Source organism: uncultured Aquabacterium sp., assembly GCF_913773725.1.
GTDB lineage: Bacteria > Pseudomonadota > Gammaproteobacteria > Burkholderiales > Burkholderiaceae_C > Aquabacterium.
On the sequence record NZ_CAJYGK010000115.1, the window covers coordinates 171047 to 227105 of the forward strand.

The 56059-nt window shown below is 66.6% G+C and carries 51 protein-coding genes, 1 tRNA gene and 1 pseudogene (2 of these 53 cut by a window edge); 22 read left to right on the forward strand and 31 right to left on the reverse strand.

Features of this window, described 5'->3' with window-relative positions:
* A protein-coding gene (locus tag QZ709_RS14290; protein WP_294638026.1) for a DUF3149 domain-containing protein crosses the window boundary here: on the reverse strand, nt 1-64 show its beginning. Its footprint begins 104 nt before the window's first position; only the first 64 of its 168 coding nucleotides appear in the window; it begins with the start codon at nt 62-64; its stop codon lies off the left edge, out of view.
* Between the two features lie 145 nt (nt 65-209).
* Here QZ709_RS14290 and QZ709_RS14295 point away from each other — a divergent pair, with 145 nt between their 5' ends.
* On the forward strand, nt 210-2585 hold the full coding sequence (locus QZ709_RS14295; RefSeq protein ID WP_294638027.1) for a patatin-like phospholipase family protein: 2376 nt from the start codon (nt 210-212) through the stop codon (nt 2583-2585).
* Here QZ709_RS14295 and QZ709_RS14300 read toward each other — a convergent pair.
* From QZ709_RS14300 to QZ709_RS14310, 3 genes are read right to left on the reverse strand one after another with little or no spacing between them, the layout of a single operon-like run.
* A complete protein-coding gene (locus QZ709_RS14300; protein ID WP_294638028.1) occupies nt 2582-3727 on the reverse strand; it encodes a chemotaxis response regulator protein-glutamate methylesterase in 1146 nt (381 codons plus the stop codon). The genes QZ709_RS14295 and QZ709_RS14300 overlap by 4 nt on opposite strands.
* A gap of 18 nt (nt 3728-3745) precedes the next feature.
* Nucleotides 3746-4462, reverse strand: coding sequence for a chemoreceptor glutamine deamidase CheD (cheD, locus tag QZ709_RS14305; RefSeq protein WP_294638029.1), 717 nt, complete (start codon nt 4460-4462; stop codon nt 3746-3748).
* Nucleotides 4463-4488: 26 nt separating this feature from the next.
* A complete protein-coding gene (locus tag QZ709_RS14310; protein WP_294638142.1) occupies nt 4489-5331 on the reverse strand; it encodes a CheR family methyltransferase in 843 nt (280 codons plus the stop codon).
* A 246-nt stretch (nt 5332-5577) separates the two neighbouring features.
* On the opposite strand from QZ709_RS14310, the gene QZ709_RS14315 reads away from it, so the two are divergent.
* Genes QZ709_RS14315 through QZ709_RS14325 form a run of 3 tightly spaced genes read left to right on the forward strand, consistent with a single transcriptional unit; the run spans nt 5578 to nt 7572 of the window.
* Nucleotides 5578-6315: a GGDEF domain-containing protein gene (locus QZ709_RS14315; RefSeq protein ID WP_366937180.1), complete on the forward strand. Its 738-nt coding sequence runs from the start codon at nt 5578-5580 to the stop codon at nt 6313-6315.
* Between the two features lie 8 nt (nt 6316-6323).
* A complete protein-coding gene (locus QZ709_RS14320) occupies nt 6324-7121 on the forward strand; it encodes a MinD/ParA family protein (protein ID WP_294638031.1) in 798 nt (265 codons plus the stop codon).
* A 34-nt stretch (nt 7122-7155) separates the two neighbouring features.
* A complete protein-coding gene (locus tag QZ709_RS14325) occupies nt 7156-7572 on the forward strand; it encodes a group II truncated hemoglobin (RefSeq protein ID WP_294638032.1) in 417 nt (138 codons plus the stop codon).
* 33 nt (nt 7573-7605) lie between these two features.
* On the opposite strand, the gene QZ709_RS14330 is transcribed toward QZ709_RS14325, so the two are convergent.
* The gene (locus QZ709_RS14330) at nt 7606-8298 is read right to left on the reverse strand and encodes a Smr/MutS family protein (RefSeq protein ID WP_294638034.1); all 693 of its coding nucleotides are present in this window, start codon (nt 8296-8298) and stop codon (nt 7606-7608) included.
* 86 nt (nt 8299-8384) lie between these two features.
* On the reverse strand, nt 8385-9053 hold the full coding sequence (gene radC, locus QZ709_RS14335) for a DNA repair protein RadC (protein ID WP_294638036.1): 669 nt from the start codon (nt 9051-9053) through the stop codon (nt 8385-8387).
* 192 nt (nt 9054-9245) lie between these two features.
* Between radC and QZ709_RS14340 the strand changes: the two genes are divergently transcribed.
* The 4 genes from QZ709_RS14340 (at nt 9246) to QZ709_RS14355 (ending at nt 12242) form a co-directional block, all read left to right on the forward strand.
* Nucleotides 9246-9701, forward strand: coding sequence for an FKBP-type peptidyl-prolyl cis-trans isomerase (locus tag QZ709_RS14340; RefSeq protein WP_294638037.1), 456 nt, complete (start codon nt 9246-9248; stop codon nt 9699-9701).
* Between the two features lie 14 nt (nt 9702-9715).
* Nucleotides 9716-10702, forward strand: a complete 987-nt coding sequence (gene ispH, locus QZ709_RS14345) for a 4-hydroxy-3-methylbut-2-enyl diphosphate reductase (protein WP_294638038.1) — start codon at nt 9716-9718, stop codon at nt 10700-10702.
* Nucleotides 10703-10745: 43 nt separating this feature from the next.
* Nucleotides 10746-12065 carry a serine--tRNA ligase gene (gene serS, locus QZ709_RS14350; RefSeq protein ID WP_294638039.1) on the forward strand — a complete coding sequence of 440 codons (1320 nt, stop codon included), beginning with the start codon at nt 10746-10748 and terminating at the stop codon, nt 12063-12065.
* An 86-nt stretch (nt 12066-12151) separates the two neighbouring features.
* Nucleotides 12152-12242, forward strand: a tRNA-Ser gene (locus QZ709_RS14355).
* A gap of 67 nt (nt 12243-12309) precedes the next feature.
* On the opposite strand, the gene codA is transcribed toward QZ709_RS14355, so the two are convergent.
* The 3 genes from codA to codB are packed head-to-tail and all read right to left on the reverse strand — an operon-like array spanning nt 12310 to nt 16102.
* The gene (codA, locus tag QZ709_RS14360) at nt 12310-13584 is read right to left on the reverse strand and encodes a cytosine deaminase (protein WP_294638041.1); all 1275 of its coding nucleotides are present in this window, start codon (nt 13582-13584) and stop codon (nt 12310-12312) included.
* Entirely contained in the window at nt 13581-14825 is a 1245-nt protein-coding gene (locus QZ709_RS14365) for a PucR family transcriptional regulator (RefSeq protein ID WP_294638042.1), read from the reverse strand. The genes codA and QZ709_RS14365 overlap by 4 nt, the downstream gene beginning before the upstream one ends.
* Entirely contained in the window at nt 14822-16102 is a 1281-nt protein-coding gene (gene codB, locus QZ709_RS14370; RefSeq protein WP_294638043.1) for a cytosine permease, read from the reverse strand. The genes QZ709_RS14365 and codB overlap by 4 nt, the downstream gene beginning before the upstream one ends.
* Before the next feature lie 286 nt (nt 16103-16388).
* On the opposite strand from codB, the gene QZ709_RS14375 reads away from it, so the two are divergent.
* The 4 genes from QZ709_RS14375 (at nt 16389) to QZ709_RS14390 (ending at nt 20535) form a co-directional block, all read left to right on the forward strand.
* Complete coding sequence (locus QZ709_RS14375) at nt 16389-17057, forward strand: Spy/CpxP family protein refolding chaperone (RefSeq protein WP_294638044.1); 669 nt, start codon at nt 16389-16391, stop codon at nt 17055-17057.
* Nucleotides 17058-17083: 26 nt separating this feature from the next.
* The gene (locus tag QZ709_RS14380; protein ID WP_294638045.1) at nt 17084-17800 is read left to right on the forward strand and encodes a response regulator transcription factor; all 717 of its coding nucleotides are present in this window, start codon (nt 17084-17086) and stop codon (nt 17798-17800) included.
* Nucleotides 17797-19242, forward strand: coding sequence for a HAMP domain-containing sensor histidine kinase (locus QZ709_RS14385; protein WP_294638047.1), 1446 nt, complete (start codon nt 17797-17799; stop codon nt 19240-19242). The genes QZ709_RS14380 and QZ709_RS14385 overlap by 4 nt, the downstream gene beginning before the upstream one ends.
* Before the next feature lie 189 nt (nt 19243-19431).
* Entirely contained in the window at nt 19432-20535 is a 1104-nt protein-coding gene (locus QZ709_RS14390) for an NDP-sugar synthase (RefSeq protein WP_294638048.1), read from the forward strand.
* Between the two features lie 60 nt (nt 20536-20595).
* On the opposite strand, the gene QZ709_RS14395 is transcribed toward QZ709_RS14390, so the two are convergent.
* From QZ709_RS14395 to xrtB (QZ709_RS14445), 11 genes are all read right to left on the reverse strand, one after another.
* Entirely contained in the window at nt 20596-21333 is a 738-nt protein-coding gene (locus QZ709_RS14395; protein ID WP_294638050.1) for an SDR family oxidoreductase, read from the reverse strand.
* A complete protein-coding gene (locus QZ709_RS14400) occupies nt 21330-22676 on the reverse strand; it encodes an FAD-binding oxidoreductase (protein ID WP_294638051.1) in 1347 nt (448 codons plus the stop codon). Before QZ709_RS14400 ends, QZ709_RS14395 begins: the two co-directional genes overlap by 4 nt.
* A gap of 6 nt (nt 22677-22682) precedes the next feature.
* Nucleotides 22683-24107, reverse strand: coding sequence for a UbiA family prenyltransferase (locus QZ709_RS14405; protein WP_294638053.1), 1425 nt, complete (start codon nt 24105-24107; stop codon nt 22683-22685).
* Nucleotides 24104-25081: a lysylphosphatidylglycerol synthase transmembrane domain-containing protein gene (locus QZ709_RS14410; protein WP_294638055.1), complete on the reverse strand. Its 978-nt coding sequence runs from the start codon at nt 25079-25081 to the stop codon at nt 24104-24106. The genes QZ709_RS14405 and QZ709_RS14410 overlap by 4 nt, the downstream gene beginning before the upstream one ends.
* Nucleotides 25082-25152: 71 nt before the next feature.
* Entirely contained in the window at nt 25153-25716 is a 564-nt protein-coding gene (rfbC, locus tag QZ709_RS14415; RefSeq protein ID WP_294638056.1) for a dTDP-4-dehydrorhamnose 3,5-epimerase, read from the reverse strand.
* 8 nt (nt 25717-25724) lie between these two features.
* Nucleotides 25725-26612 carry a glucose-1-phosphate thymidylyltransferase RfbA gene (gene rfbA / locus QZ709_RS14420; RefSeq protein ID WP_294638057.1) on the reverse strand — a complete coding sequence of 296 codons (888 nt, stop codon included), beginning with the start codon at nt 26610-26612 and terminating at the stop codon, nt 25725-25727.
* A 2-nt stretch (nt 26613-26614) separates the two neighbouring features.
* Nucleotides 26615-27535 carry a dTDP-4-dehydrorhamnose reductase gene (gene rfbD, locus QZ709_RS14425; RefSeq protein WP_294638059.1) on the reverse strand — a complete coding sequence of 307 codons (921 nt, stop codon included), beginning with the start codon at nt 27533-27535 and terminating at the stop codon, nt 26615-26617.
* A gap of 11 nt (nt 27536-27546) precedes the next feature.
* Nucleotides 27547-28632 (reverse strand): dTDP-glucose 4,6-dehydratase, encoded by a 1086-nt coding sequence (rfbB, locus tag QZ709_RS14430; RefSeq protein ID WP_294638060.1) that lies wholly within the window; start codon nt 28630-28632, stop codon nt 27547-27549.
* A 31-nt stretch (nt 28633-28663) separates the two neighbouring features.
* A complete protein-coding gene (locus QZ709_RS14435) occupies nt 28664-29698 on the reverse strand; it encodes a glycosyltransferase (RefSeq protein ID WP_294638061.1) in 1035 nt (344 codons plus the stop codon).
* A gap of 8 nt (nt 29699-29706) precedes the next feature.
* The gene (locus QZ709_RS14440) at nt 29707-30396 is read right to left on the reverse strand and encodes an exosortase C-terminal domain/associated protein EpsI (RefSeq protein ID WP_294638063.1); all 690 of its coding nucleotides are present in this window, start codon (nt 30394-30396) and stop codon (nt 29707-29709) included.
* Nucleotides 30393-31289 carry an exosortase B gene (gene xrtB / locus QZ709_RS14445; RefSeq protein ID WP_294638065.1) on the reverse strand — a complete coding sequence of 299 codons (897 nt, stop codon included), beginning with the start codon at nt 31287-31289 and terminating at the stop codon, nt 30393-30395. Before xrtB (QZ709_RS14445) ends, QZ709_RS14440 begins: the two co-directional genes overlap by 4 nt.
* Nucleotides 31290-31494: 205 nt before the next feature.
* Between xrtB (QZ709_RS14445) and QZ709_RS14450 the strand changes: the two genes are divergently transcribed.
* A complete protein-coding gene (locus QZ709_RS14450) occupies nt 31495-32523 on the forward strand; it encodes a hypothetical protein (protein ID WP_294638067.1) in 1029 nt (342 codons plus the stop codon).
* Nucleotides 32524-32532: 9 nt separating this feature from the next.
* Nucleotides 32533-33921, forward strand: coding sequence for a hypothetical protein (locus tag QZ709_RS14455; protein WP_294638069.1), 1389 nt, complete (start codon nt 32533-32535; stop codon nt 33919-33921).
* Here the strand turns inward: QZ709_RS14455 and QZ709_RS14460 are convergent.
* The 3 genes from QZ709_RS14460 to QZ709_RS14470 are packed head-to-tail and all read right to left on the reverse strand — an operon-like array spanning nt 33902 to nt 37476.
* On the reverse strand, nt 33902-34903 hold the full coding sequence (locus QZ709_RS14460; protein WP_294638071.1) for a polysaccharide pyruvyl transferase family protein: 1002 nt from the start codon (nt 34901-34903) through the stop codon (nt 33902-33904). The genes QZ709_RS14455 and QZ709_RS14460 overlap by 20 nt on opposite strands.
* On the reverse strand, nt 34893-36389 hold the full coding sequence (locus QZ709_RS14465; protein WP_294638073.1) for a lipopolysaccharide biosynthesis protein: 1497 nt from the start codon (nt 36387-36389) through the stop codon (nt 34893-34895). The genes QZ709_RS14460 and QZ709_RS14465 overlap by 11 nt, the downstream gene beginning before the upstream one ends.
* Before the next feature lie 13 nt (nt 36390-36402).
* Entirely contained in the window at nt 36403-37476 is a 1074-nt protein-coding gene (locus QZ709_RS14470; RefSeq protein WP_294638074.1) for a hypothetical protein, read from the reverse strand.
* Between the two features lie 292 nt (nt 37477-37768).
* Between QZ709_RS14470 and QZ709_RS14475 the strand changes: the two genes are divergently transcribed.
* Nucleotides 37769-39772, forward strand: a complete 2004-nt coding sequence (locus tag QZ709_RS14475) for a cellulase family glycosylhydrolase (RefSeq protein ID WP_294638076.1) — start codon at nt 37769-37771, stop codon at nt 39770-39772.
* A gap of 4 nt (nt 39773-39776) precedes the next feature.
* Here the strand turns inward: QZ709_RS14475 and QZ709_RS14480 are convergent, their stop codons facing one another.
* From QZ709_RS14480 to QZ709_RS14505, 6 genes and pseudogenes are all read right to left on the reverse strand, one after another.
* A complete protein-coding gene (locus tag QZ709_RS14480) occupies nt 39777-41132 on the reverse strand; it encodes a hypothetical protein (protein WP_294638078.1) in 1356 nt (451 codons plus the stop codon).
* A 3-nt stretch (nt 41133-41135) separates the two neighbouring features.
* Complete coding sequence (locus QZ709_RS14485) at nt 41136-42422, reverse strand: hypothetical protein (RefSeq protein WP_294638080.1); 1287 nt, start codon at nt 42420-42422, stop codon at nt 41136-41138.
* Nucleotides 42423-42531: 109 nt separating this feature from the next.
* Entirely contained in the window at nt 42532-43398 is an 867-nt protein-coding gene (locus QZ709_RS14490; RefSeq protein ID WP_294638081.1) for a polysaccharide biosynthesis tyrosine autokinase, read from the reverse strand.
* 14 nt (nt 43399-43412) lie between these two features.
* A complete protein-coding gene (epsF, locus tag QZ709_RS14495) occupies nt 43413-44828 on the reverse strand; it encodes a chain length determinant protein EpsF (protein ID WP_294638083.1) in 1416 nt (471 codons plus the stop codon).
* Between the two features lie 79 nt (nt 44829-44907).
* Nucleotides 44908-45999 (reverse strand): annotated as a pseudogene (locus QZ709_RS14500) (glycosyltransferase family 4 protein); the annotation flags it as partial.
* Between the two features lie 59 nt (nt 46000-46058).
* Nucleotides 46059-46916 (reverse strand): glycosyltransferase family 1 protein, encoded by an 858-nt coding sequence (locus QZ709_RS14505; protein WP_294638084.1) that lies wholly within the window; start codon nt 46914-46916, stop codon nt 46059-46061.
* A 48-nt stretch (nt 46917-46964) separates the two neighbouring features.
* On the opposite strand from QZ709_RS14505, the gene QZ709_RS14510 reads away from it, so the two are divergent.
* From QZ709_RS14510 to QZ709_RS14520, 3 genes are all read left to right on the forward strand, one after another.
* A complete protein-coding gene (locus QZ709_RS14510; RefSeq protein ID WP_294638085.1) occupies nt 46965-47141 on the forward strand; it encodes a hypothetical protein in 177 nt (58 codons plus the stop codon).
* A 290-nt stretch (nt 47142-47431) separates the two neighbouring features.
* Nucleotides 47432-48523: an NDP-sugar synthase gene (locus QZ709_RS14515; protein ID WP_294638144.1), complete on the forward strand. Its 1092-nt coding sequence runs from the start codon at nt 47432-47434 to the stop codon at nt 48521-48523.
* A gap of 30 nt (nt 48524-48553) precedes the next feature.
* Entirely contained in the window at nt 48554-49567 is a 1014-nt protein-coding gene (locus tag QZ709_RS14520; protein ID WP_294638086.1) for an NAD-dependent epimerase, read from the forward strand.
* 58 nt (nt 49568-49625) lie between these two features.
* On the opposite strand, the gene QZ709_RS14525 is transcribed toward QZ709_RS14520, so the two are convergent.
* Together QZ709_RS14525 and QZ709_RS14530 are read right to left on the reverse strand one after the other, a co-directional pair.
* Nucleotides 49626-50555 carry a GDP-L-fucose synthase gene (locus tag QZ709_RS14525; RefSeq protein ID WP_294638088.1) on the reverse strand — a complete coding sequence of 310 codons (930 nt, stop codon included), beginning with the start codon at nt 50553-50555 and terminating at the stop codon, nt 49626-49628.
* A gap of 157 nt (nt 50556-50712) precedes the next feature.
* The gene (locus QZ709_RS14530; RefSeq protein WP_294638089.1) at nt 50713-51603 is read right to left on the reverse strand and encodes a WecB/TagA/CpsF family glycosyltransferase; all 891 of its coding nucleotides are present in this window, start codon (nt 51601-51603) and stop codon (nt 50713-50715) included.
* Nucleotides 51604-52232: 629 nt separating this feature from the next.
* Between QZ709_RS14530 and xrtB (QZ709_RS14535) the strand changes: the two genes are divergently transcribed.
* The 4 genes in view from xrtB (QZ709_RS14535) to QZ709_RS14550 are tightly spaced (at most 18 nt apart) and all read left to right on the forward strand, a layout consistent with a single transcriptional unit that may run on beyond the window.
* Nucleotides 52233-53150: an exosortase B gene (gene xrtB / locus QZ709_RS14535; RefSeq protein ID WP_294638090.1), complete on the forward strand. Its 918-nt coding sequence runs from the start codon at nt 52233-52235 to the stop codon at nt 53148-53150.
* A complete protein-coding gene (gene epsI, locus QZ709_RS14540; RefSeq protein ID WP_294638092.1) occupies nt 53134-53832 on the forward strand; it encodes an exosortase-associated protein EpsI, B-type in 699 nt (232 codons plus the stop codon). Before xrtB (QZ709_RS14535) ends, epsI begins: the two co-directional genes overlap by 17 nt.
* A gap of 18 nt (nt 53833-53850) precedes the next feature.
* Nucleotides 53851-54981, forward strand: coding sequence for a GDP-mannose 4,6-dehydratase (gene gmd, locus QZ709_RS14545; protein WP_294638093.1), 1131 nt, complete (start codon nt 53851-53853; stop codon nt 54979-54981).
* Nucleotides 54978-56059, forward strand: partial view of a hypothetical protein gene (locus QZ709_RS14550; protein WP_294638095.1) — the 5' portion only. It continues 169 nt past the right edge of the window; the window shows 1082 of its 1251 coding nt (coding positions 1-1082); it begins with the start codon at nt 54978-54980; its stop codon lies beyond the right edge, outside the window. Before gmd ends, QZ709_RS14550 begins: the two co-directional genes overlap by 4 nt.

A 56059-nucleotide genomic window follows, 5' to 3' on the forward strand; every position in this document is an offset into this window, starting at 1 on the left:
AAGCGATCACGGCGGCACTCATCAGACCGTAGTCCGTCGTGAAGAAGTCAACCCAGGCTTGCATCGCTTTCTCCTTTCAGCATTGCGTTGTCGTGTTCCTTGGGTGCTATCAGACCGCTGATCGGTCCCGGCGACCCTGATGTAGGTCAACTGGGCCCACCCATCACGTCGATACCCCCGTGGGGATTTGACGCGGCACAATCTCCCGCATGATCGAGTTGTTTCTCGCCCGTTTCTTGCATGCTGTCTGGGCTGTAACCTGGCGAGGCCGCCTGCGCCCTCAAGGAATCACCTTCGGTGTGGTGGCCGGCCTCCTGGGGCTGGCGCTGGTCGGTGAGGGGCGTGCGCAACCGTCGTCTGCCGCCGAAGTGCGGCCGGTGGCTCCCAGCGCAGCCGAACAGACGGCCTCCGGCCGTCCGCGGACCGGTCTCGTTCTGTCTGGCGGCGGTGCCCGGGGCCTGGCCCACGTCGGTGTGCTGAAGGTGCTGGAGCGCGAGCGCATTCCGGTGGACGTGATCGCGGGGACCTCGATGGGCGCGATTGTGGGCGGGCTGTACGCCAGTGGCATGGACGCCCGCACCATCGAAGAGGAGGTGCGCAAGCTCGACTGGAACAACGTGTTCGCGTCCCGGGTGGACCGTCAGAACCTCAACCAGCGTCGCAAGGAGCAGGATTTCGAGGTCTCGCCCGTCGTGGAGGTGGGGATCGGTTGGGACGGGGTCAAGGCCCCGCTCGGGTCCGTGTCCAGTCGGGGGCTGGAGTCGCGCTTGCGGCGGCTGACGCTGGGTGCGCGCCAGATCGAGCACTTCGACCAGTTGCCGACACCCTTCCGGGCGGTGGCGACCGACATGGAAACCGGCCAGGCGATGATCCTCGACAGAGGCGACCTGGCCACGGCGCTGCGGTCCAGCATGTCGGTGCCGGGCATCTTTGCGCCGGTCGAGGTGCAAGGGCGCATCCTGGGCGATGGTGGGCTGGTGAACAACACGCCGGTGGACGTGGCCAGGGCCATGGGCGCGCAGCGGCTCATCGTGGTCAACATCGGCACGCCGCTGGCCGGGCGCGACACGCTGTCGTCGTTCACCGGCGTGACGGCGCAGATGATCAACATCCTGACCGAGCAGAACGTGCAGACCAGCCTGCGCTCGCTCGGTCCGCAGGACGTGCTGATCGCCCCCAAGCTCGATGGCCTCACCTCGGCCGACTTCGACCGTGCGCGCGAGTTCGTGCTGCTGGGCGAACTGCAGGCCGAGGCCCTGGTGCTGCGCATGCAGGATCTGAAAGTGAGCGAGTCCGAGTACGCAGCCTGGCTGGCGGCGCGCCAGCAGCGCACCATGCCGGCCGTGCCGCTGCACTTCGTGCGCTTCGAGGGGTCGGAGCGCACCAAACCGGCCAACCGCTCCGACATCCTGGCCACCCAGCCCGGTCAGCGCTTCGATGTGGCCAAGGCCGAGCGGGACACCACGGTGCTGGCGGCCACCGGCGACTACCTGCGGACCGACTACCGCCTGGTGCGCGATGAACTCGGGCGGGAGGGCCTGGTGTTCGAGCTGGAGGACAAGCCCTGGGGGCCGAACTACCTGCAGATGGGGGTGGACTTCGTGGCAGACAACCGGGGGCGCAGTGCCTTCAACCTGAAGCTGGTCCACAACCGGCACTGGCTGGACGAGCACGGTAGCGAATGGCGCAATGCCGTGCGCATCGGCTCGGCGCCGGGCCTCGCATCCGAGTGGTATCGGCCGATGGACTGGCGGCTGCCCGATGGCCTGAGCGGCTTCGTCGCCGTGCAGGGCAGCCACCAGCGCGAGCAGCTCAACTACTACGCCGATCCGGACAAGGACATCTCGGCGCAGGTTGACCGCGGCCGCACCGCGCTCAACCTGGACCTGGGTGCCAACTGGCGGGAGCTGGGCGAGATCCGGCTGGGCCTGGTCGACGAGTTACGGCGCGACCGCATCACGCTGGCGGCCGATGGGGCGCAATTCAGGGCGCTGCTGCCGGACGGCGTCGCGCGCTGGCGCGAGCGCGGGGTGCGGCTGCGCGCGGTGTTCGACCAGCTCGACCACGCCTTCTTCCCGACCCGAGGCTGGCGCATCGAGGCCACGGCCCAGTGGGCGCAGAGCATCCGCCGACACGACAGCCCGGCGGCCTCGGAAGGGTTCGTGCGGCACCTGTATGCACAGGGGCAATGGGTGCGCTCTTGGGGGGATCACACCCTGAACCTGGGCGGCCGCGTGGGCTTGTCGGATGGTGCCATGCCACTGGCGCCGCGCTATGGCCTGGGTGGGTTCCAGCAGCTGTCGGGCTATGGCACCTACCAGGTCAGCGGCCAGCAGCTGGGCCTGGTGCGCGCCGTCTACCAGGTTCGCCTGGCAGGAACCGGTTTCACCCGCGGGCTGTTTCTGGGCACCAGCGTCGAGGCCGGCAACACCTGGTCCCGGCCCGAGCAGTTCTGGCAAGGCCGCAAGCGCGTCGGCACCAGTCTGTACCTGGGCCGTGACACGGTGGTGGGGCCGGTCTACGCGGCGGTGCTGCACAGCCCCGCTGTGGGGCCCACGCTGATGGTGTTCGTGGGCCGGCCTTAGACGCGGCTCAGGGCGCTGCCCACGGTGGCGCGCAGGTGCTCCACCAGGTGCGGGCCGATCTTGAGCAGCGGCATGACGTCCTGCACGGCGCCGGCGGCAATGGCCTCGCGCGGCATGCCAAACACCACGCAGCTGGCTTCGTCCTGGGCCACGCAATAGGCGCCGGCATCGCGCATCTCGCGCATCGCCTTGGCGCCATCGGCCCCCATGCCGGTCAGCATCACGCCGATCGCGTTGGGGCCGGCCACGCGGGCGGCGGACTTGAACAGCACCTCGACGCTGGGCTTGTGGCGGTTCACCGGTTCGCCGTCCTGGACCCTCGCGATGTAGTTCGCTCCGGAGCGCTCGACGCTCAGATGGAAGCCGCCGGGCGCGATGTAGGCGTGGCCGGGCAGCACCCGCTCACCGTCGGTGGCTTCCTTGACGCGGATGCGGCACAGGCCGTCCAGCCGCGCGGCGTAGCTGCGCGTGAAGCCGGGCGGCATGTGCTGGGTGATCATCACGGCCGGGAAGTCTGCGGGCAGCGAGGTCAGCACCTCCTTGGTCGCCTCGGTGCCGCCGGTGGAGGCCCCGATGAACAGGATCTTTTCGGTCGACAGGCGACCGAGCGGCGAGCCGCCCGTGGCCACCGGCCGGGCGGGCGCGGCGGGGCGGCCCTCCGTGCCGGCGGTTGCCGGAGCGTGGGCCGGGTGGGCGTGGCCTGTGGTGCCGGCCACGGTCGTCGGCGGCAGGCGGTTGATGCGCGCCTTGGCCGCGATGCGGATCTTGTCGGTGATGTCATCGGCCAGCTGGCGCAGGCCGTCGGCCACACCGATCTTGGGCTTGGCCACGAAGTCGATGGCACCGAGTTCCAGGGCCTTGAGGGTGACTTCGGCACCGCGCTCGGTCAGTGTGGACACCATCACCACCGGCATGGGCCGCAGGCGCATCAGCTTGGAAAGGAAGTCGATGCCGTCCATGCGCGGCATCTCGACGTCCAGCGTGATCACGTCGGGGTTGAGGTTGCGGATCATCTCGCGCGCCACATAGGGGTCGCTGGCCGCGCCGATGCAGGTCATGTCCGGCTGACGGTTGATGATCTCGGTGAGCATGCTGCGCACCAGGGCGGAATCGTCCACCACCACCACGCGGGTCTTGGGCATGGGCTTGTCTCCGTGGTCTCAGAACAGGTCGATCGAACCGCCGGCGCTGGCCACCGGAGTGACCTTCTGCGCGGCAATGCGTTCCTGCTGGATGATGGCTTCGGGGTTGCTCGGCGCCAGGCGCTTGACCATGGCCTTGCCGCTGTGCGGCAGGAAGCAGACCTTGCGGGGGTAGATGTCGAGCACGTCCTTGGACACGACGGGGATGCGCTCGGTCTTGAGGTAGTCCATCACGAAGGTGGTGTTGCGCTCGCCGACGTTGATGGTGTTCATGCCGGTGATGACCGCGCCACCGCCGAAGACCTTGGCCTCCATCGTCATCCGCGAGGCGCCCATCTTCATCATCTCGTTGATCAGCAGTTCCATCGCGAACGAGCCGTAGCGGCCCGAGTCGCTCGCGCCGCCGCCGTTGTCGGGCAGCATGAAGTGGTTCATGCCACCGACCTTGGCCTGCCGGTCCCACAGGCACACGGCGATGCACGAGCCCAGCGTCGTCATGATGAGCAGGTCTTCGTCGTACACGAAGTACTCGCCCGGGAGGATCTTGACCGCTTCGGCCTTGAAGTGGGCGTCGTAGAAGAAGAACGAAGCCTCACCCGGCTTCGGGATGCGGGCCTTCAGTCGGGTCAGCCGGTCACTGCGCGCGCCAATGGCGCCTTGCAGCGGCGGTTTGCTGCCCAGTGCGGCTGGCGGTGGCATGCCAGGGCGGGAGCCCATCGGTGGGGTGCTGATCATGGGGTGTCCTTGTCTCCGGCCTGGTCTCAGACCCTGTCATAGACCGTCTTGCCACGCAAGTGGAAGAGGTCGCGAGATTCCGTGAAGTTTTCCGAATGGCCGACGAACAGCAGGCCTTTCGGTTTCATGACGCCGTGGATGCGCTCCAGCACCTTGCGCTGCGTCGGGGCGTCGAAATAGATCATGACGTTGCGGCAGAAGACCACATCGAAGGGTTCGCCCAGCTGCCACGAGGACTGCATCAGGTTGAAGGGCTTGAACTCGATCATCCGGGCCAGCTCGGGCTTGACGCGGATGTGGCCCTCGTTGGCGCCCTTGCCCCGCAGGAAGAACGAGCGCAGGCGCTGCGGGTTCAGGCCCCGCGAGTCCGCGGAGTAGACCGCGCGTGACGCCGTGGTCAGCACGTTGGTGTCGATGTCGCTGGCCAGAATCTTGACCGGGGCATGCAGGCCCAGGCTTTCGGCCACGGTCATGGCCAGAGAGTAAGGCTCCTCGCCCGTGGAGGCGGCACAGCACCAGATCCGGGTCTGGACCGAGCCGCGGGCTTTCAGCCACTCGGCCAGGGCATGAAAGTGATGCTCCTCGCGAAAAAAGCTCGTGAGGTTGGTGGTCAGGCAGTTGACGAACTCCTGCCACTCGGGTCCCGTGTGGCTTTCCAGCCAGCGCAGGTAGCTCTCGAAGGACTGGTGTCCCGTCTCCCGCAGGCGTCGCGACAGGCGGCTGTACACCATGGCCTGCTTGCCTTCGTGCAGGCTGATGCCGGCACGCTCGTGGATCAGGGCCCGCACACGGGCGAAGTCCCGCGGGTGGAACTCGAACTCCCGGTCGCTGGCGAGCGCGGGAGACACGTCGGAGACGAACGGTGGCATGGCAGGTGGGTGAAGGTCGACGGCAAAGGGCCGCATGGGTTTATCGGCGCAAGCGTCCACTTCCTTGAGCTTGCCTGCCCTGTCACATGACGAAAAGCACGAACTCCCCTGGGAAGTCCGTCTTATTCAGATCATTGCGCATGACGCAACTGCTAGACTGGTACCAGCTTTTATCTGCCTTTCGTGGGGTTTGCCATCGCCTCCCTTGAACCTGAATCCTCGGTCGCCACGCCGGAGCCCGATGACGTGGGTGACCTCCGCCTGGAGATGGCGCTCAGCTTGCTGAGCCAGGCTGGTTGGGTGCCCCCGTCCGGTCCGGCGCCTGGCTCACGTCTCTGGTTGCAGTCGGTGATCGACGGCCTGTGTGATCTGTCCAGCCGTGATGCGCTCACGGGTCTGGCCAACCGTCGCCAGTTCGAAGCGGCCATTGCGCGCGAAATCGACCGCGTGGCCCGCATCGGCGAGCCTGCGCTGCTGCTGATCGCCGACATCGACCATTTCAAGAACGTCAATGACCGATTCGGTCATGCAGCCGGCGACATGGTGATCCAGTCCGTGGCGGCCTGCCTGCAGGATTGTGTGCGGCCCATGGATCTCGTGGCCCGGCTGGGTGGCGAAGAGTTCGCCATCATCCTGCCCAACTGCCCGCCGGCCTTCGGTCAGACCGTGGCCGAGCGCATCCGCAACCGAGTGCGAGCCTGTCCGGTGGCGATCATCGGAGGCCAGCAACTGTCCGTCACCGTCAGCATCGGCGGGGCGTTCGCGCCGCAGTGGGTCCGCTCGTCGGCCATGCTGTGGTCCGAGCGTGCCGACCAGCAGCTCTACCGCGCCAAGACCGAAGGCCGCAACCGGACCTGCCTCGACATGCCCCCGCTGACCGTGGTGAGCGCCGAGGAAAAAGGCCTGTTGTTCGGCAGCCTTGCGCAATCTGACCCATTTTCGGCCTCAGGTACCACCTCGGACCTGCCGAAAACCACCGAATGATGGTGTCCATGTCCGCCTCTGCTCCCAAGCCCCCTTCCTCACCGGCCCGAATCGCCCGCACGCTGGCCATCACCAGCGGCAAGGGTGGGGTCGGCAAGACCTTTGTCAGTGCCAACCTGGCCGCCGCATTGAGCCGGCAGGGCCTGAAGGTGCTGGTGCTCGATGCCGACCTCGGACTGGCCAACCTCGATGTGGTCCTCAACCTTTATCCGAAGATCACCCTGCACGACGTCTTCACGGGCAAGGCCCAGCTGGACGAGGCCATCCTGCCGGCGCCCGGCGGGTTCTCCGTGCTGCTGGCCGGCTCCGGGCTTGTCGAGTACTCTCGCCTGACGCCGGACATCCGGGACCAGCTTCACGGCATCTTCGAAGCCGTCAAGCCGCGCTTCGACGTCATCCTGATCGACACCGGCGCCGGCATCTCCGACGTCGTGCTGTATGCCGTGTCCATGGCGCAGGAGGTGATCGTCGTGGCCACCCCGGAACCCACCTCGCTGACCGATGCCTATGCCACCATCAAGGTGCTGTCGGCCCAGCAAGGGCGCGAGACACTCAACCTCGTGGTCAACCAGGTCGCCCGTGCCGGCGACGGCCGCGCGATCTGTGCGCAACTGCAGCAGGTCGTCGACCGCTTCGTGCAGGGGCCCAACGGCGCCGCGCCCCGCCTGCAACTGATGGGCGACATCCCGCTCGACACGGCGGTGCGCGAAGCGGTGCGCAAGCGCTCCCTTCTGCTCGAGCTGCATCCTGGCAGCGCAGCTGCGCAAGGTGTGCTGCACGTGGCGGCCCGCATGGTCGGACGTTGAGCCGGGCGCGCCCGCACTGCGCTACAGTGCGTGCATGTCTGAAAGCGATTCCGATACCGACGACCTGAGCCAGCCCACAGCCTACGAGCTGTTGGGCGGCGATGCACGGGTGCGTGAGCTGGTCGACCGTTTCTACGATCTGATGGACCTCGAGCCGGCCTACCGCGAGCTGCGCGCGGTCCATGGCACCACACTCGAGGAAGCGCGCGACAAGCTCTACTGGTTCCTCAGCGGCTGGCTGGGCGGGCCCAACCTCTACATCGAGCGTTTTGGCCATCCCCGGTTGCGAGCGCGTCACATGCCGTTCCCGATCGGCATCCGTGAACGCGATCAATGGCTGGGGTGCATGGATCAGGCCATGGCCGAGACTGGCGTGAGCCCGGACCTGGTGCCGCGCCTGCAGAAGGCTTTTTTCCAGACGGCCGACTGGATGCGCAACCAGGGCGTGTGAGCCCTGGCGGGTCGACTTCGCCCGCCTCAGCCGTCAGACGCTCGACTGCAGCAGCACGACCACGGCACCGTGCCCGCCTTCGTCTGCGCGGGCCTGCACGAAGGCCAGCACGCGGTCGCTCTGCACGAGCCAGCGGCGCACCTTGTCCTTGAGCACCGGTTGCCGTCCCGGCGAGCCCAGGCCCTTGCCATGCACGACGCGGACGCAGCGTGAGCCCTTGGCCTGCGCCTCGCGCAGAAAGCCGGCCAGCCGTTCCCGCGCTTCGTCGGTGCGCAGGCCGTGCAGATCGAGTTCGCCTTGCAGCGCCCACACGCCGCGACGCAGCTTGCGCACGACGTCGATGCCGATCTCGGGCCGCCGCCAGGACAGCGATTCGTCGGTCTCCAGCAGGCTTTCGACGTCGAACTCGTCCGACAGCGACTCCTTGAGCACGGCCTGCTCGTCGAGTTGCTTGCGGGCCGGCACGGGCTCGGGCCGGGGCCCTTTCGCCTGGACGCGGCCGGTTTCAGGCAGGCGGTTCACCTGGCCCACCGAACGCTTGAACAACTCGGCCTCGGCCTCATGCCGGCGTTGCTGCGCTTCCCGTTGCGCTCGTTCGGCCCGCTCGCGCTCAAGGCGGGCAGCCGTTTCCTTCGCAGCCTGCTTCAACGCCTTCTTGAGGTCGGCGAAGTCGCGCAGCGCGGTGGACGAGGGGGCAGAGGAGGGGGGCTCGGTCCCGTTTTTCACGGGGCTAAGCCTAACTCAAGATGCGATCCGATCCGCAGCGCCGGGCATCGGGGATCGCCCGGGGCCGGTACGCGCCCGACCCGGCTTCAGATCAGCCCCCGCTCGGCAAACGACAGGGCACCACCGCGACCGACCACGACGTGATCCAGCACCTTCACGTCGATGAGGTTGAGGCTGCTCTTGAGCGTCTGCGTCAGCAGCTCGTCGGCCCGAGAGGGCTCAAGTACGCCCGAGGGGTGGTTGTGCGCGAGGATCACACTGCCGGCATTGAGCTCCAGCGTGCGCTTGACCACCTCGCGTGGGTAGACCGAGGTCTGTGTCAACGAGCCCCGGAAGAGTTCCTCGCAGGCCAGCAGGCGGTGCTGGGCGTCGAGGAACAGCACCGCAAACACCTCGTGCGGCAAGGCGCCGAGCCGCATCTGAAGGTAGTCCTTTACCGCCTGGGGCGAGCTGAACACGGGTTGAGCCTGCAAGGTGCTGCGCAGGCCGCGTCGCGCCATCTCCATCACGGCCAGCAGTTCGGCGCGCTTGGCCGGGCCGAGGCCCTTCAGCCCTTTGAGCTGGGTCGCGTCCGCGTTGAGCAGGCCGCCAAAGCCGCCCAGCTCGGCCAGCACCTTCTCGGCCATCTGCAGCACCCCCAGCCCTTTCATGCCGGTGCGCAGCAGCAAGGCCAGCAGCTCCGCATCGGCCAGGGCGGAGGGGCCCAGTGCCAGCAGCTTCTCCCGGGGCCGCATGGCGGCCGGCAGGTCTTTCATCGTGTCGTCCCTGTCGTGTCGTGGTGGCCGTCACGCGGGCCCGGGGTCATCCCGGTGGACCCTCGCCGGCGGCTGACATTCTGGTGTCGCAGCGTGGCGATTGCCCATCCTCCCGATTGGTGGAGTGGGCGCACCTAAAATCATGGTTTTGCCGCTCTACCGGAAACGCCCGTCACCCGGGCGGTCCAGACCATGACCTCTGCTGCGCCCACCGTCCAACCTGGCTCCTTCCTGACCCTGCATTACCGCCTGGCGGGGCCGGATGGCGACGACCTGGTCAACACCTTCAACGAGAAGCCGGCCACCCTGTCGATCGGCTCGAACGAGTTGTCGCCCGCGCTCGAGGCCCGCCTGATCGGCCTGACCGAAGGCACGCGCACCGTCATCCAGCTTGAGCCCGGCGAGGCCTTCGGCCCCCGCAACCCCGAGATGGTCCAGAAGGTGGCGCTGTCGCTGCTGCGCCAGCTTGGCGACCCGGACGAGACCTGGAACGTCGGCGACGTGGTGCAGTTCCCTACGCCCGATGGCAGCGGCTCGTTTGCCGGCGTCGTGCGCGAGACCACCGACGAGTGGGCGCTGTTCGACTTCAACCACCCCCTGGCCGGCCAGCCCGTCACCTTCGAGGTGCAGCTGATCGGCGTGCTGTGAAAGAGGCCTTGCCCGTGTCGCCCACCCCTCACGTTCAGGACGTCCTGCTGGCCGAGCCGCGCGGCTTCTGCGCCGGGGTCGACCGCGCCATCGAGATCGTCGAACGGGCACTGGCCCAGTTCGGCGCGCCGATCTACGTGCGCCACGAGATCGTGCACAACACCTACGTCGTCAACGACCTGAAGGGCAAGGGCGCGATCTTCATCGAGGACCTGGCCGAGGTGCCGCCGGGCGCCACGCTGATCTTCAGCGCCCACGGCGTCAGCCAGGAGGTGCGGCAGGAAGCCGATCGCCGCGGCTTCAGCGTGTTCGACGCGACGTGCCCGCTGGTCACCAAGGTGCACATCGAGGTGGCCAAGCTGCGCCGCGAGGGCTACGAATTCCTGATGATCGGCCACAAGGGGCACCCCGAGGTCGAGGGCACGATGGGCCAGCTCGACGACGGCATCTACCTGGTGGAAGACATCGACGACGTGGCCCGCGTGCACGTGCACAACCCCGAGAAGCTGGCTGTGGTCACGCAGACCACGCTGTCGGTCGACGACGCGGCGGGCATCCTGAACGCCATCAAGCAGCGCTTCCCACACATCCGCGAACCCAAGCAGCAGGACATCTGCTACGCGACCCAGAACCGCCAGGACGCCATCAAGATCATGGCGCCGCAGGTGGACGTGGTCATCGTCGTGGGCAGCCCGACCAGTTCCAACAGCAACCGCCTGCGCGAGCTGGCCGAGCGCCTGGGCACACCGGCCTACATGGTCGACTGCCCGGAAGACCTGCAGTCCAGCTGGTTCGAAGGCCGTCCGCGCGTCGGCTTGACGGCCGGCGCCTCGGCGCCCGACGTGCTCGTGCAGCGGGTCATCGGCCAGCTCAAGGCGCTGGGCGCCGTCTCGGTGCGCCGCATGCAGGGCGTGGAAGAGCACGTGCGCTTCCCGCTGCCCAAGGGGCTGGGCGGCACCGGCCTGGATCGCCCGCTGCCCTCCGAACGAAGCCAGGCCTGACGCACCCAAGCCCACACTGAATCCTTTCGAAAAGAACACCACCATGCTCGACATCGCCCTGCTGCGCAAAGACCTCGATGGCGTGCTCGCCAAGCTGGCCCTGCGCAAGAACCCGCAGCCCTTTCTGGACGAGGCCCGTTTCCGCGAGCTTGAAGGAGAGCGCAAGCGCATCCAGACCCGGACCGAAGAACTGCAGGCCCAGCGCAACAGCCTGTCCAAGCAGATCGGCATGCTCAAGGGCAAGGCTGCCAAGGGCGAGGACACGGCAGCCGAGGTCGAACGCGTGATGGCCGAGGTGGCCGGCATCGGTGACGAGCTGAAGGCCTCCGCCGAGCGGCTCGACGCCATCCAGACCGAGCTGCTGGCCATGCTGCAGGCCGTGCCCAACCTGCCGCAGGACGGCGTGCCGGTCGGCAGCGACGAAAGCGGCAACGTCGAGGTGCGCCGCTGGGGCACGCCGGGCACCTACGACTTCACCGTGAAGGACCACGTGGACCTGGGTGAAAAGCTGGGCCTGGACTTCGAGACCGGTGCCAAGCTGTCGGGCGCCCGCTTCACCTTCATGAAGGGGCCGATTGCCCGCCTGCACCGTGCGCTTGCCCAGTTCATGCTGGACGTTCAGACGCAGGAGCACGGCTACACCGAGTGCTACACGCCCTACCTGGTGAAGGCCCCGGCGTTGCAGGGCACCGGCCAGCTGCCCAAGTTCGAGCAGGACCTGTTCCATGTGACCTCGGGCGATGCCGAGGCGGCCGAGAACAAGTGGTACCTGATCCCCACCAGCGAGGTGACGCTGACCAACACCGTGGCCGACACCATCGTGCCGGTGGAACAGCTGCCCCTGAAGCTCACCGGCCACACGCCGTGCTTCCGCTCCGAGGCGGGCAGTGCCGGCCGCGACACCCGCGGCATGATTCGCCAGCACCAGTTCGACAAGGTCGAGATGGTGCAGATCACCACGCCGGAGCAGAGCAACGCCGCACTGGACGAGATGGTCGGCCACGCCGAGGCCATCCTGCAGAAGCTGGAGCTGCCGTACCGCGTGATGGCGCTGTGCACGGGCGACATGGGCTTCGGCTCGGCCCGCACCTATGACCTGGAGGTGTGGCTGCCGGCTCAGAACGCCTACCGCGAGATCAGCTCGTGCTCGAACTGCGAGGCCTTCCAGGCCCGCCGCATGCAGGCGCGGTTCAAGAATGCCCAGGGCAAGAACGAGCTGGTGCACACGCTGAACGGCTCGGGCCTGGCCGTGGGCCGCGCGCTGGTGGCCGTGCTGGAAAACCACCAACAGGCCGATGGCAGCATCCGTGTCCCGGCGGCGCTGCGGCCTTACCTGGGTGGCGCCGAGGTGTTGTCGGCCTGACGCAACGCGCGGGGCCGGGCGGGGTGCAGGGCAAAAACCTGCTATAGTCGCGGTCTACGCCGTTGACCACGGACGCACCGTTTTCAGGAGAGGTGGCAGAGTGGTCGAATGTACCTGACTCGAAATCAGGCGTACGTGCATAACGTACCGTGGGTTCGAATCCCACCCTCTCCGCCAACACGCAAAACCCTTGCAAGTCTTTGACTCGCAAGGGTTTTTTGCTTTTGGCGCGGGGCGGTTCCGATCAGGCCGTTTGCGAGCCTGCCTCCTGAGGCCCCCACTGCACCGTGGACGGCGTGCGCCGCATGATGACCTCACCGTGTCGGATCGACGCCACAGCGTGGCCCTGGGTGCGCAGCACCTCGTAGTCGCTGTCCGCCGACAGCAGCACCAGGTTGGCAGGCCGTCCGGGCTCGATGCCGTAGCGGTCGCCGAGGGCCAGCGCCCGGGCGCTGTGGGTGGTCACGAAGTCGAGGCTGCGCTGCAGGTCCTCGTAGCCCAGCATGTGGCAGATGTGCAGGCCTGCATCCAGGATGCGCAGGATGTTGCCGTTGCCGAGCGGATACCAGGGATCGACGATCGAATCCTGGGCGAAGCACACGTTCAGCCCGGCGCGGTCGAGTTCGGGCACCCGGGTCAGCCCACGGCGCTTGGGGTAGGTGTCGAACCGGCCTTGGAGGTGGATGCTCTCGGTGGGACAGCAGATGAAGCTCAGGCCGGCCTGGCGCAGCACCCGAAACAGCTTGTGGCAGTAGGCGTTGTCGTATGAGCCCATCGCCGTGGTGTGGCTGGCCGTCACACGCGGCCCCATGCTGTGCACGCGGGTCACCTCGGCCAGCACCTCCAGAAAGCGCGAGGCCGGGTCGTCGGTCTCGTCGCAGTGCACGTCCACGAGGCGGCCATGGCGCTCGGCCAGGTCCATCAGGAAGTGAACGGACGACACGCCCTGCTCGCGGGTGTTCTCGAAGTGCGGGATGCCGCCCACCACATCGACGCCCATCGCCACGGCCTCGCTCATCAGCGCCCGGCCGTTGGCGAACGATTCGATGCCTTCTTGCGGAAAGGCCACCACCTGCAGATCGACCAGGTCCCGTGCTTCGTCGCGCACCTCCAGCATGGCGGCGAGCGTGCCGAGGCCGGGTTCGGTGACGTCGACATGGGTGCGCACATGCTGGATGCCATGTTCGGCCAGCATGCGGATGGTGCGGTGGGCGCGGGCCTTGGTGTCGGCGCGGGTGACGGTGGCCTTGCGTTCGGCCCACCGCTCGATGCCCTCGAACAGGGTGCCGCTCAGGTTCCATCGGGGCTGGCCCGCGGTCAGGGTGGCGTCCAGGTGGATGTGGGGTTCGACAAAAGGCGGGATGAGGAGGCGGCCTTCGCCGTCCAGCGCGTCGGCCGGCACCTCGTGGGGCGGCACCGGGGTGGCCTGGGCCTGCACGGCGGTGATCAGGCCGTCGGCCCAGCGCACGGTGAACAGGCCATCCTGGCCTCTCAGGCGGGTGTTGACGATGTGGTTCATGGGGTCGCTCGGGTGGGGGTGTGGGGTGAAAGACGCTGGATCATCAGGGCCATGGCCGCGCTCAGCCGGTGCTGGGCGTCCTCCAGGTCGAGCCGGCTCAGCGCGTGGATCTGTTGAAGGCGGTAGCTCAGGGTGTTGCGGTGGATGCCCAGGCGCTGCGCGGTCTGGGCCAGGTTGCCATTGCACTGGATCCACGCTTCCAGTGTGGGGGTAAGCATGGCCTGATGGGTGGTGTCATACTGCAGCAGGGCGCCCAGTGTGGCGTGCACGAAGCGGTCCAGCAGCGCCCGGTCGCGGATCGCCACCAGCAGCTCGAGCACGCCCAGTTCGTCGAAGCAGCACAGGCCCAGCCGTTCGGGAAACGATTGTGCCGCCCGCAGGGCTTCTCGGGCCTGGCCCAGACCGCGTGCCAGGTCGGCGGGCTGCGGGCAAGGGGCGCTCAGGCCGGCGAACACGCGCAGGGGCGACGGGGCTTCACGCAAGGTCTGCAGCAGCTGCGTCACCAGCGTACGGTTGCGTTGAGGGCCCTCGGCCGGGGCCTCCACCGGCAGAAGCAGCACCCATTGCTCCGCCAGGGTGAGCACGGGCCAGGGCGCGGGCAGCGCTTGGGCGCAGTGCGAGGCATGCTGCAGCACATGGTGTCGGGTCGCCTGCAGCAGGGCTTCGGCCGCGCTCGGCGCCATGCTGGCGAACAGCTCGGCCGTGCCGCTGATCTGCAGCACGACGATCTGGCGGGAGAGGCTCAGGTCCAGCGCCAGGCTGGCGGCCCGGTGGGTCAGCACGCCCACATCGGCCGGGTTGCCCTCCAGCAGCTGGCCGATCAGCTGTTGTCGGGAGGTGCCGAGCATCTGGGCCTGTACCAGCGCAGAGCCGATCGCCTCGGTCACGACGATCATCGGCAGCTCGTAGGGCTGCTCGATCAGGGGCACATCCAGCCGGTCGGCCTCGGCAAGCACACTGTCCGGAATGTGCTGGATGTAGCGCGGTCCGGTCAGCACCACCAGGCCGGCACACCGGCGCTGGTGCACCTCGCGGACGAGCTGCCGCAAGTTGGCCTCGCTGCGTGGCAGGTTGATGCCGGTCACGAACACCAGTTCGCCACCGAGCACCCATTCCGAGATCGACTCGTTCTCCGCCACGTAGGGCCAGCGCACCGCCCGGTGTTCGCCAGCCGCGCCGGCACGCAGGCGCAAGGCCTGCAGCCGAGGCAGGTGAAGCACGTCGCGGATGGTGAGGCTCATGCGTCCACGCCACTCAGCGACTCGCGGCCCAGTCGCACGCGCTGAACTTCGAACAGCACGACGTAGCTCAGGGCCGCCACACCAATGCCCACCAGCGGCGCCACCCAAGGCGACGCATAGGCGCAGGCGGCGCCGATGGCGTAGGCGCTCAGGCCCACCCAGTTGAAACGGGGCAGCCGGGTGCCTTCGAGCTGCGGGTAACGTCCGCTGCGCCCGTAGAAGTAGTCGGCCATGATCACGCCGCCGATCGGCGGGATGATGGAGCCCAAGAGGATCAGGAAGGGGATCAGCATGTCCGACATGCCGCCGATGGCCAGCACCGTGCCGATGCCCGCGCCGACCAGGGTGATCAGGCCGCGCCGGTCTTGACGGACCAGGTTGCAGCCCGCCGCAGCAAAGTTGTAGATCGTGTTGTCCTGGGTCGTCCAGATGTTGAGGAACAGCATCACGGTGGCCGCGACAGACAGCCCCTGCAGCACCATGACCTCCACCACATCGGGTTGCTGGTAGACCATGGCTCCGTACGCGCCGACGACGATCATCAGGCCGTTGCCGATGAAAAAGCCGATCAGGCTCGACCACACGGCGGTCTTGCTGTCTCGGGCGAAGCGCGTCCAGTTGGTGGCCTGCGTGGCGCCGCTGACAAAGGTGCCGAAGACCAGGGTCAGGGCCATGTGCCAGCTCATGCTGTCCTTGGGCTGGATGGCCAGCAGGCCCGTCAGGCCACCGGCATCGCGCGTGGCGATCGTGAGGGACCACAGCAGCAGGACCAGCATCGCCGGCACGGCGATCCGCGACAACAGGTCGAGGCCCTTGTAGCCTACAAAGGCCGTGAGGCTGAAACCGAAGCCGAACACGACCATCAAGGGCGTGGTCCATGCGGGCGACAGGCCCAGCATGCGCACCAGCACGATCGCGATGGTGGCTGTGCCCCAGGCATACCAGCCGACCTGCGTGAAGCCCAGCAGGAAGTCCGACAGCTTGCTGCCGGTTTCCCCGAAACAGAATCGCCCCATCAGCACCGAGTTCAGACCGCTGCGACAGGCGATGTAGCCCAGCACGGCGGCGTAGAGCCCCAGCAGGAGGTTGCCTGCCACGGCGGCCAGGATCATGGTCTTGAAGTCGAAGGCCAGGCCGATCTTGCCGCCGGCAAACATCGTGGCGGTGAAGAAGGTGAAGCCGAACAGCACGATGGAGGTCGACACGATGCCCTTGCGCTGGCCGGGCGGCACTTCGCTGAGGGGGTAATCCTGATCAAGCTCTGAGGTCTGGGACATGGGTTGCTCCGTTGGGGTGACCCGGGTGCTTCCGCAAGGCCTGTGCCGCCCGATCGGTGTGCCAGGGGGCGTGGTCTTCGTCTGTTGATGACAACCCGCATTGGGCGGCATGCACAAGACGGTCGTGCATGGCGGTGCGCCCGCACCCCGACAGTGCACGACCGTTTCACAGATCTTTACCGCCAGGCCACAGCCGCTTTACCGGGCGGGCGCAGCATGAGTGCATCGATCGAAGCCCGCTTTCTTCCTCGAGGCTCACGGTCCTTTTTCAATCAGGAGAACGCTCATGTCGAACGCTGCATTCATCTCTGCATCCCGACCGGTGGCCCGACGCACCTGGGCGCTGGGCATGCTGTTGGCCGGGGCGACGGCGGTCACGGTCTGGACCGCCAATGCCTGGGCCGCTGGCCAGCCGGCCGTCGCGCCGTCGTCCCCGGCTGCCACGGCCCCCGCAGAGGGCGCGGGGCACCCGATGATGATGGGGCGCATGGGACCGGGTGGACCGATGCACGGTGCGATGGGCTGGCCCCTGAGCGGACGCGGCCTTGACCGCATGCTCGACACCGTGAAGGCCAGCGACGCACAGCGCACGCAGATCCGCGAGATCGCAGACAAAGCCCGCGCCGACCTGCAGGCCCTGCACCAGCAGATGCCCAAGGGGGCCGACGGTCAGGTGCAGCATCCCTACCGCGCCATGATGGCCCTGCTGTCCCAGCCCCAGGTGGACGCCGTGGGTGCGGAGCGCCTGCGCCAGCAGCTGCACGCCCACCACGACGCCGTCGGCAAGCGCATGCTGCAGGCCGCTGTCGATGTCGCCAAGGTTCTGACCCCCGAGCAGCGCGCCACGCTCGCCAAGGAGATGCAAAGCCGCATGGAGCGACGTGAGGGCGAGCGCGCCTCGCGCCACCCGCATCACCATGGTCGCGACGGCATGGGTCGCCCCGAAGCCCGATGACCCTGGAGCGCGCGACAATGGCGGACATGAGTGAGCACATCCTCCTGATCGACGATGACCTGCGCCTGAGTGCCATGGTCGGGGACTATTTGCGCGCCCATGGCTACCAGGTGTCGTGCGCCCCGAGTCTGGCCGCTGGCCGTGAACTGCTGGGACGGCAGGCCTTCGACGCCCTGGTTCTCGACCTGATGCTGCCGGATGGCGATGGCCTCGACCTTTGCCGCGAGTTGCGCGCCTCACCGCGCACCCGCAGCCTGCCCTTGCTCATGCTCAGCGCGCGGGGCGAGCCCACCGACCGCATCGTGGGTCTCGAGATCGGGGCCGATGACTACCTGCCCAAGCCGTTCGAGCCGCGTGAGCTGCTGGCCCGCATCCGCGCCCTGCTGCGCCGGACCGGCCCGGCCAGCGATGACAGCGACGTGTGGCGCTTCGGTCGCCTCGAGGTCGACACCGGCCTGCGTCAGGTGCGTCTCGATGGCAAGCCCTGCGATCTCACGTCCTACCAGTTCGACCTGCTGTCCGTGCTGGCCCAGCACCCCGGCCGGGTCCTGAGCCGGGATCAGATCATGGACGCCCTCAAAGGGCATCCGCTGGAGGCGTTCGATCGGTCGATCGACGTGCACATCTCCCGGATCCGTGCGGCCATCGAAGATGAGCCCAAGGAGCCCCGGCGGATCCTCACCGTGCGTGGGGTGGGATACGTCTTCGCGAAGAAGCAGGACGTCGACGTCGACGCCCGATGAAGACCCTGGCGCTGCGCATCTACCTGGCCGTCGTGGCGGTCCTGCTGATCTTCGCCCTCGTGTCGGGCTGGTTGGCGCAGCGCAACCTCGAGCAACAGCGGCAGCAGCTGCAGACCCGAGCTTTTCATTCCGAGCGTGCCGCCGCCTGGGCCGAGCTGATCGAGAACAGCCTGCCGCCATCGACCGCACCGGCCGCCGAGCAAGCGCGCGCGCTGCTTGACTGGTCCGAGCGCCTGCGTATGCCCATGGCGCTCGACGACGCCCAGGGCCAGCGCATGGCAACCTCGCCCTTGATGGGCGACTTGCTTCAGCGCGCCCCCGATCTCCGCAATCGGCTCCAGCAGTCTCGCCTGTCCGACGGACGGGTGCTGTGGATGCTGCGACCGGGCGCCTTCCGACTGCGTGCCCTGCCGGGTGGCATGGGGCCGCCTCCGCCACCCGGGTTGGGCTTCGGGGGGCCGGATGGCCCGCCGCCGGACCGCGGTGGGCGCCCCGGGGCCGACCTTCAGGGTGGGGCTCATCACGGATGGTGGGCGGACGCGCCCGCGGCCTTCCTGCCGATCTGGCTGCTGGAAGGGGTTCCGGCGCTGATCACCTCGCTGGTGCTGCTGTTCATCGCGGTGGCCATCGGTGCCTGGCCCGTGGCCAACCGGCTGACCCGGCGGCTGAAGGCCTTGCGCGACGGCGTGGAAACATTCGGCACGGGGCAGCTTCAGCACCGCGTGGCGGTGGAAGGCCGGGACGAGGTGGCGGCGCTGGCGGCCAGCTTCAACCAGACGGCGCAGCGCATCGAGGACCTGGTGACGGCCAACCGCAGCCTGCTGGCCAATGCCAGCCATGAGTTGCGCTCGCCCCTGGCGCGGCTGAAGATGGCCGTTTCCATCATGGCGGACATGCCACCCCAGCGCGCCGCCGAACTGAAGGACGAGATCCATCAGGACATCCGTGAGCTTGATGCCCTGGTCGAAGAGGTGCTGCTGGCCAGCCGGCTGGATGCCCGTGCAGACATCGAGCGGCAGCCGGTGGACCTGCTGGGTCTGGCCATGGAGGAGGCCTTGCGCGTCAAGGCCGAGGTGGTGCCCCAGGGTGTGCCGGCCGCCCCGTACGCCGGAGACGAGCGCCTGCTGCGCCGAGCCGTCCGAAATCTGCTTGAAAACGCGCGCCGCTACGGCGGACCGGACATCGAGCTGGAGCTGGACGCCCAACCCGGCTTCATCGAGATCCGCGTGTGCGACCGGGGGCCCGGCGTGCCGCCAGAACAGTGCGAGCGCATCTTCGAGCCGTTCTACCGACTGCCCGGCCATGCGGAGCACGCGGGCGGCGTCGGGCTGGGCCTGAGCCTGGTGCGTCAGATTGCACAGCGGCATGGCGGCCAGGTCCGGTGCGAGGCCCGTCCCGGAGGCGGGAGCCGCTTCATCATCCGCCTGCCTGTGACGGCGTGATGTCCCGTTGTCGGTACGTGTAAGTTCCGCAACCTTGCTGTCGCAAACGGGTGCAAAGAGGCGCCCGCATGGGGGGCACGACACCATCCCGGTGCGGATTCGGACCATACTGCCGGAAGTTGCGCATGGCGCCGGCCGCTGAAGCCGGGTCATGTGGTCTGCAACCCGCATCTTCGAGCAGAAAAACCAATGACGAAAGCCATGATCCTGGCGGCCGGGCAAGGGACCCGGATCCGTCCCCTGACCAAGGGCATGCCCAAACCGATGATTCCCATCCTGGGCAAGCCGGTGCTCGAGTACATCATCGAGCACCTGGCGCGCCACGGTGTGCGCGAGATCATGATCAACGTGGCCTATCACCACTGGAAGATCGAGAACTACTTCGGTGACGGTCACCGCTGGGGTGTGGAGATCGGGTACTCGTACGAGGGCGTGCGCGAGCATGGCGAGATCGTCCCGCGCCCGAAGGGTTCAGCCGGCGGGATGCGCCACATTCAGGATTTCTCGGGCTTCTTCGACGACACCACGCTGGTGCTGTGCGGCGACGCCATCATCGACCTGGACATCACGGCCGCCCTGGCCGAGCACCATGCCAAGAAGGCCATGGCCACCGTGGTGACGCTGCCCGTCTCGCGCGAAGAAGTCAAGAACTACGGCATCGTCGTGGCCGGTGAAGACGGCCGCGTGCAGTCGTTCCAGGAAAAGCCCAAGCCCGACGAGGCACTGTCCAACCTGGCGAGCACCGGTATCTACATCTTCGAGCCGGCGGCGCTGGAGCTCGTGCCGGCCGGCGTCGAGTTCGACATCGGCAGCCAGCTCTTCCCGCTTCTGGTCAAGCAAGGGCTGCCGTTCTACGCTCAGAGCCACCCGTTCCACTGGATCGACATCGGTCGCGTGACCGACTACTGGACCGTGCTCCAACGCGTGCTCAAGGGCGAGATCGCCGACATGCGCATGCCGGGCAAGGAGGTCCGCCCGGGTGTGTGGGTTGGGCTGAACACCCGCGTGAACTGGGACAAGGTCCGGATTTCCGGGCCGGTTTACATCGGGTCCGGCAGCGAGATCGAGGACGGCGTGACCATCGAGGGGCCGGCCTGGCTGGGTAACGGGTGTCAGCTGCGCGCGGGAAGCCAGCTGGTCCGTAGCGTGCTGTTCGATTACACCCGCCTGAACGCCGGCGCCAGTTTCACGGACGTCATCGCGTCGCCTCAGTACGTGGTCGACCGCAACGGCTACACCACCTACCAGGGCGAGGAAGGCACCGCCCTGCGTTGGGGCGACGCCCGCGCCTGATCGTGCACAAGGGGTTGAAGGCGGGGCGGGTGGGCCCGCTTTCAACCCGGGCTCACCGGTTCACAGTGCGAGCTTCACGAAGACGAACTCCGGGATGTGCTTGATGATCAGCATGATCAGCGCCCAAAAGCCCGGGGTGTAGACCACGGCCTTGCCCTTGTCCACGCCGGCCACGATGTCGCGTGCGACCTTGTCGGGCTTGGCCCACAGCGCCCCTTTCTTGAAGGCCGCCGTCATCGGTGTGTCCACAAAGCCGGGCTTGATCGTCACGACATGCACGCCTTTCTTGCTCAGGCGCTGCCGCAGCCCCGAGGCGAACGCGCTGACCAGCGCCTTGGCGCTGCCATACACGTAGTTACTCTGCCGGCCACGGTCGCCCGCCACCGATGAGATCACCGCGATGGCACCATGGCCCTGGCGTTCAAAGCGCTCGCCTGCCAAGCCCATGAGGTTCACCACGGACACCCCGTTGGTGTGGATCTCGCCCAGGGCATAGCCCGCATCCGACTGTGCACGGGCCTGATCCGACAGCGTGCCGTGCGCGATCAGGATGGTGTCCAGCCCGCCCATGGCCTCGCTGGCTGCCTGCAGCAAGCTCGCATGCTGATCCAGTGCGTTGGCGTCGAACACCTGGGTCCCGACAAAGGCAGCGCCTCGGGTAACCAGGTCGCTGGCCACCGACTGCAGTGCGTCGGCACGGCGGGCCGCCAGAAACAGCTTGTCGCCGCGTTGGGCCCAGACGCGGGCCGTGGCTTCGGCGATGGCCGACGTGGCCCCGACGATCAGGATCTTTCTCATGCTTGCTCCATGACCCTGCGCCAGAAGCCGGAGCTGAAGCGCGGGTCGACATACGAGGTGAATTCACGCCAGCGGGGGTAGCCCGCCTTGAACACGGCGGCGTCCATGCGGCCGTCCTTGGCCGGGTAAAGGCGGCCGCCAGCCTCCAGCACGATGCGGTCCAGCGCAGCGAACAGGCGATGCAGCCGCGGCCCCTGGTTGGGAAAGTCGAGTGCCAGCGTGGTGCCGGGCATGGGGAAGGACAGCAGGCCTTTCGAGGCCGGTTCACCGAACTGCTTGAGCACCGCCAGAAAGGAGCCCATGCCACTCGCCGAGATCGCCTCGAGCAGCGCCCGCGTGGCCTTCAGCGCCCGCTCGGGCGGGATCGCGCACTGGTACTGGTAAAAGCCCCGCGGGCCGTAGATGCGGTTCCATTCCAGCAGCGCGTCCAGCGGGTAGAAGAAGGGGCGGTAGTGCTGCAGCCCCTGCACCACGTCGTGCCGTTGCTTGTGAAAGTACAGCGTGTTGAACGACTTGAGCGACAGGCTGTTGACGAGCGACAGCGGCGGCGTGATGGGCACGGTGCGGGCATGCTCGACCACCCCGGTGGGCAGCGAGCGGGGCAGCACGGACGTGTCCATCGTGGCGGGCGCGTGGTTGCCGCGGTTGAACAGCCCGCGGCCCAGGCGTCGGCCACCGAAGGCACAGTCGATCCACGAGACGGTGTACTCGTGGTCGGTTTCCGACGCCGTGCTGAGTTCGAAGAACTCTTCCAGGCTGCGAAAGCGGATGGACTCGGTCACCATGAAGGGGTTGTGCACCCGCCGCAGTTGCAGCTCGGCCCACGTGATCAGCCCGGTCAGGCCCAGGCCCCCCACCGTGGCGCCGAACCAGTCGGCATGCGACGTCGGGCTGCAGAGCCGCCGGCTGCCGTCCGAGCGCAGCAGCTCGAACTGCGTCACGTGGTTGCCGAAGGAGCCCGCCACGTGGTGATTCTTGCCATGCACGTCGTTGGCAATGGCCCCGCCCACGGTCACGAACTGCGTGCCGGGCGTGACAGGCAGGAACCAGCCTTGCGGCACGACCAGGCGCAGGATCTCGGAGAGCAGCACGCCGGCTTCGCAGCGCAGCACGCCGCTGGCTGGATCGAAGGCGATGAAGCGGTCGAGCTGGCGCCCCGGCAGCAGGGCTCCGCCCGGGTTCAGGTTGCTGTCGCCATAGCTGCGTCCGTTGCCGTAGGGCAGCATGTGGGCACAGCTGCCAGGCAGCGCCGGCAGGGGAGCGTGGCGCGAAGCCAGCGGCAGCAGTTCATGATCGGGGCGCAGCACCCGGCCCCACGAGGTGTACGACGAAGTCAACGCCATACGGGGTCAGGTGGCCGCCCACAGCACGACAGCGGCCGCCACGCCGGTGGCCAGGCTGGTGCGGTCCTTCAACGCGTACACCAGCGGGTCGTCGTCCATGCGACCGCGGTAGGTTTCCATCCAGATGCGGCTGATCCAGTACAGCATCACGGGCACCAGCAGCCACACCAGCTTGGGCTGGGTGTAGAGCCGGGCGATGTCCGGCGAGTTCACATACAGGGCGAGCACCAGGATGCTGAGGTAGCCGCTGGCGGTGCCCAGGCTCTGCAGCAGGTGGATGTCATCGACCTGATAGCCGCGCCCCGAGGCCTTGTCCTTGCCCTGGACCCGCATGGCATGCAGCTCGGCGTAGCGCTTGACGATGGCCAGGCTCAGGAAGATGAAGATCGCGAACATCAGCAGCCAGAACGACAAGGGGATGTCGGTGGCGGCGGCGCCGGCCACGATGCGCACGGTGTAGAGCCCGGCCAGCGTCAGCACGTCGATCATCACCAGCCGCTTGAGCAGGAAGGAGTAGGCCAGCGTGACCACGTAATAGGCCACCAGCACACCGAGGAACTTGACGGGCAGCAGCAGGGCCAGGCCGAAGGCCACGAGCAGCAGCAGCGGGGCGGCAATCAGGCCGAAGAGCAGGCTCAGTGTGCCGGCGGCAAACGGGCGCCGGCACTTGCTGTGGTGTTGGCGGTCCGACTCCAGGTCCAGCATGTCGTTGAGCAGGTAGACCGAGGACGCACACAGGCTGAAGGCCACGAAGGCGATCAGCGCATCCAGCAGGACCGCGGTGTCGCCCAGCACGTGGGCGGCGGCCACGGGCACGAAGATCAGTGCGTTCTTGGCCCACTGGTGCACGCGCAAGGCCTTGGTGACCACCCTCAGCGTGGTGGGCTGCGGGGCGAACGTGGCCGCCACCTGGGTCACGGCGCGCGCGCGTGACTCCAGCGCCTTGCCCCCGTGCACCACCACCGCCGCTCGGGCTTGGGGCCACACCTTCAGGTCCACCGCCTCGTTGCCGCAGTAGTCGAAGCCCTTCTCGCCGAAGCGCTTCACCAGTTCGGCCGCCTTGTTGCGCCCCGACAGGTTGGTCTGTCCATCGCTGGACAGCACGCCGTCGAACAGGCCCACGTGGTCGGCCACGGCCTGGGCCAGCCGGCTGTCGGAGGCCGTCACCAGCCACAGGGCCCGGCCGGCCCGCTTCTGAACCCGCAGCCAGTCGAGAAAGGGGGCGGCGTAGGGCAGGGCCGCGCCGTTCAGCGTGACCCGGCTGGCGATCTCGCGCTTGAGCCGGGCCTTGCCGCCCAGCAGCCACAGCGGGACCAGCAGCAGGTACAGGGGGTTGCGCTTGATGAGCAGGAGAAAGGACTCGAGCAGCAGGTCGCTGTGGATGAGGGTGCCGTCAAGGTCGACGCAAAGGGGAACGTCTCGCTGGGTCATGTTGTCTTGGTATGGCGCAGCACCCAGACGCAATACCAGCCGATCACAACGGCCAGCCACAGCGTCAGCAGGCGACACACCAGGGTCAGGAGGATGGCTTGGGGCATGGTGAAGCCGTGCGCGTACAGCAGACCGGCCATGACGAATTCGGTGCTGCCCAGTCCACCGGGCAGGAAGGACAGCGCGCCCACGATGATGGCCACGGCATAGATGCCCATGGCGGAGGGCACGCCCAGCAGGTCGGGGGAGAGCACGTCGGCCACCACCTTGAGCCCGATGGCCTCCAGGCCCCATGCCACCAGGCCCAGGGCCATGCCGCCCAGCAGGATGCCGGGGGACAGCAGGGCGCGGGCGCGCACCAGGGTGTGGGCCATGCCTTGGGCGGGACGCAGCAGCCGGTGGGTCGAGACCCGGGCATCGAGGTGAGCGGCCACGCGAGCCCAGGGCAGCAGCATCAGCACGGCCAGCAGCCCGCCCACCAGGCCGAGCGCCACCCAGAGGAAGCGGGCGTAGGCGTGGAGCTCGGTCAGGGCGGCAGCCGTGAGCAGCACCATGGCGAGCAGGTCCAGCAGCCGCTCGACGAAGAAAGCCGCGCCCGACACCGGCAGCCCGATGCCATGGGGCTGGTAGTACCGCGCCCGCACCATCTCGCCGATCTTGCCGGGCGACAGCGTGAAGGCAAAGCCGGACATGTAGGTGAGCGACACGAAGCGCCAGGGCAGCACATGCCCGAGCCGGGTCATGTACAGCCGCCAGCGCCAGATCCTCAGGCCATAGTTCACCAGCGAGAGCGCGCCGGCCAGCAGCACGGCACCCCATCCGGCCTGCAGCGGGTGCAGGTCGATCTGGGCGATGTCTTTGCGGAAGGCCGTGACGCACCACACCGCAAACACCGCGAACAGCCCATAGACGACGAGCTTGCGTAGCAAGGAATGGCTGGCGGCGACAGCTGGCGGGGCCGTGTTCGAGTTCATTCAGGGATTATGCGGGGGTGGGTGTGACGCTTGTGTCACCGTCCCCACGGCTCGGGGGCCCCGAGGGCGTATCAGAAGGTGTCGGCGTGTTGGAGTACCGGCGCCTCTGCATCCTTTTGTGTCAGCAACGGCGTCATGCCGTTCAACGGCCAATCGATGCCGATGTCGGCGTCGTCCCAGCGGATGCTGCGCTCGTGTTCCTTCGAATAGGTGTCGGTGGTCTTGTAGAGGAAGTGCGTGTCGTCTTCCAGCGCGACGAAGCCGTGCGCAAAACCTTCCGGGATCCACAACTGGCGGCGGTTGTCGGCATTGAGCTCCACCCCCACCCACTGCCCGAAGGTGGGCGAGCCCTTGCGGATGTCCACGGCCACATCGAAGGCCGCCCCCTGGACGACGCGCACCAGTTTGCCTTGCGCGCGCGGGGCCAGCTGGTAATGCAGGCCACGCAGCACGCCCTTGCGGCTGCACGAGTGGTTGTCCTGCACGAACGGGCGTGGGACGGGGCGCCCCAATCGGGTGAGCTCGGCCTCGAAGCGGGCCTGGTTGAAGCTCTCCATGAACCAGCCCCGGTCGTCGCCGAACACGGCAGGCTCGATGATCAGCACGTCGTGCAGCGCAGTCTCGATCAGTTTCATGGGGCAGCTCAGTAGATTGTTTCGTTGAGCACCTTCATCAGGTACTGGCCATAGCCGTTCTTCAGCATGGGGGCGGCGAGCTTTTCCAGCCGGGCAGCGTCGATCCAGCCCGAGCGGTAGGCGATTTCTTCGGGACAGGCGACCTTCAGGCCCTGGCGCTTTTCCAGTGTCGCGATGAACTGGCCGGCTTCCATCAGGCTGTCGTGCGTACCGGTGTCCAGCCAGGCATAGCCGCGGCCCATGATCTCGACACTCAGCTGGCCCTGCGCCAGGTAGCGCGCGTTGACGTCGGTGATCTCCAGCTCGCCGCGCGGGCTGGGCTGGATGCTGGCGGCGATGTCGCACACCTGCTCGTCATAGAAGTACAGGCCGGTGACGGCGTAGTTGCTCTTGGGGGCCTTGGGCTTTTCTTCGATGCTGAGCGCCCGGCGTTGCGCATCGAACTCGACCACGCCATAGCGCTCCGGATCGTGCACGTGGTAGGCGAACACGCTGGCGCCCGCGGTGCGCGCATTGGCGCTTTGCAGCTGGCGCTGCAGGTCGTGGCCGTAGTAGATGTTGTCGCCCAGCACCAGGGCGCTGGGGTGGCCACCCACGAAGTCACGCCCCAGGATGAAGGCTTGTGCCAGGCCGTCCGGGCTGGGCTGCACCGTGTACTGCAGGTTCAGGCCCCACTGGCTGCCGTCGCCCAGCAGCGCCTCGAAGCGGGGCGTGTCCTGCGGGGTGCTGATCAGCAGGATGTCGCGGATGCCGGCCAGCATCAGCGTGCTCAGCGGGTAGTACACCATGGGCTTGTCGTACACCGGCAGCAGCTGCTTGCTGATGGCCAGGGTGGCCGGGTGCAGCCGTGTGCCGGAGCCGCCGGCCAGGATGATGCCCTTGCGGGTCTTGTCCATGTTCATTCCCTCCCGAGGATTTCAGTGAGCATGCGCTCGACGCCGTGCTGCCACGGCGGCAGCGTCAGGCCGAAGCCCTCGCGCAGCTTGCGGGTGTCCAGCCGCGAGTTCAGCGGGCGCTGCGCGGGCGTCGGGTAGCCGCTGGTGGGCAGCGCCTCGATGGCCTCAGGCGCCACCCGGATGGGCTGGCCGCGTTCGCGCGCCCATTCGATGACGAAACGGGCGTAGTCGAACCAGCTGGTCTCGCCGCCGGCCACCAGGTGGTACAGGCCGAGCAGGTCGTGGCGGCCGCCCGCCACGGTGCGGATGGCGTGGGCGGTGACGTCGGCCAGCAAGTCAGCCCCGGTGGGCGCGCCGATCTGGTCGTTGATCACCTTGAGCTGGTCGCGCTCGGCGGCCAGGCGCAGCATGGTCTTTGCGAAGTTGCCGCCCCGTGCGGCGTACACCCAGCTGGTGCGCAAGATCAGGTGGCGGCAGCCGCTGGCCTGGATCGCCTGTTCGCCCTCGAGCTTGGTGCGGCCGTACACGCTCAGCGGGCCGGTGGCCGCGGTCTCGTCGCGCGGGGCCGTGCCGCTGCCATCGAACACGTAGTCGGTGCTGTAGTGCACGAGCAGCGCACCGAGTTCGGCTGCCACCTGGGCGATGAGGCCCGGTGTGGTGGCGTTCAGCGCCCGCGCCAGGTCCGGTTCGCTCTCGGCCTTGTCCACTGCAGTGTGGGCCGCGGCGTTGACGATGACGTCCGGCCGGATCGCGCGCACCAGCGCGGCCACCTGCTCGGGCTGGCTGAAGTCGGCGCGCAGCTCGGGGGCCTCGGCAGGGCCGGGGCTTTTGCGGTCCAGTGCGGTGACGCGGCCCAGCGGCGCCAGTGCCCGCTGCAGTTCCCAGCCAACCTGGCCGCCCTTGCCCAGCAGAAGAATGTGCATGGCGACCCCGCTCAGCCCTGGCGGCCGCTGTAGTTCTTCGCGATCCACTCGCGGTAGGCGCCCGAGCGCACGGTGTCGATCCACTCGGTGTTCTCGAGGTACCAGCGCACGGTCTTGTCGATGCCGGACTCGAAGGTCTCGGCCGGCTGCCAGCCGATCTCGCGCTGGATCTTGGTGGGGTCGATCGCGTAGCGGCGGTCGTGGCCGGGTCGGTCGGCCACGTAGGTGATCAGGCTCTCGTACTTCGTGCCATCGGCGCGCGGGCGCAGGGCGTCCAGCTTGCGGCAGATGGTGGTCACCACATCGATGTTCTTGATCTCGTTGATGCCGCCGACGTTGTAGGTTTCGCCGCAGCGGCCCTTGTCCAGCACCTGGCAGATGGCCTCGCAGTGGTCACGCACGAACAGCCAGTCGCGGATGTTCAGGCCGTCGCCATAGACGGGCAAGGGCTTGCCATCCAGCGCGTTCAGGATCATCAGCGGGATGAGCTTTTCGGGGAAGTGGTACGGCCCGTAGTTGTTGCTGCAGTTGGTCGTCAGCGTCGGGAAGCCGTAGGTGTGGTGGTAGGCGCGCACCAGGTGGTCGCTGCCAGCCTTGCTCGCCGAGTAAGGGCTGTTGGGGGCGTACGGCGTGGTCTCGCTGAAGGCCGGGTCGGTGTCCGCCAGCGAGCCATAGACCTCGTCGGTGCTGACGTGCAGGAAGCGGAAGGCAGCCTTGGCGTCCCCCTCCAGGGCGCCCCAGTACGCGCGGGCCTCTTCCAGCAGGCTGAAGGTGCCCACCATGTTGGTGTGGATGAACTCGCCCGGGCCGTGGATGGAGCGGTCAACGTGGCTTTCTGCCGCGAAGTGCACGATCAGGCGGGGGAGGTGGGTGGCCAGCGCGGTGCGCACGGCCTCGCGGTCGGCGATGTCGGCCTGCACCAGCGTGGCCTGCCCGGACTGCAGGTAGCGGGCGATGGTGGCCGGATTGCCCGCGTAGGTCAGCTTGTCGAACACCACCACGGGTTCGGCCTGCAGCCCATTGGCCGCAGCCCGCTCGAACCAGTGGTGCACGAAATTACCGCCGATGAAGCCGGCGCCGCCAGTGATCAGGATCATGGCGGGCAAGTATGCCAGCCCACAACGACGGTCAGGACCGGGATGCCATGTTCAGCCCGACCCCTCGGCTGGATGGGTTACAGACGTAGCGTGCCAGGGGCAGCCCCAGCCGGCGGGGCAGCAGCCAGATACCGAGGGCCCATCCTGCGAGGGCCAGCTTCACGGGCCAGCGGCAGTCCCGGATGCGAATGGATTGCCAGAGTGCCGGCCATTCCTGCCAGCCGGCCCGCAAGCCCGTGAGGTAGGACGGCGTCGTGTAGATCGCGCTGGCAAATGCCTGCTTCTGCAGCGAAAAGTCGGCTGCCACATCCGGCGCCAGCCGCTCGCCGGGAAGCGCCACGGCCAGCCAGGCACGCAGGCGCCGGTAGCGGTTGGCCTGGAGGGCCACGCGTGTGGTGCCCAGGGCGTTGCCAAAGCACAGGCTGGCCTGGTCCTGGTCCTTGTGTACGCGGTATTCCGCCAGGGCGTCGGGCAGAGCGCGGACGCGGCCGAGCAGCGCCGTGCCATAGCCGGCAAAGAAGTCGGCCCCATGCCGGTCCTGCCGGTGGGCCGGAATGGGCATGAGCCGTCTGAGGGCCGACACCCGATAGGCATTGCCACTGCCAGGCGCCGCGAAGAAGAGGCGACCCGCGCGGACCGTGTCGGCGAGATCGCCCTCGGCCATGCGTGTCGGGATCACCGACCCCTTGGCGGTGCCGTCCGGGCCGATGAGTGCCAGCCGGAAGTGCACCCGCGCCACCGCTTCGTCCACCATGGCGCGAGCCACTGCGCCCACGGCGTCCGGACGCAACCTGTCGTCCGAGTCGAGGAAGATCACGACATCGCCCGACACGGTCCCCAGGCCGGTGTTGTAAGCCGCCACCTGTCCGCCGTTGGCCTGTGCGACCAGCGTAATCTGATTGCCGAAGCGCCGGGCGATCGCCAGCGAATCGTCGGTCGAGCCATCGTCGACGACGATCACCTCGTGCACAGGGTGCCGCTGGGTCAGGGCCGACGAGATCGCATCGCTCAGGAAGCGGTCGTAGTTGTGGTTGCAGATGACGATGGAAACGCGTGGCAGGCTCATGACGGGGCTCATCGGACGAGGTAGCTGCGGGTTTGCGGCGGAACGGCGGCCACGAGTTCACGGGCGAAGGATTCGACCAGCGCGTGGTGCGGGGCAGCGTCTTCGCCAGGGCGCACACGTTGAGAAACGCGAACCAGCATCCCGTCGGTCGTGCGGCCCTGAAGGCCTTCCTTCATGATCTGCCATCGGACTTGCCAGGGGCTGCTGCTGTAGGTGTCGCCGATGCGGATCCAGTAGCTGACCACTTCCATGCTGTTGCGCGCCTGGACGACCATGCGCTGCCCTGTGACGTTCTTGCCGGTCTGGGTGTCAGTAATACCGGTAAAAGTGACCGGTCGCAGCGAATTGACCTTGTAGCCTTGAGCCGGGTAGCAGAGCTCGGGCCTGTGGATCTTGACCTCCTGCCGCTGGTTCTTGCCGTACGCGAGGGCCAACATGACGGCGTCGCCGCGGTCGTTGATGTAGGTGCGAGAGACGACCTCGTCATACGGTTGATCGGTGGATGTGACCCCTTTGGTCGCCACCGAGACCTGTTGCAGAGGACTGGGCAGCAGCCGCCAGGTGCCGAAGGCCGCCGGCATGTGGGCCTCCAGGTCAGGGTCGGGAACGGCTGCGTTCAGCGACGGGCGCAGTACGACGGCCACGGCTGCGAACAGCAGCAGCATGCCTGCGACGGATGAGGCTCTGGCCCAGCTCATGCGGTGCGCTCCTTCCGAGGACGTTGACGATCGAAGAACAGGCCCAGCAGCGAGTCGGCACCCACCGTCAGTGCCGTGGCCACCAGGAACAGCAGGATGCCGGCGAAGTCATGCACGAAGCCCTGGCCCACCTCGTCACCGAAGTAATAGGTGATGAGCACAAGGGCAATCACACGCAGCACATTCGAGGTAAACGAGATCGGGATGATGAGCGTGGCCAGCAGGATGTTGCGCGCACGGCTGGCGTGCTGGACTACGCTCATGTAGAACACGCCGATCGCCTCCAGCGCGAAGATGGAGTTGAGCCCTGCGCAGGCATCGGCCACCAGCAACTGGTAGGGGCCGATGTGCAGGGTCACACCCATGCGGGCGATGGGATACCCGATGGCGTAGAGGATGTGCTCAGCGACATACGACACCCCCATCTTCAGCGGTGCTGTGACCACATCGACGATCGAGCCTGGCACCGGCACGAGGAAGATCAGGAAGAAGATCGGGAACCACATGGTCTTGAGACCCTGCCAGCCCCACAGCAGCAGCAGCACGCCCATGACCACGGGAATCTGCGAGACGGCATCCAGGAAGAGCACGTCCTGTGAGCGGCCCACCACATACATCAGACCGCCGGTGATCAGGATCAGCAGACCGGGCACCGTGGCCGGGCGGGCCCGAAGGGCCGTGAGTTGCGGATAGCGCTGCCAGGCCAGCCACAGCGCAAGGGCCAGCATCACCGGCCCATGCCCCTGCCCGACCACGCCCCAGATGAACTCGTCGAGGGCCCGATAGGTCGGGAAGTACATGATCAGCAAGGCCAGTCCGGCCAGCGCGGGAGCCCATCTGTGCAACTGGGCCGCGGCATGCCAGGGCGTATGAGGAAGGGTGGGTGCAGTCATGAGGTGCCAGAAATGGAAGCCGTGAGCCGGGAGCAACCGGCGGGCCTTGCAAGCCCGTCATCCTCGGTTTTTCCCCGAAAAAAGGGGGGTCCTGAAAACACTGTTACGTCTGCGACGCACGCTCACCTCGGCATACAGCCTCCTCACATCTGACCCCTGTTGACGGGGGATGACGAGGAAGGATGCGTCGATAGACTGGGGCGTCATGAAAAAGGCCTACGTGTCGCCCTTCGTCAACCACACGAACGAGTACATCAACCGCGTGAAGGCCATCGTGGCGGCGTGCGGGTATGACGTGCAGCCGCTGTCCTTTCGCACACTGCTGTCCCGGCGCGTGACGGGTCTCTTCGACCCGGGCAACGTCGTGCTGGTCCACTGGCTCGAAGCGCGAGCCTTTTCCGAAGGGCATCGCGGCGCCGGGCTCCGGCTGGCCGGGCTGGCCCAGTTCATGGTGTATGCCGTCGTTCTGCTCATCATGCGGGCCAGGCTGGTCTATTTCGTGCACGACCACGCCGTACATGACCTCACGGGTTGGCGCCGCACGTTCTCCGTGTGGCTCATTCGCCTGCTGTCCCGGCTGGCCGATGTCCGGGTCGTGCATGACCCGAGCCATGCCGGCCGCTACCGGGCGGCCTATCTCCCGCATCCGCTCTACCGCGATCAGCTGCCTTCCGAGTTGGGGTCTGCGCGCACGCCTGGCACGGCGCCCTTGCGGGCCGGCATCCTCGGCGCTGTGCGTCCGTACAAACAGATCGAGCACATCATCGACTTGTGGCCCGCTGGACCTTCGTTGCGGATTCGAGGCCGCGCCGACCCGGCCTACGAGCAGGTGCTGCGAAGCCATTTGGCTCGCCGGGGTCCCGATGTGCCCATCGAACTGGTGACCGGGTTCATGACCCGGGATGACTTCGCCCATGAGATGGAGCAACTCGATGCCCTGATCCTGCCGCATGCCGACGACTCGGCCCTGGTCAGCGGGGCCTTCTTCGAGGCGATCGGCGCGGTCCCGATCGTGATCGCGCGCAGCAGCCCGTTCATCCAATGGGTGCAAGGGCAATTCGAGGGCGTGCTGTCATTCGATTCCGACGAGGAGTTCGTGGCTGCCGTGCACCAGGCTCAGGCGATGCAGACACGCATGGCGGAACGGTTGCCTCAGAGCGCCCGTCGCGCCCAGGAGCTGTTCGGAATCGGCGCTTGCGTGGCCCGCTACGGCCAGGCCATCGGACGGGGTTGATCGGCCATCATGCAGGCACACAGCACCTCTGCCGTTCCTCTCTTCGGATGGCGCCATGTCCATGTCCCGGCCCTGATCGCTTACGGGGCGCTGCTCCTTCTCGTGATCTGGCAATTCCGCTATCTGCCCTTTGCCGATTTCAACGAATGGACGTATCAGGCCTTCATCACCCGCACACTGCTGGACGGGACGGGCAGCGCGGTGTTCTACCTGCGCGAATATCCGGTTCCTTATGTCACGTCCCAGGCGGTGATGACGGCCTTGAACTTCCTGACCGACCCGGTTACGGCGGGGCGCTGGACGGTCACGTTGTACCTGGCGGCAGCGGCTGTCGTGGCCCGTCGCTTCGTTGTGGCGAACCGGCTTCGCCCCGAGTTGGCGTATCCGGCCTTGCTCGTCGGCATCGTGTGCAACTCGAGCTTCTGGAGCGGCTACCTGAACTACCAGTGCGGGCTGCTGGTGCTGATGGCCTATCTCTCGATTCCGTCAGCGCAGCGGCGGCAGCCCTGGGTGGTCTGTCTGGTGTCGTTGGCCGCGTTTGCCTGTCATGGATTCTGCCTGCTGGCGTTTGGCGTGATGGCGGGCATGCAAGCACTGATTGGATCATGGCGTGAGCGTCTCGCCTTTGCTGCGGCCATGCTGCCTGCCGCGGCCCTGACGCTGTGGTACCTGCTGGCGAAGTCCAACGACGCCATGCCGGCATTGCATGCCCCCGTCAGCCACGGAGACCTTCGCTTTCTGGCGTACAAGTTCTACACGCTGAGCAAGGCCGGGCCGTATCAGAACTTCATGATCGGGGATAGGACGGATCTGAATCGCTGGCCTGTGCTGTTCTGGCTCGGCTGTCTTGCCAATCTGGTCATCTCGGTGCTGCTGCTGGTGTGGCAGTACCGCGCGCTGCGGCGACCGGCCGCCGAGGCCGATGACCTGCAGGCCCTTCGGTGGGCGGCCATCTCGCTGGGGCTGGCCTGCCTGGTCGCGCCCGCCACGGCAATGCAGATCGTCAACCCCGGCGAGCGCCTGTTGTATCCGCAGCTTCTGTTGGTCTTCGTGTTGTGCCTCCGCCAGACCGGATCACCGTCCGAGGCGGGGGGGCGCAGCCTGCCCGGACTGGGCGCGGTGGCCGTGCTGATGGTGTCGCTGGCCAGCCTCGTCAGCCTGGTTGTCGCGACAGAGAGGGAAGGCTACCAAGCCGTTCGGCCGGATGTGTTCGGTCAGGCCCAGCAAGGCTATACGGAGCGCTTCTACTGGCACCGCCCCTATCAGTTTCTGGCCATGCAGGACCACATGATGGCTCGGTATGCGGGCCACCAGCGGCCCGACATGCCGATCACCTTCACGACCAGCCTGATCGGCATGATGCCGACCGATCCTCCGATCACACGCCCCACGCCTTGAATGCGACCAGCGCCTCCTCGACCGAGCCGACAGGGCGGGCTGTCGGGGCGTCTCGTGTCCAGGCAGCCATGTAGCCGTGGATCTTGCCGTAGTTGTTGTCGAGGACCAGATGAGGCTTGCCCAGCAGAACCGACAGGATGTGGGCGTGCAGCCGGTCTGTCAGCACATGATGGCCTTGCTCCAGCAGACGCAGGCCGCGGTTCACCCGCGTTTCGGCCAGCCGCTGGTACTTGGCCAGCCGCACGCGTTGAGCTCCCTGGCGCCCGGCCGCAACCGATCTCAGCGCCGATCCTACCTTGACGAAGCGCAGGTAGGTGGCTGGTTCTTCGAGCCAGTCGGCCGCCATCACGCCGGGGCGGTTGAGCACCGGTGAAAAGTCGAACCCCGACTGCTCGACGTCCTGCCGGATGAGGCAGAACACCGGAGCACGTGGAGGGGTGTGGGCTTGGATCGGACCGATCCCGAATGCCGAATCCGGGCTCATGCCGCACTGCTTGCCCAGCTCGGCCGCTGCCTGTTCGAAGCTGCGTCGGTCTCGGGCCAGCACGTGCACATCGCCGTGCTGCCGCGCCAGAGCCCAGAACTGCCGAGCGCGCTCGCTGCTCTTGAAGTGGATGGACTGCGGCATCTGGATGATGCGCCGATCCGGAAAGTCGCGGATCAGGCGTTCGCGCAGGTTCTGGTGGCGTAGCCACAGGTCGCCCAGGTTGCCGCCGCCATGGATGAGGATGGGACCGTCCGGATGCGCCCGTCGCAAGGCGTCCGGGTCGTACTGGCCGCAGTCGCAGACATAGCGTGGCACTTTGCCCTGCGTGGCTTGCAGCACCTCGATTTCACCCAGCCAGATGGCGCTGTCGCCCACGTTGCCATGGTCGGGGAAGTCGATGAGCGCGTACTCCTCGCCCGGCGCCAGCAGGGTGAGCATGGTCTGCTTCAGCAGGGCAATCTGGGACTGGATGAAAGCGGCATTCTCATTGGTCATGGGGACTCACCTGATGGGGAATGAACTTGTGGCGGAGCTTGCCGAGCAGAGCCAGCAAGTCGGTTTCGGGCCCGTCCGGGCGGGATGACAGCATCCAGAAGGCGAGGTGGGCCGCGAGGTAGGCGAGGCCGCCCAGAAGGCTGACGGCCGCAAACTCGCCGGCAAGCCACCACCAGCCGGCGTCCGGGCTTGGCAGCACACGGGCCTGCCAGACCACCGCCCCCGCCACGGCAGCGCTCAGCAGCGAGCGTTCGGTGGACCGCAATTGCGTCGTCATGGACAGCCCGGAGAGTCGTCGCACCACCGTCATGTTGAGCACGATGGTGGCCAGTCCCGTGACGGCGCGTGCCTGTAACACCATGACGAGACCGCCGAACCACGCGGCGGCCGCGATCACCGGCACCCGCACGGCGAACATGGCGAGATCGCGCATGAACAGCAGGCGTGTGGCTCCCAGGGCCATGGCCAGCGGCCGGACGGGTGAGGCCAGCGTCTGCAAGGCAAACACGGCCGCCAGCATCTGGATGATGATGACGGCGTCGAGCCATTTCTCGCCCAGCACCAGTCGCACGATCACCTCGGCCTGCAGAGCGAACAGCATGCCGACCGGCATCGCGGCGGCCACGATGATTGCCTGGGCCCTGAGGTAGCCGCGCTGGAGCCGGGGCGGGTCGTCCACCACCGCCCTCAATCCGGGGAACAGCGCCTGCTCGATGGGGCCGATGGTCTCGCGTGTGGGCAGTGCAGCCAGCTTGTCCCCCACGGTGTACAGCCCCAGCGCGCGGGCGCCCATGCTGGCGCCGATGAACAAGTGGTCCAGCCGCCAGTTCAGCGTGTTGACGATCTGGCCGAGAGACAGCCACACCGAGAACGACAGCAGGTCGCGCATGTGGCCCAGCGAGAAGCGGGGGCGGTAGGGTACGACGATGTAGGACGTGGCCACACCGGCGACCTGCGTACACAGCAGGCCGACGACCAGCGCCCAGTGGCTTCGGAACACATAGGCGACGGCAATGCTGGCCACGACGCCGGCCATCTTCTGGGCCACCAGCACGGCAAACTCCTGCCAGAAGACGAGCTGACGGGTCAGTACCACGACGCGCGGATTGGCTGCCCCGTTGATGAACACCGACAGGCCCATCCAGCACATCACCGGCACCAGGCGCTCATCGTGGTACAGCTCGGCCACCCAAGGCGAGGCCGCTGCGAACCCCGCGCCGATGAGCCCCCCCCGGATGAGGTTCATGGTCCAGGCGGTATGGAAGTGCTCCTCGGTCGGCTTGGCATGGTGGACCAGCGAGGATGCCAGCGACAGCTCCGTGACCGCAGCCAGCACCTCCAGCATCGTGAGTGCCAGTGCGACCAGACCGAAGTCCTCCGGTGTCAGGAGTCGGGCGAGGATGAAGGTGCTGCACAGAGCAAGCACGGTGACGACCGCCTTCGCGGCCGACAGCCACAGCACACCTTTTGCCAGTTGGGCTTTCATGGGGTCGTCCGGGTCAGTAGGCGTCCACCGCCTTGAGCAGGCTGCGCATGGGGGCAGGGCGCGTTCGCCCACCCAGCCGGAGCAGGGTGTCGGACACGAAGGCGTCTTCGTACAGCGCTGTGCGAACCAGGCCATCGAAGTAGACATGGGCCCACACAAAGCGCTGCAGTGCGGCGCGGTTGAGCACATAGCCGTGCTCGCCCGTGCACCAGGAGAGTGCGCCCATGTAGGTGTAGGGCGTGTCGTTGATGGCAGTGTCGCCACACTTCCCGAGGTGCCAGATCCGGTTGTGTCCAGCCGGATAAGGGCTGTGGTAGTGGTGCCCCCACTGAGTGGGGGCCCGGCATCGCGTGGCCTGGCTCATTAGACGAGCCAGTGAATGGGTGTCACCCGCGCGATGGTCATCGTCCACCTTCAGCACGGCCTTCACCTCGGGGACCATCGCCAGCACGAAGTAGGCGGCCGCGACCTTGCCCGCCAAGTGATCGTAGCTGTCGGCCACGGGTACGCAGAGCGCATCCAGGGAGGCGTCCCAGCGGAACAGGGACGAGGTGGGGTCCCCGCCCACCACGTTGAGCTGGCTGATGCCACGCGTCTCGAGCGACGCGAAGCTGACCGATGACTGCACGGCCCGACCGATCCGGGGGCGGCAGGTCATGTGCATCACCACGTGGGGTGTCAGTCGGCCTCGCAGGTCATCCAGCAGCTGCTGATGAACCAGACAGAACGCAAGTCCGTAGGCGTGAAAGGTCTCGGCGTCCCGGGCATCGGTCGACGCCATCCAGCGTGTGACCGATAACAGGGCTGCATCTCGGGTCTCGGTCTGCGGACTGTCCATCAGCGCCAGCGCCTCGCGGGCCTTGGACTTGAGCACCGCCACGGCGTCGGGCGCACCCTTGCGGCGTGACGCCATCGGTGGGCGTTCCAGCAACGCATTCAGAACCTGCCGAAGCGCCGTGTCAGCATGATGACGGTCTTGGTCGATACGGCTCAGGCGATGAGCCAACTCCCGGTGGAACCGGTGACGCCGGCGCAGGTCGCGCAGCCATTGAACGAGGACATCGGGGAGAGAGGTCATTGCCAGCATGACGTTTTACCGTGCAATAGTGCCGCCCCCGCAACGGGAGGTAACAGCCTCCGTTATGTGGGGGTGAAAAGGGCCGTGCACTAGTTCGCATGCCGCATCGGCATCGGCCAAAAGCAGGGGGTCCTTCGTGATCTTGTGCACGGTTGCGAAGCGCACTGGCTGAGCGAGTGGGCTTGCAAGGCGATACATGCTCGTGCGCGCAGAGGGGGTGGCGTCACTAGCATTCGCTTCGCCTTCTCGACTTTGTTTTGCCATGTCTTTCTCTTCGCTCCATGATCGTTCGCCGGTCAGCATGAAACTGCTGGTGATCAGCGCCCTTGTCTGTGCAGCCCTGACCGCCTGTGGTGGTGGCGGCGGTGGTAGTTCAAGCTCTCTCACATCTGCTCCTCAGGCCGCTGGTGCCGAATCCGACGACCAGCACGAATCGGCGCAAGGCATGCTGGTCGCTTCGAGCACCAGCACGCTGGCCGCGACGACGAGCTACCTTGCAGACCTCAATGCCGCGGCCTGGGCTGCAGCGGAGTCGGTCGAAGACTTCAACAGCTACAGTGCGCTCGACGGCGCATTGGTTCCGCGGTGGTTGTTCACCAACGGACCCGAGTTCGCGGGTGCTGCGGGCACCATGGCAATGGCCAGCTCGCAAAGTGATCGCCACGCTGATCTGGTCGCCGATCTGGGTTGTGGCACCACCGACGTCATTCCCGCACCGAAGTCCGGCTGTGGCCGCTATGTCTCGGGCACCCGCAACTTCAGCGCGCCGTTCACGGTCTCCGATCCTTCCACCGCCCGCATGCTGATGCGCGTCCGTCGCACCCAGCCACTGCTGGCCACAGGCATGCGTGTGCGTGACATGTCGGGTCAGATGCTGCAGTTCAACCTGCCTGGTCAGACCATCGAAGGCGTGCTGGGCGATGGCTGGACGCACGTCTCCGTACCGCTGCGTGCCCCGGCGAGCTACTGGGGTGGCATGAACAACGGCGTGCTGCAGGGTGGGGTCACTGGCGTGTCGCTGACGGTGGGACAGCAGTCGCTCGTGGGGCCCCGCGGCACCGTGCAGTTCGACGACATCCGCGTCGTGCGGAGCAATGCCGTCGAGGTCGGTCTCACGGGCCAGGAGCCCGTGCTGTCCAACGGCGTCATCGCGAAGACCACCGACCGCATGGCCACCGGCGCCTCGTTCTATCGCATCTCGGACGCCAGCATGAAGCTGGCCTCCGAAGCGGGCTTCAATGTCATCCGCCTGGATCTGTTCTGGGAGCAGGTGCAGCGCAATGGCCGCTTCGACTTCTCGATCTACGAGACGGTGCTGACCCGATTGGCCAAGTACGGCATGAAGGCCTTGTTCATTCTGGACTACGGCCATCCCGACTTCGGGGGCGGTTCGCCGCAGACCGAAGCCAGCCGTGCGGCTTACGTGGAGTTTGCCCGTCAGGCCGCGCGCTTTGCGATGGGCCGCAACGTGGTGGCCTTCGAGGTCTGGAACGAGCCCGACAACACGACCTTCTGGCGTGACGGTGATCCCCGCACCTACGCTGCCCTGCTGGGTCCCACCGTGGCGGCCATCAAGTCGATCGACCCGAACCGCAAGGTGCTCAACGGCGGGCCGTCGTGGGTCAACCTGCCCTACGTGCTGGATCTGGCGCGAACCGGGCAACTGGCAGGCATCGACGGCTTTGCCATCCACCCCTATCGCAAGGGCGCACCCGAGACCTTCGCCGGCGACCTCGCCTCGCTTCGGTATGTCCTGAAGTCGCAAGGCGTCACGGCCCCCGTGTGGAGCACCGAATGGGGCTATACCTCGGGTGGGCTGAACACCTCGACCTTCGGCGACGGACACGACACACGGGCTCGTACCTGGCAGGCCAAGATGGTTCTGAGGACCATGCTGACCCAGATGTCGATGAACCTGCCGATGATGATGACCTTCGAACTGCTGGACCGCGGAAGCGACCCGGCCAACCCGGAGTACAACTACGGCATGCTGACGTCGACCCTGGCTCCCAAGCCGGCCTATGTTGCGGCAAAGCAGCTTTTTACCCTGACTGGAAGTAAGAATTACAAGGGGGTTGTGACGGGTTTGCCGGCCAACGTGCATGCCATGAAGTGGGATGGCGATGGCAAGGTCACCTACGCTGTCTGGATGGACTCGTCGCAGTCGACGACCCGGTTGTCGATCCCGTCGGGCGCTCAGGTTCAGGCCTGGGATGGCTCGATCCCTGAGACGGTGATCGGTGCTTCGAATACGCGTCAACTCAACCTCACGATGGACTCGGGTCCCATCTACGTGACGTTCTGACCGGTCATGGCCGCCGTCCCGCGACGTACGCGATGGCGGCCATGATGTAGAACAGAAAGCCCAGGTCGTAGACCAGCGCGATCAGCGAGGCGGAAACCAGCGTGGCAAACACGGCCCGTCGGGCGCCGATCGCGATGACCCGTTCTTCAAGGGGCAGGTCGGCCGGCATCTTGGCGAACAGGATCGGCGTCACGAAGAAGAGGAAGAGCAGGGCGCCGACCCATCCGAGGTTCGACAGCACCACCAGCGGGAAGCTGGAGGCCCGGCAGCAACCCAGCCCGGCGCCCAGCCCGAAGGATTCGAGAAAGGTCTGGAAGGCCTGCGCATTGAGGGCTCGGCGGATGGAGCCGGAGTCCGAAGTCCACTTCTGGCCGATGACCACGCTGAAGAATTCGACGACCGCATCCAGTGCGGGCGGGACGAACAGCAGCACCCCGATGCCCAGCACCAGACCGCCCGCGGCCAGCTTGAGGTAGAGGCTGTAGGGTCCGATCGCGCCAACGCGCATCTGGCGCCACAGGGTATAGAGCAGCGCGACGGTCATGCAGATCACGAGGCTGACATAGGCTGTGCCCGAGGTCGACATCAGCAGCAGCAGCAGGTTCGCGATCGTCAGGGCACGGGCCCATCCTCGCAACACGCCGTGCATCCACAGCGTGTGCGTGAAGGCCACGAGACCCAGCGTGTACTGCGAGAACATCGAGGTCTCGGGGAAGGTGCCCGTGATGCGCATGAGACCGGCCACCTCGCCGCCCATCATCGCGTAGTTGGCGTTCTTCAGATAGGCCAGCACGGGGACAAGGCCGAGATGGTGCTGGGCCAGTTCCACCACCGCGGCCGCGACGTTCAGTCCGGCGACCCAGAGCACGGCCCGGGCCGCCACCATGTAGCCGCCTGCGCGGCTCAGCAGGGTGCGCATCATGATGAAGGTCATGAAGGCCAGGAAGGCGTACATCGCCTGCGTGATGTTCATGGAAACCGGGCCGAGCGGGCCCAGCAGATAGGCCCCCGCGCCATCGCTGCGATCGAAGCCCGCCACCATCAACTGGCCTTGCAGCAACCGTGGCATGACGAAGGCCGTCGCCATGGCCCAGATCGTGAGCACCAGCAGCCAGAATGTCGGCGTTGCGAATTCGATGGGACGCAGAAAGCCTTTGAGCCCTTCACGCCGGAGCAGACTCAAGCCGGTGAAGCCTTGGGCCAGCATGGCCGGCGTGACATTGGCGCCCCCCAGCGCCGTGGCATAGGCCACTGCCGTGCCACCGAACAAGGTGGCGATCACCGCCATGTAGAGGATGCCCTGGCCGCTCACGAACAGTCCGATCAGGAACATCAGCAGACCGTATAGGGTCGGAACCATGCGTCACTCTCCCGTGCGCGGGGGCCAGGTCGGCTGTCCGCCTTCCCCCAGTTCGATGTAAAGGGGGGCGGCACCCACCGTCACCTGCCGGCGCTTGCCGCTGCTGGCCGGTTCGACCGGCTCTCCATCCACGCCAAACACACCGGACACGGCCCAGTCGTCGTCCAACGTCAGGCTCTGAGCGCGGTTGTCGGCTTGCCAGGCCATGATGAGCTTGCGCGGCCCCTGTGTGAGCAGGTAGGCCTGCAGGCCCCGCGTGCGATGGCCTTCCTCGCTCAGACGGCGGCTCAAGGTGTGTCCGCCAATCAGTCGGTTCATCGCGGCATAGGCCTTGAACGCCGGGCGCTTGCGGCCGGTTCGGTCGATGAGGCCATACGGCCCGTCGACAGCGTCATGCATGCTGAACCAGCACAGTGCCTGGACACCGGCAGCCTCGGCCAGCACGTAGGCCCTCGGCAGAAAGGCCGCCACCCGGTCTTCCGTCACTTCCTCGCCGGCATGACGCGATCCGAGCTTGAAGCCCCACTCTGTGATCCACACCTCAGGCTCGATGCCCGTGTAGCGGCGCGTGTGGCGCTTGAGTCGGCCGATGGCCGCCTCGAAGGCACGGTCCTTGTCGACCAGCTGGAATGGGCGGGCCCAGTCGCTGTCTGCGTAAGGGGCCGCCACCTCCGGCCCGGGAGAGCTGTCGTTGGTGTAGGCGTGCAGGCCAATGCCCTTGAACCCTTTCGGCAGGCGAGGGTGCTGCGCAAACCAGTAATGGTTCACCAGCACGTCTTCGCTGGTGATCACCGTGGTGCTCGGCGACACCGCGTGGACCTCGGTGCTGACAGCGCGCACCATCTCGATGTAGTGATCCACCCAAGGCGATGGCGGCTTGCCGTTCCACACTCCGCCCACCATCTTCAGGATCTGATAGTTGTGAGGCTCGTTCCAGACCTGGATGACGAATGGCACCCCGGCCCGCTGCAGCAGGCGCGTCACGTGCGCGCCATAGCGACCCAGTGCATCGGGTGCAATCGGGGCGCGGGGCGAGGTTGGTGTGGCAGGGTAGGCCTTTGCATTGGCATAGCCCAGCATGAAGATCACGCCGATGCCGAATTCCCGATAGCGCTTCAGTCGCGCCTGAAAGGTGGGTGGAAAGGGCTGATAGTCGCCAGCCCGCGGCTCCATCTCGGACCAGTTCACGGCGTCACGCACCCAGCTCACCCCGAGTTGCGGCAGCAGGTCGATCTGCGAGGCCGGTTGCCCTTGCCCGAACTTCACCACCAGCCCGAAGCCCGCCCGCATGGGCCGGCTCGAGGGCGAGGACTGCCCCCAGGCGTGGCCGCCAGCCAGCCAACCGGATGCCAGCGCCAGGGTCAGCGCGCGACGCGTGACAGACGCAGGAGAGTCCGTTTCAGCGGTGACGGTGGTCGTTGAACAGCACGCCACTGAACACCTCACACGATTTCTGCAGGTTGTCGACCAGGGTCTTCAGGGGTGTGACGGCACTCACTCCGCGCCGTGCGATCGTCAGGGCGCCGCCGCACTTCTCCGCGATCACGCGGGCATCCGCACCTTGCGAGGCCGCTGGCGTGTCGACGATCACGTGATCGAACTGGCTCAGCAGGCGCTGCATCAGGAGGTCGAACGGCTGCCCCTGTACCAGTTCCAGCGGGTTGGGTGGCGTGACGCCCACGGGCAGCATGTACAGATTGGGCAGGGCCCCCACCGGTCGCAGCACGTCCACCTCTGCGCGCCCGGCCAGGGTCGAGCTCAGTCCGAACGGCGCGCTGGTGCCGAAGATGGCCTGCATCCTGCTGGTTCGCATGTCGGCATCGATCAGCAGCGTCCGTCCTGGCAACTGGCTGAAGGCCGCGGCAAGGTTGATCGCGAAGAAGGTCTTGCCATCCCCGGGGTCGACGCTGCAGACCGCCAGGGCGAGCCGCCGCGGCTGGCGTGGTGAAAACACCGTGGCGAGCATGCGCGACCGGATGTCCCGGAAGAACTCGGCCGCAGGTTCGAAGGGGCGGGTGGCCACCACCAGTTCGGGCGAGACGGTTTGCGGATCGCGGCCTTCGTAGGGGTAGTTGAACTGGACCGACAAGGCCCAGGCCACGTCTTCGGGGCGTGCCAGCCGCAAGGCCACTGCGGCCTCGCCGAACTTGACGCCGTGCTTTCTCTGGTAGTCGACGATGGTGTCGATCTGGCCTGCATCCAGGCTGTTGATCCGACCGATGATGTCGCCGATCGTCTGCGTCGGCATGTCCGCGAGATTGGTCATGGTGATGCGCGTCCTTACACGGAGGGGCTGGGCAGGCGCAGGTCGGCCTTGCCACCGGACAGGGGGAAGAGCCTCAGCGGGCGCTTTTTGGCCGAGCCTGGCAGGGCTTCAGGCATGCTGCCCAGGTTGGGCGCACCGATCAGCTCGCTCAGATCCTGATCCAGGCGGACACGGCGGTCGCGCAGTTCGCGCACCACAGCCAGGCCGATGCCAAGGAACAGACCCACGAAGATGGCCTGCAGGACGTACAGCAACTTGCGGGGGGACGAGTGCCGGTAGGGGGGTGTCGCATAGCGCAGCACGGCCACGTTGGTCTGATCCAGTCGGCTCTCCAGTGTGGTCTGCTGAACGCGGGCCTGGATGCCATCGAAGGCGCGTTGGGCACTGGCCACGTCGGTGGCCAGCAGCATGGCTTCGTCGCGCATGGCCTTGAGCTTGAGCACCTTGTCGCGCTGCGCTTCCAGCAGCGAGCGCGTCTGCGCCTCGCGCTGCATCGCGATCTGGGCAGACACACCGGTCGTGCGGCCCACGGCCACCGACTCTGCCTGGATGCGCGCCTTCAGCTCTTCGATCCCGGCCTTGAGCCGGCCGATCACGGGGTGGCTGTCTGCATACCGATCGCCTTCTTCCTTGAGACGGGCTTCCTGGCGTGCCAGGTCCGCTTTCAGCCCCATGATCACGGCGCTGTTCATGGCGTCCGGGCTGCTCAGGCCGGTCTGGGCGCGACGGCTGATGGCATCGGCCGTGACAGCCTGCAGCGACACCAGCTGCGCGGAGAGCTCGTTGAGGCGGGCGGTCTCGACGTCGATGCGCTCGTCGGTGGCGATGATGCCCTTCTCTTGCTGGAAGGCAGAGAGCTTGCGCTGCGCGGCCTCGAGATTCTCGCGTGCCTGCGCCAGTTCACCTGCGAACATCGACGAGAACTGTTTCGCGGGCGAGACCCGCAACTCGAGGTTCACGTCTACATAGGCCTTGATGAACTCGTTGACCAGCGCTGATGCGAAGTTGGGATCGGCGGCCACATAGCTGATGCCGATCACGTTGGCATTGCGCTCGGGCTTGACCTCCAGCGAATTCAGCAGGCTCTCCGAGATCCAGGTTTCGAAGTCTCCCTGTCCTTCGGTCGCTTCCTGCCAGCGTTCGCGCAGCACCGGGCTGTCCGTGAGGCGGAGGTTGCGTATGACTCGCTTGGCCACCCGCTCACTCTGGATGATGCCCACCTGGGTGGCCAGATACTGGCTGGTCTGGGGCAGCAGCGTGCCGTTGATGGGATCGGGTGATCGGTTCTCCACCACCACACTGCCTTCCGCGGTGTACTTCTTGGGCAGCAGGAAGGCCAGCAGCAAGGCCACGGTGACCAGGATCAGCAGGGTGAACGTCGGCGCTTTCCAGCGTGCACGCAGGATGGCCAGAAACTGGGCAAAACTCATTGCTCACCTTTAATGGTTCAGGGTCGAGGGGTCAGTAGCCAAACTCTCTGATCGCGCCATGGACGGCCTGCGACATCGACTGCCGGAAAGCCTCTGTCGAAAAGCGCAGCGCGTTATCGCGACAGTCGATCGGTCGGATCTCGTCGGACACCGATTCGAACCGGCGCACGGCGGCGGCGATGCTCTCCGGTGTCTGTTCATGGAAGAACACGCCTGTGGGATGCGGACACTCGCCCACGGCCATCACGGTCTCCAGCGAGCCACCGCGGCCGTATGCGATTACCGGCGTGCCGCAGGCCTGCGCCTCCACCGGGGTGATGCCGAAGTCCTCTTCGGCCGCAAAGATGAAGGCCCGTGCGTTCTGCATGTGGTCGCGCAGAACGTCGCCCGGCTGGTGACCCAGCACGTGCACATTGGGGCCCGCCAGCTCGCGCACCCGGCTGATGTCCGGACCATCGCCGATGATCACCAGCTTGCGATCGGGCAGCATCCGGAAGGCCTCGGCGATCGTCGGGATCATCTTGTAGGGCACCAGCCGCGAAGCCGTGAGATAGAAGTCCTGCTTGCGCGTCTCCAGCGAAAAGGCCGATGTGTCGACGGGGGGGTAGATCACCTCGGCTTCGCGGCCATAGCACTTCTCGATGCGCCGGGCGATGTAGCGTGAGTTGGCCAGCATCACGTCGACGTTCGGGGCCGTGCGGACGTCCCACAGGCGGACGTAGTGCAGGATGGCGCGCACCAGCATCGACTTGAAGCCTTGATCCAGATGGCTCTCGCGCAGGTACTGGTGCTGCAGGTCCCACGCATACCGGATCGGCGAGTGAACATAGCTCACGTGCAACTGGTTGCCCGACGTGATCACGCCCTTGGCCACTGCGTAACTCGACGACACCACGATGTCGTACGACGACAGGTCGAACTGCTCGATCGCCATCGGCATCAGGGGCAGGTAATGGCGGAAGCGCTTGCGCGAGCCAGGCAGGCGCTGGATGAACGAGGTGTGGACGGTGCTGTCGCCGAGGAATGCGCGCTGCTGCTCGGGCAGGAAGTCGACCAGCGTGAACACATCGGCGCCGGGCCACAACTGCAGCATCTGCTCGAGCACGCGCTCGGCACCGGCATACACCTCGAGCCAGTCGTGAACGATGGCCACGCGGGGCGACTTGCCCGCCAGGGGGCGGACACGGGGTAACGGTCTGTCAACCGGCCTCAGCTGCCGGGTCTGCGCTGTCATGCCATCTCCTTGAGGTGGTGGGCAAGTGCTTCTGCAGCGCCTTGCCAGCTCCATTGCCTGCTGCGCGCCAGGCTGCGTGCACGCAGGTCTTCGCGGTCATGCCGCTCCAGCCTCATCACCTGATCCAGTGCCTGTACAAAGGAATCGGCATCGCGTGGGTCGAAGTAGATGGCCGCGTCGCCGCACACCTCCGGCATCGAGGCCGCGCGCGAGGACACCACCGGGCATCCGAGCGTCATGGCCTCCAGAGGCGGGAGGCCGAACCCTTCGTAGACTGACGGAAAGACAAACGCAGCAGCATGGCGGTACAGGCTGCTGAGCTCTTCATCAGACACATATCCCACCCGTTTGATGAATGGCGGCCAGGTTTCTTCGGAGTTGGAAAACACGTTGTTGTTCAGGCCGCCGGCGATGACCACGTCGAAGCCGGGCTGTTTCAGTTTCAGCATGGCCCGCGCCACAAGAGCAAAGTTCTTGCCCAGGTGGTTGCTGCTGACGGCCAGCAGATAAGGGCGTCCTCGCAGGCCGTGGCGATCCAGAATCGTGTCGTCCGGTTCCAGCCTCAGCATGTGGTCGCCGCCTGCGCCGACCACGGCGATCCGCTCGGGCGGCACGCTGAGGTGTCGGGCCAGTTCGCGTCGCGAGAAGTCGGACACCGTCACGATCCGGGCAGTGGAAAATGCCAGTAAACGGTGCAGGACCCGGTAAGCCAGACGGAAACGCCAGTGATATGCCTGGGGCAGCGAGAACACCGCGGCGTCGTGGATTACCACCATCTGGCCCGGCCGTCGAACCGGTGCGGTGTTGCACAGGTTGAGCAACGGCAAGTCGGGGCGGAAGCGCGCCAGTTCCATCTGCTCCCAGGCGTGTCCCTGCCGTCGTCCGATCTGGACCATGCGACCATGTTGAAGCCGCAGCGGCGCGACCTCGCCGGGTGGCACAGCGACCAGCAATTCAGCGCGGGGCAGCAGATGCGGGATGGCCTGATCGAGCGCGCGCAGGGTTTCACGGGCGAACCGTTCGACCCCGGTCACGGGGCGTCCCAGGAATCGCCCGTTGACCAGGTAGGTCTGACGTGATGTGGAGGCACTCATGCGATTCATCACATCACACGCCCCTCCGGCACAGACCCCCTCACGTCGGGGCTCGAAGGGGCTTCATTAGCTTGCGCTCACAATTGCTACGTCATGTACACCTGACTCGACGAATTGCTACCTGCAAAAATCGCATGTTGAGGGGCGCAGCCCACACCAACCGGGTGCCTTTTTTGTTGCCGTCGGTGGCATGATGTGTGCATGTTGGAGCGTCAGGCCCAACCGGATGGCGGGGCTGATCAGACAAGACCGAAAGCAGCGCAATGGCCAAAGCAATGATTCTTGCAGCGGGACAGGGAACCCGCGTTCGCCCTCTGACCAAGCAGACACCCAAACCCATGGTGCCCATCCTGGGCAAGCCGGTGATGGAATACATCATCGAGCACCTGGCGCGCTACGGCGTCAAGGACATCATGGTCAACGTGGCGTTCAACCACTGGAAGATCGAGAACTACTTCGGTGACGGCCACCGCTGGGGTGTGAACATCGGTTACGCGTACGAAGGCGCCCGCGAGCACGGCGAGATCGTGCCCAAGCCGCTGGGTTCGGCCGGGGGCATGCGGCGCATCCAGGACTTCTCCGGCTTCTTCGACGAAACCACCATCGTCCTGTGTGGCGACGCCATCATCGACCTCGACATCAAGGCGGCGCTGTTCGAGCACAAGGCCAAGCAGGCGCTGGCCAGCGTGGTCACGCTCGAGGTGCCCCGCGACCAGGTCAAGAACTACGGCATCGTCGTGGCGGACAAGGAAGGGCGCGTGCAGTCCTTCCAGGAAAAGCCCTCGCCGGAAGAGGCCCGCTCGACGCTGGCCAGCACCGGCATCTACATCTTCGAGCCCCAGGTGGTCGACCTGATCCCGCCCGGCCAGGAATTCGACATCGGCAGCGAGCTGTTCCCGATGCTGGTCGACAAGGGCCTGCCGTTCTACGCGCAGAGCCGCTTCTTCAACTGGATCGACATCGGTCGCGTGGCCGACTACTGGGCCGTCTGTCAGCGCGTGCTGCGCGGTGAAATTGCGCAGATGGACATGCCCGGCAAGGAAGTCCGGCCCGGCGTGTGGGTGGGCCTGAACACCCGTGTCGACTGGGACTCCGTGAAAATCACCGGTCCGGTCTACATCGGCTCGGGTTCGTGCATCGAGAAGGGCGTCACCATCGAGGGGCCGGCCTGGATCGGGCACGGCTGCCGCCTGCGCGAAGGCAGCAAGGTGGTGCGCAGTGTGCTGTTCGAATACACCCGCCTGAGCGAAGGCGCGGTGTTCGACGAGGTGGTTGCCTCACCGGTGTACTGCGTGGACCGCCAGGGCCGCACGACCTACCAGGGCGACGAGACCACCGGCTTGCGCTGGGGCGACGCCCGCGCCTGAACCGCGCCCGAAGTGCCCGACAATCCGGGCATGAGCAAGATTCTGGTCACCGGCGCGGCCGGCTTCATCGGCATGCACGTCTCGCTCGCCCTGCTTGCGCGGGGCGACGAGGTCGTGGGCATAGACAACCTTAACGACTACTACGATCCGGCGCTCAAGCAGGCGCGTCTGGCCGAGCTGCATGCAGCCGGCGGGGCCTTCCGCTTCGTGCAGATGGACGTGGCCGACTTCGCCCCCCTGGCTGCGCTGGCCGAGGCTGAGGGGTTCGACACCGTCATTCACCTGGCGGCGCAGGCCGGCGTGCGTTACTCGATCACCAACCCGCACGCTTACGCGCAGGCCAATCTGGTCGGCTTTGTCAACATCCTCGAGGCCTGCCGCCATCATGGCGTGAAGCACCTGGTGTACGCCAGCAGCTCCAGTGTCTACGGTGGCAACGCCCGCATGCCGTTCGCGGAAACCGATGCGGTCGACCACCCTGTCAGCCTGTACGCGGCCACCAAGAAGGCCAACGAGCTGATGGCCCACACCTACAGCCACCTGTACGGCCTGCCCACCACGGGCCTGCGCTTCTTCACGGTGTATGGCCCGTGGGGGCGGCCGGACATGGCCCCCTTCCTGTTTGCCCGCGCCATCCTGGCCGGCGAGCCGATCAAGGTGTTCAATCACGGCAACATGAAGCGTGATTTCACCTTCATCGACGACATCGTCGCGGGTGTCGTGGCCACGGCCGATCGCCTGCCGCAGCCCGACCCGGCCTTCGACCGCATGAACCCCTCGGCGGCCGCCTCCTGGGCGCCGTACCGGGTGTTCAACATCGGCCACAGCCAGCCGGTGGCGCTGATGGACTTCATCGGCAGCCTCGAAGAGGCCCTGGGTGTCAAGGCACAGCTGGACCTGCAGCCCATGGCCCCGGGCGATGTGGCCGCCACCTATGCGGATGTGCAGGCGCTGGAAGCCTGGACCGGGGTCCATCCCGCTGTGGGCCTGACCGAAGGCGTCGGCCGCTTCGTGCGCTGGTACCGCGGCTTCTACCGCGTTTGAGAGGGCTGCGACCGGCGCGTGTCCGGTGGGCGCCCCGAGCGGGGCCCACCTGGCGGCGTCAGCCTTGGCGCCGCAGGAAGTCCTGATACGCCAGGGCGATGCCTTCTTCCAGTCCGGTCCGAGCCTGCCAGCCCAGCCCCGTCAGGCGTGACACGTCCATGAGCTTGCGCGGCGTGCCATCCGGCTTGCTGCTGTCGAAGCTCAGGTCGCCTTCGAAACCCACCACCTTTACCACCGTCTCGGCCAGCTCGCGGATGGTCACGTCCGTGCCCGTGCCAACGTTGACCAGCGGGCCGTCATAGCCTTGCTCCATCAGGTAGACACAGGCGTCGGCGAGGTCGTCCGCGTACAGGAACTCGCGCATGGGCGTGCCGGTGCCCCACACCACCAGGCTCTGGTCGCCTCGCAGCTTCGCTTCGTGCGCCTTGCGGATCAGGGCGGGCAGCACGTGGCTGTTGTTCAGGTCGTAGTTGTCGTTCGGGCCGTACAGGTTGGTCGGCATCACGCTGATGTATTGCCGGCCGTACTGGTGGTTGTAGGCTTCGCACAGCTTGATGCCGGCGATCTTGGCGATGGCGTAGGGCTCGTTCGTCGGCTCGAGCGGGCCGGTGAGCAGGCAGTCTTCCTTCAGCGGCTGCGGCGCCAGCTTCGGATAGATGCAGCTCGAGCCCAGAAACATCAGGCGCTGTACGCCGGCCGTGTGGGCCGCGTGGATCAGGTTGGCCTCGATGACGAGGTTCTGATAGAGAAAGTCGGCGCGGTAGACGTTGTTGGCCTGGATGCCGCCCACCTTGGCGGCCGCGATGAAGAGGTAGTTGGGCTTCTCGGCGTGCATGAAATCGTGCACCGCCTGCTGGTTGAGCAGGTCGAGTTCCTGACGGCTGCGCGTCAGCACCTGCGTGTAGCCGGCCTGTTCCAGTCGGCGCACGATGGCCGAACCCACCATGCCGCGGTGGCCGGCCACGAAGATCTTTGCTTGCTTGTCCATGAGGTGTCGGTGTGAGCAGGAAGAAGGTGTCGGTGTGCGAGAGGCAGTGTAGCGACTGCATCGGGCGGTGCCGGTGCCGCTCTGAAAGCGAGAACGCCGCGACAAGGCGGCGTTCAGGCTGGCGTGAGGGGCGTAGAAGGACAAAGGACCCGAATCGTCAGACTTCCTGTCCTTTGCCAGGGCGACGACCCAGCAGAACCGACTTCAGCATGCGCAGGACAAACACCGAATTGGTGTGGACATACCGGCCCGCCAAGCGGCGAGGCTCGCTGCCCAGCCGATGCAGCCATTCCAGCCCCATCTTCTGCATCCAGCCTGGCGCCCGCTTCAGTGTGCCCGCGTGGTAGTCGAAGGCCGCGCCCACCCCCAGCATGACGGCATGGACCCGCCCACGGTGCGCGGCCATCCAGCTTTCCTGCTTGGGGCAGCCCAGCCCGACGAACACCACGTGTGCCCCCGATCGGTTGATCTGGTCCACGTAGGCCTGGTCTTCCCTGTCAGACAGCGCACGGTACGGCGGCGACGCCATGCCCACGATCTGGAGATGCGGGAAGCTCGACACGATCCGGGCACGCAGCTGATCGAGTGTCTCGTCGGTGCTGCCATAGAAGAAGACCTTCTGCCGCAGGCGCTCGGCTTCGGCCAGGTAGCGCCACATCAGGTCCGGTCCGCTGATGCGGGTCTGCTCGGTGTGGCCTTCGCGGCGCAGGGCCCAGGCGATGGGAGCGCCGTCGGGCAGGGCGAGGTCGGCCTGGCCGATCACGCGACGGAAGTCAGCGTCTTCGCTGGCGGTCACCACCGAGTGCACGTTGCACAGCGTGACATAGCGCGATTGGCGCAGGGCCGCCCACGACGACACACGGGCGATGCATTCGTCCCAGGTGACGGCGTCGATGTGGCTGTCGAGCACGAAAGCGCCTTGTCTCATGAAGTGATTGACGGGGGCGGTCTTGTTCAACGGCGACTCGCTGGCTCGGGACGGCGCACGCCAGCGCTTGTCCGGGATGGTCAGCGAGGGATAGCCGAAATTGGGATCAGGATGTCGCATGGGTACCCCGCGGGGCAGTTGAAAGTGCCCGTTGAACGGGCTGCGAACTGATTCTAGGAGTCGGGTGGTACGCGAAAGTTCAGGGTAACTGCTCGGTCTTTGCGGGCGAATCGGGCAAGGTGTCACGTCTCTTGCAAGTCCAGGGGTTTTTGCGCGCCGCCCGCCTCGCGCCGACTGGCTGGCCCATGTCGATCATCTATACATAAGTGAAACATAGAAACAATCGGTACGGTTTGCGGCCAGCCAGCGCAAACAGGGGGTTTCAGTTCAAGAGTACTGCGTCGGAGCGCGACCGGGGCAGGCGATGCTGTGACTTACTGCCAGTGTGACCGCGTCGCGAGGCGGTGCGCCTTTTGTTCCTTTGTGGATCGGTGATTGTTCGGCCCTTACTTGGGGGTGTTATGCCGCCTCGGCCTGCCTGCCCGGCGAAGTGGCGGCTTGCCGGAGCAGGGGCGGTCCTCGCATCGCCTTGCGGCAGTTGCCCTGGGACTTGTGGTCAGGGTGCCCACCTGATCATGGGGGGCGCAATGGCCAAAGGGGTGGCGTCGCCGTGGGAGAGCGGGTCAGGGCAGGGTAGTCACGTAGCGCCGGCTTGGGGAACTTATGTGCTGAGCGGGTAACAATTCGCCATGTCTGTTGAAGTCACGCCATCACCGGGTGCGTCCGCCATGCCGCCAGCGCCCCCTCTCGCCACGCCCGGGCTGGCCTGGGGCGTGGTGCTCCTGCTTGTCGGCTTTGCCTGCATGTACGGGCCCACGTACGCGCAACTCGCCCATTCCACCTGGGCGACGGACGAGCAGGGCCACGGGCCTCTGATCGTGGCCGCCAGCGCCTGGTTGCTTTGGACGGGGCGCTCGGAGATCTTTGCGGGGCCGTCCCGGCCGGCGCTGGCGTCGGGGTTCGGCGTGCTGGCTCTGGGGCTGCTTTGCTTCGTGGTGGGGCGTTCCCAGTCGGTCATCGAGCTGGAAGCCGGCTCCCAGATCCTTGTGCTGGCGGCAGGCCTGCTCGTGCTGCACGGCTGGTCGGCGCTGAAGCGGGCCTGGTTCCCGATCCTCTTCCTCGTGTTCTCGGTGCCGCTGCCCGGTGCTTTCGTGCAGGCGATCACCATGCCGCTGAAACACGCGGTGTCGGTGGTGGCCGAGAAGATCCTGTATCTGGCGGGCTACCCGATCGGGCGCTCGGGCGTGGTGCTGGTGATCGGGCCCTACCAGTTGCTGGTGGCCGATGCCTGTTCGGGGCTGAACTCGCTGTTCACACTCGAGGCCCTCGGCTTGCTCTACATGAAGATCATGCGCTACCAGTCCAAGGTGCGCAATGTGCTGCTGGCCTTGATGATCGTCCCGATTTCGTTTGTTTCCAACGTGTCCCGCGTGCTGGTGCTGGTGCTGATCACCTACCATCTCGGGGACGAGGCGGGCCAGGGGTTTGCGCATGGTTTCGCCGGGATGGTGCTGTTTGCGATCGCGCTGGTGCTGACCTTCCTGTTCGACCGCCTGCTGGCGGCACGTTTTGACCGTGATGGAGGCGCCCGTGTGGAAGTTCGATGACCTGCGCCGCGTGGGCGTGGCCACCGTCGTGGCGCTGGTGGCCATGCTGGCGGCCGTGGGCGGCGCCGAAGCGCTCAGACCCCACCGGGTGATGGCCGACGAGCTGCCTGCGCTGAACCTGCAGGAGGTGGTCCCGCGGCAGTTCGGCGACTGGGTGGAGGCGGTGGATGCCGCGCCGGTGGTGTCGGATCCCACACTGGACGCGACGCTGGCTCAGTTCTATTCGCAGACGCTGTCGCGGACCTACGTCAACAGCAAGGGGCAGCGGGTGATGTTGTCGCTGGCATACGGGCGGAACCAGAACTCGTGGAACTCGGCCGCCCACCGGCCCGAGTTCTGCTATGACGCACAGGGCTTCTCCGTGTCGGCGCGGGGGGTGACGGCGCTGCCGCTGTCCGGCCACAGCATTCCCGCCATGCGCATGGTGGGCATCAAGCAGCAGCGGCAGGAGCCGGTCACCTACTGGGTCACGCTGTCCGACTCGGTGGCTGTGCCCGGCCTGAGCCGCAAGCTGCAGCAGCTGCGCTACGGCATGCAAGGCATGATCGTGGACGGCATGCTCGTTCGCATGTCGTCTCTCGGTGCAGACGAGGCGGCCGAATTCGCGCTGCAGGACGCGTTCGCGCGTGATCTGGAGCGGGCGATGTCTCCGGACATGCGCTCACGTTTTTTTGGACATTGAACACAGAAAGTTTCGGACATGAGCAAGAAAGTCGCCCTGATCACAGGCGTCACCGGCCAGGACGGCTCCTACCTGGCGGAGTTCCTGCTGAACAAGGGCTACGAGGTGCACGGCATCAAGCGCCGCTCTTCGCTGTTCAACACGGACCGCATCGACCACCTGTACCAGGATCCGCACGTCAACAACCGCAATTTCGTGCTGCACTATGGCGACCTGACGGACTCGACCTCGCTGGTGCGCATCGTGCAGAAGGTGCAGCCTGACGAGATCTACAACCTGGCGGCGCAAAGCCACGTGGCGGTCTCGTTCGAGGAGCCGGAGTACACGGCCAACGCCGATGGCATCGGCGCCCTGCGCCTGCTGGAAGCCATCCGCATCCTGGGGTTGGAAAAGAAGACGCGCTTCTACCAGGCCTCGACCTCCGAGCTGTACGGCCTGGTGCAGGAAATCCCGCAGAAGGAGACCACGCCCTTCTACCCGCGCAGCCCTTACGCGGTGGCCAAGTTGTACGCCTACTGGATCACGGTGAACTACCGCGAGGCCTATGGCATGTACGCCTGCAACGGCGTGCTGTTCAACCACGAAAGCCCCGTGCGCGGTGAGACCTTCGTGACGCGCAAGATCACGCGGGCCATCAGCCGCATCGCGCTGGGCCTGCAGGACTGTCTGTACCTGGGCAACATGAGCGCGCTGCGCGACTGGGGCCACGCCAAGGACTACGTCGAGATGCAGTGGCTGATGCTGCAGCAGGAACAGGCCGAAGACTTCGTGATCGCCACGGGCGTGCAGTACAGCGTGCGGCAGTTCGTGGAGTTTGCTGCCAAGGAGCTGGGTATCACGCTGGCCTTCGAAGGCGAGGCGGAGGCCGAGGTGGGGCGTGTGGTCAAGGTCGAGCCGGTGAATGGCGAGATGCTGGCCAAGTGCAAGCCGGGCGATGTGATCGTGCGCGTGGACCCGCGCTACTACCGGCCCACCGAGGTCGAAACCCTGCTGGGTGATCCGTCCAAGGCCAAGGCCAAGCTGGGTTGGGAGCCGAAGATCACGCTGCAGGAGCTGGTCAGCGAGATGGTGCAGAGCGACTACACCAGCGCCAAGCGTGACAACCTGGTGAAGCTGGCTGGCTTCCAGGCTTACGACTACCACGAGTGATCTGGGCTCGGCTGTCCCGGTCGCCGGTTGTCTGGGCACTGGGCGATCAGGTCCTGGTGTCAGCCTGCAACTTCGCCTTGACGCTGGTGGTGGCCCGGCTGGTGTCGCTGGCCGACTTTTCGGCCTACGGCCTGGCGGTGACGCTGGTGTGGTTCGTGAGCGCGCTGCACCGGGCCTACCTGACTCAGCCCATGGCCATCGATGCCGTGGGTGACGATGCAGCCCGTGTCGGCGCCCGGCTGAAGGCCGTGCTGATGCTGCAGGTGCTGGGCTGGCCGCTGATCGGAGTGCTGTTTGCGCTGGTGGCGGTGCGCTACCTGCCTTCGCAGGCGATGGCGCTTGCTGCCACCGTGTTCGCAGCGTCCTTTCTGCTGCAGGAGACCTTGCGGCGCCTGTTGTTCGCCCAGCGTCGGATGCGCCTGATCAGCGGGCTGGACGGCCTGGCTTATGGTGGGCAGTTGCTGATCATCGCGGGAGCGGGGCTCATGCACGGGGGAACCTTGCCCGTGGCCTGGGTGATGTGGCTGGCCGCGCTGCCCTTTCTGCTGTCGGCGGCACTGGCGTACCGAAGCCTGCCGCTCGCGATGCGGGAGACGGTCTGGCCGGCCCGTGCGGCGCTGCGCGAAACGGCCCGTGAGCACTGGGCGGAGTCGCGCTGGGTGTGCTTCAGTCAGGTCTTCATGTTCGGGTCCTTCATGCTGGTGCCGTTCCAGATTGCCGAGTGGGGCAAGCCACTGTGGGTGGCGCAGTACAACGCGGCGGGTTCCATCCTCAACGGGCTGAACATCGTCCGGCAGGCGCTCGGCAATCACCTCCCGATCGAGACCGCGCGGCGGTTCAAGGACGGGGGGGCCGTGGCCATGCGAGCCTACCTGGGGCGGTCGGCCTGGACCATCCTGGGGCTGGCCGCGCTCATCGTGGGCGTGCTGGTGGGTCTGGGCGAGTGGCTGGTGATGGTGCTGTTCGGGGCGCGTTTTCAGGAGGCCGCAGCGGTCCTGCCGCATGCGGCTGTCGGGCCCCTGATCGGCATGTTGTCGCTGGTGTCTCAGTCGGGCGGTCTGGTGATCCGTCAGACGGA

Bases quoted from the DNA above. Each gene is read 5' to 3' on its own strand.
- QZ709_RS14295 (WP_294638027.1), top strand. From the start codon at position 210: ATGATCGAGTTGTTTCTCGCCCGTTTCTTGCATGCTGTCTGGGCTGTA.
- QZ709_RS14300 (WP_294638028.1), bottom strand. From the start codon at position 3,727: ATGCCCAAGACCCGCGTGGTGGTGGTGGACGATTCCGCCCTGGTGCGC.
- cheD (WP_294638029.1), bottom strand. From the start codon at position 4,462: ATGATCAGCACCCCACCGATGGGCTCCCGCCCTGGCATGCCACCGCCA.
- QZ709_RS14310 (WP_294638142.1), bottom strand. From the start codon at position 5,331: ATGCCACCGTTCGTCTCCGACGTGTCTCCCGCGCTCGCCAGCGACCGG.
- QZ709_RS14320 (WP_294638031.1), top strand. From the start codon at position 6,324: ATGTCCGCCTCTGCTCCCAAGCCCCCTTCCTCACCGGCCCGAATCGCC.
- QZ709_RS14325 (WP_294638032.1), top strand. From the start codon at position 7,156: ATGTCTGAAAGCGATTCCGATACCGACGACCTGAGCCAGCCCACAGCC.
- radC (WP_294638036.1), bottom strand. From the start codon at position 9,053: ATGAAAGACCTGCCGGCCGCCATGCGGCCCCGGGAGAAGCTGCTGGCA.
- QZ709_RS14340 (WP_294638037.1), top strand. From the start codon at position 9,246: ATGACCTCTGCTGCGCCCACCGTCCAACCTGGCTCCTTCCTGACCCTG.
- serS (WP_294638039.1), top strand. From the start codon at position 10,746: ATGCTCGACATCGCCCTGCTGCGCAAAGACCTCGATGGCGTGCTCGCC.
- codA (WP_294638041.1), bottom strand. From the start codon at position 13,584: ATGAACCACATCGTCAACACCCGCCTGAGAGGCCAGGATGGCCTGTTC.
- QZ709_RS14365 (WP_294638042.1), bottom strand. From the start codon at position 14,825: ATGAGCCTCACCATCCGCGACGTGCTTCACCTGCCTCGGCTGCAGGCC.
- codB (WP_294638043.1), bottom strand. From the start codon at position 16,102: ATGTCCCAGACCTCAGAGCTTGATCAGGATTACCCCCTCAGCGAAGTG.
- QZ709_RS14375 (WP_294638044.1), top strand. From the start codon at position 16,389: ATGTCGAACGCTGCATTCATCTCTGCATCCCGACCGGTGGCCCGACGC.
- QZ709_RS14380 (WP_294638045.1), top strand. From the start codon at position 17,084: ATGAGTGAGCACATCCTCCTGATCGACGATGACCTGCGCCTGAGTGCC.
- QZ709_RS14385 (WP_294638047.1), top strand. From the start codon at position 17,797: ATGAAGACCCTGGCGCTGCGCATCTACCTGGCCGTCGTGGCGGTCCTG.
- QZ709_RS14390 (WP_294638048.1), top strand. From the start codon at position 19,432: ATGACGAAAGCCATGATCCTGGCGGCCGGGCAAGGGACCCGGATCCGT.
- QZ709_RS14395 (WP_294638050.1), bottom strand. From the start codon at position 21,333: ATGAGAAAGATCCTGATCGTCGGGGCCACGTCGGCCATCGCCGAAGCC.
- QZ709_RS14400 (WP_294638051.1), bottom strand. From the start codon at position 22,676: ATGGCGTTGACTTCGTCGTACACCTCGTGGGGCCGGGTGCTGCGCCCC.
- QZ709_RS14405 (WP_294638053.1), bottom strand. From the start codon at position 24,107: ATGACCCAGCGAGACGTTCCCCTTTGCGTCGACCTTGACGGCACCCTC.
- QZ709_RS14410 (WP_294638055.1), bottom strand. From the start codon at position 25,081: ATGAACTCGAACACGGCCCCGCCAGCTGTCGCCGCCAGCCATTCCTTG.
- rfbC (WP_294638056.1), bottom strand. From the start codon at position 25,716: ATGAAACTGATCGAGACTGCGCTGCACGACGTGCTGATCATCGAGCCT.
- rfbA (WP_294638057.1), bottom strand. From the start codon at position 26,612: ATGGACAAGACCCGCAAGGGCATCATCCTGGCCGGCGGCTCCGGCACA.
- rfbD (WP_294638059.1), bottom strand. From the start codon at position 27,535: ATGCACATTCTTCTGCTGGGCAAGGGCGGCCAGGTTGGCTGGGAACTG.
- rfbB (WP_294638060.1), bottom strand. From the start codon at position 28,632: ATGATCCTGATCACTGGCGGCGCCGGCTTCATCGGCGGTAATTTCGTG.
- QZ709_RS14435 (WP_294638061.1), bottom strand. From the start codon at position 29,698: ATGAGCCTGCCACGCGTTTCCATCGTCATCTGCAACCACAACTACGAC.
- QZ709_RS14440 (WP_294638063.1), bottom strand. From the start codon at position 30,396: ATGAGCTGGGCCAGAGCCTCATCCGTCGCAGGCATGCTGCTGCTGTTC.
- xrtB (WP_294638065.1), bottom strand. From the start codon at position 31,289: ATGACTGCACCCACCCTTCCTCATACGCCCTGGCATGCCGCGGCCCAG.
- QZ709_RS14450 (WP_294638067.1), top strand. From the start codon at position 31,495: ATGAAAAAGGCCTACGTGTCGCCCTTCGTCAACCACACGAACGAGTAC.
- QZ709_RS14455 (WP_294638069.1), top strand. From the start codon at position 32,533: ATGCAGGCACACAGCACCTCTGCCGTTCCTCTCTTCGGATGGCGCCAT.
- QZ709_RS14460 (WP_294638071.1), bottom strand. From the start codon at position 34,903: ATGACCAATGAGAATGCCGCTTTCATCCAGTCCCAGATTGCCCTGCTG.
- QZ709_RS14465 (WP_294638073.1), bottom strand. From the start codon at position 36,389: ATGAAAGCCCAACTGGCAAAAGGTGTGCTGTGGCTGTCGGCCGCGAAG.
- QZ709_RS14470 (WP_294638074.1), bottom strand. From the start codon at position 37,476: ATGCTGGCAATGACCTCTCTCCCCGATGTCCTCGTTCAATGGCTGCGC.
- QZ709_RS14475 (WP_294638076.1), top strand. From the start codon at position 37,769: ATGAAACTGCTGGTGATCAGCGCCCTTGTCTGTGCAGCCCTGACCGCC.
- QZ709_RS14480 (WP_294638078.1), bottom strand. From the start codon at position 41,132: ATGGTTCCGACCCTATACGGTCTGCTGATGTTCCTGATCGGACTGTTC.
- QZ709_RS14485 (WP_294638080.1), bottom strand. From the start codon at position 42,422: ATGCGGGCGGGCTTCGGGCTGGTGGTGAAGTTCGGGCAAGGGCAACCG.
- QZ709_RS14490 (WP_294638081.1), bottom strand. From the start codon at position 43,398: ATGACCAATCTCGCGGACATGCCGACGCAGACGATCGGCGACATCATC.
- epsF (WP_294638083.1), bottom strand. From the start codon at position 44,828: ATGAGTTTTGCCCAGTTTCTGGCCATCCTGCGTGCACGCTGGAAAGCG.
- QZ709_RS14505 (WP_294638084.1), bottom strand. From the start codon at position 46,916: ATGGAACTGGCGCGCTTCCGCCCCGACTTGCCGTTGCTCAACCTGTGC.
- QZ709_RS14510 (WP_294638085.1), top strand. From the start codon at position 46,965: ATGTTGAAGCCGCAGCGGCGCGACCTCGCCGGGTGGCACAGCGACCAG.
- QZ709_RS14515 (WP_294638144.1), top strand. From the start codon at position 47,432: ATGATTCTTGCAGCGGGACAGGGAACCCGCGTTCGCCCTCTGACCAAG.
- QZ709_RS14520 (WP_294638086.1), top strand. From the start codon at position 48,554: ATGAGCAAGATTCTGGTCACCGGCGCGGCCGGCTTCATCGGCATGCAC.
- QZ709_RS14525 (WP_294638088.1), bottom strand. From the start codon at position 50,555: ATGGACAAGCAAGCAAAGATCTTCGTGGCCGGCCACCGCGGCATGGTG.
- QZ709_RS14530 (WP_294638089.1), bottom strand. From the start codon at position 51,603: ATGCGACATCCTGATCCCAATTTCGGCTATCCCTCGCTGACCATCCCG.
- xrtB (WP_294638090.1), top strand. From the start codon at position 52,233: ATGTCTGTTGAAGTCACGCCATCACCGGGTGCGTCCGCCATGCCGCCA.
- gmd (WP_294638093.1), top strand. From the start codon at position 53,851: ATGAGCAAGAAAGTCGCCCTGATCACAGGCGTCACCGGCCAGGACGGC.